Origin of the sequence: Streptomyces sp. NBC_01497, from assembly GCF_036250695.1 — a bacterium.
Taxonomy (GTDB): domain Bacteria; phylum Actinomycetota; class Actinomycetes; order Streptomycetales; family Streptomycetaceae; genus Streptomyces.
In genome coordinates, this window is sequence record NZ_CP109427.1 from 690450 (window position 1) to 748120 (window position 57671).

The window sequence follows — 57671 nt, forward strand, 5'->3', positions numbered from 1 at the left end:
ATTCCGGGCGGGTCGCTCAGGATTCCGGTGACCCCCACAGGAGCCGCAGGGAGGCGCCCATGCCTGGTCGGCACAGCCGTCGCACCGTGCTCGCCGCGCTCACCGCCCTACCCGCAGCAGGCGCGCTCGGCGCCTGCTCGGGTCCGTCGGCGGCGAGTGCGCACAGCCCCGGCAGGGGCAGGACCACGATCACCTTCTGGTCGGCCCTCAGGGGCAGCCAGCAGGTGGTGGACGAGTACAACAAGACCCACGACCGCATCCATGTGGTCTACGAGCAGGTTCCGTCGGGCGCCCAGGGCGGCGACGCGAAGCTCAACAACGCGGCGCGGGCCGGGAACGCCCCCGACATCGCCACCACCGACTACTCCACGCTGCCGAGCTTCGCCATCGACGGTGTGACCCGGGACGTCACGTCCCTGATGAGCGAAGGGTTCCGCCGCAGGCTGCTGCCCCAGGCGCTCGCACTGACCACCTTCGCGGACCGCAGCTTCGGTGTCCCCGTCGACATCGAACCGATGGTCCTGCACTACCGCAAGGACCTCTTCGACCACTACGGCATCCACGTGCCGAGCACCTGGGACGAGTACGAGGACACGGCGAGTGCCGTGCGCCGCGCCGCTCCCGACCGCCGGCTGGGTCCCTTCTGGAGCGACGGGTGGGCCCAGTTCATCGCGTGCGCCTGGCAGGCGGGCGCCCGGTGGTACGGGATCCACGGCGACACCTGGAACATCTCCATGGCGGACGGGCCGACCCGGAAGGTCGCCGCGTACTGGCAGCGGCTCATCGACACCGGCCTGGTGTTCATGAACCCGGGCTCGGGACGGCAGAGCGACGCCCAGATAGCGGAGGGCCTCGTACTGACCCGGCTCAACGGGGCCTGGGACGCGGGTGCGCAGATGACCGCGCACCCCTCCCAGAAGGGCCAGTGGCGCATCGCGGCCCTGCCCCAGTGGGATCTCACCCACCCGTACACCGGGACCCAGGGCGGTTCCACGTACATGATCACCAAGGACAGCCGGAACCCGGAAGCCGCCATGGAGTTCGTCGAGTGGCTGGTCGGCAGCCCCGCCGCCCTGCGGGCCCGGCTCGCGAGCGGCGCCAGCAGCCAGTATCCCGCCGTGCCCGACCTGATGCCGGTGGCGCGAAGCGGCTTCGACCGGTCGTACTACGGGGGGCAGGACATCTACCGGCTGTTCGATGCCGAGGCGCAGAAAATCAGACAGGGCTGGATCTGGGGTCCCCGCATGTCACCGACCACCTCGGTCCTCACCGACGGCTTCGCCCGCGTCAGCGCGGGCCGCGGCACCCTCATCGACGCGGTGCGCGCGGCCCAGAGCGGCACCATGCCCGACCTCAGGGCGATCGGCCTGTCCACGACCCAGCACAGCGGCTGACCGTCCCCTCCCCCACCTCCGCAGAGAGGCAGGTGTGACACCGGCATGACCCACACCGTCACAACACCGGCCGCGCCCCCGGGCCCGGGCCGTCCGCGTACGCCGGATCCGCGCCGGCGCCCCCGTGCCACCGCGCGGCGCCGCGAACTGGGCGCCGCCGGTGCCCTGATGACGCCCTTCTTCGCACTGCTCGTCGCCGTCTTCCTGATCCCCGTCGGCGCGGCGGTCTGGCTGAGCTTCTTCGGCGCGAACGAACCGGGCCTCGGCTTCGGCCCCGAACACACCGTCTTCGTGGGGCTGCGCGACTACGCGGCCGTCCTCACCGACCCCACGTTCCTCGGTGGGCTCGGCGTCGTCGCCCTGTACGCCGTCATCTACATCCCGGTGATCGTCGTCGCGTCGCTGGCGCTCGCGCTGCTGCTCGACTCCGGGGCGGCGAAGCTGCGTTCATGGGCGCAGCTCGGCCTGTTCCTGCCGCACGCGGTGCCCGGCATCATCGCGGCCGTCATCTGGCTCTACCTCTACACGCCCGGCATCAGCCCGGTCGTCGCGCTCTTCGCCCAGGGCGGCATCAGCGTCGACTTCCTGGGCGTCCACACGGTGGTGCCCTCGATCGTCAACATCGCGGTGTGGAGCAACCTCGGTTACAACATGGTGGTCTTCTACGCGGCGCTCCAGGCGGTGCCGAGGGAGGTCGTCGAGGCGTCCGTGATGGACGGGGCGGGCTCCGTGCGCACGGCCGTACGTATCAAGACCCCGCTGATCAGGCCGTCCATCGTGCTCGTCGCGATGTTCACCCTGATCGGCACCCTGCAGTTGTTCACCGAGCCGATGCTGATCGGCCAGAGCACACCGACCATCAGCCACCGGTTCTCCCCCAGCATGTACATCTATGACGCGGCGTTCTCCCGCGACAACTACGGGCTGGCCGCGGCAGCCTCGGTGGTCCTGCTCGCCGTCACCATCGCGCTCTCCTACGGCGTCACCCGGTGGACCAACCGGGCCGCGGCGAGCGGGGACGCCGCATGAGCGCCGCGGGAGCGACCTCCACCCTCGTGCGCCCCCGGGCCGCGGGCCGCGCCGTTGTCAACGTCGTCGTCGGCATCTCGGTGCTCTACACACTGCTTCCCGTGCTGTGGCTGCTGCTGGCCTCCACCAAGACCAGGGACGCCCTGTTCAGCAGCAACGTGCTCTCGCTCGGCCACTTCTCGTTCGTGAGCAACCTGCGCGACCTGTTCGCGTCCGACGGCGGCCTGTACCTGCGCTGGTACGGCAACAGCCTGCTGTACGCCGTCCTCGGCGCGGCCATCGGCTCGATGGTCAGCATCGCCTGCGGCTACGCCTTCGACAAGTACCGCTTCCGGCACAAGGAGAAGATGTTCGGCCTGGTCCTCGCCGCCGTGATGGTGCCGCAGACCGTCCTCGCGCTGCCGCTGTACCTCATCGCGTCCGGCACCGGGATCGTCAACACCTTCTGGTCCGTGTTCATCCCCGTCCTGTTCAATCCCTTCGGTGTGTATCTCGGCCGGGTGTTCAGCCAGGGGTACGTGCCGGGCGAGGTCCTGGAGGCCGCGCGCGTCGACGGGGCGGGCGAACTGGCCACCTACTTCCGCGTCTCCCTGCGCATGCTGGGACCCGGCCTCGTCACCGTCTTCCTCTTCCAGCTGACGGCCATCTGGAACAACTTCTTCCTCCCGATGGTGATGCTCTCCAACCAGAACCTCTATCCCGTCAGCCTCGGCATCTACACGTGGAACAGCTCCGTCGGCGTGTCGCCCGAGTACTACCCGCTGGTACTCATGGGCTCGCTGCTCGCCATCGTGCCGCTGATCCTCGCCTTCGCCCTGCTCCAGCGCTTCTGGAGGTCCGGCCTGACCGCCGGCGCCGTCAAGTGAGTCCGACGCCGGGCCCACCGCACCTCGCGGTGGACCCGGGCCATGCCGGCCCGCCCCGGGCCACCGCAAACGACCAACGACCGGGAGAGACATGCCCACCGCACCACCCGCCACGCCGACCGCGACGGCGGCCGGCCGCCGGCCGCGCGTCGCGCTCGCCATGCGGCAGGACGCCGCCTCGGCCGTCCTCGACGACGCCGCGCTGACCGCGCTCGGCGCCGTCTGCGACCTGGCACCCGGGCCCGTGCTCGACGACCTCACCACCGGGCGGGCGCGCGCCGTGCTCGCCGGGACCGAACTCCTCGTCACCGGCTGGGGCTGCCCACCGCTCGACGAGGACGTCCTCGCGGCGGCTCCGCGGCTGCGCGCCGTCGTCCACACCGCCGGATCCGTACGGTCCCACATCACACCGGCCTGCTGGGAACGGGGCATCGAGGTGAGCTCCGCCGCCGCGGCCAACGCGCTGCCCGTGGCCGAGTACACCGTCGCGATGATCCTGCTCTCGGGAAAACACGTCCTGGAGCGCGCCCGTGCGTACCGCACCGCGCGGCTCCGCGACGACTGGCTCGCGACCCCGCGGAATGTGGGCAACCACCGCCGCACCATCGGGCTGCTGTCCGCTTCGCTCGTCGGCCGGCGGGTGGTGGAGCTCCTGCGCCCCTACGATTTCGACGTACAGGTGTACGACCCGTACCTCGACGACGCCGACACGGCGGACCTCGGCGTCCGAAGGGCGGCTCTGCCCGACCTCTTCGCCACCTGCGACGTGGTCAGCGTGCACACCCCGCTGCTGGACGCGACCCGCGGACTCGTTTCCCGGGAGCTGCTGCGTTCCATGCGCCCCGGCGCCACCCTCATCAACACCTCACGCGGCGCGGTCGTCGACCAGGCCGCGCTCACCGAGGTGCTGCGGGCCGGGCGCATCCGTGCGGTGCTCGACGTCACCGACCCCGAACAGCTCCCGGCGGACGACCCGTTGTGGGACTGCGAGAACGCGCTGATCACCCCGCACCTCGCCGGATCCCAGGGCAACGAGTGGCGCCGCCTCGCGGAGCACGCGATCGCCGAGACCGCCCGGTGGGCCGCTGGGGAAGGCTTCGCACACGCCGTACGACCCGAAAGGCTGGCCTACCTCGCATGAACGACGACGCCGCGAAACTCCTCGCCCTCGGCTGTCCGCCCGGAGCCGGCGGGGAGCTTCCCCCCGAGGACCGGACGCTCAGCCCGTACACCGGCTTCACCCGCGCCCACTGGGAGGCCACCGCCGACGGGCTGCTGAGCGCCGCCTGGCGCTGGGCCACTCCGCGCGGCGCACTGCTCGACCTGCCCGGGCCGCCGTCCCGTTCCGGCGTGCGTTCCGACGGGCTCGAAGGTTACGCGCGTACGTTCCTCGCCGCCGCGTTCCGGGTGGCGGGAGCCGACGGCGGCGACCCGCACGGCTGGCTCGGCCGGTACGCGGACGGGCTCGACGCGGGCACCCGGACGCCGGGCCGTGACGACGCCGAGTCCTGGCCCGTGATCCGGCACCACGACGTCTTCGGACAGCCGATGGTCGAGTCGGCGTCCGTCGCGCTCGGCCTCAGGCTCACCCGGCCGTGGCTGTGGGACAAACTCGACAGCGCCACCCAGGACCGTGCGGAGGCGTGGCTGCGCGCCGCGCTGCACAGCAGGCCGGCCCCCAACAACTGGTACCTGTTCCCCTACACGGTCGCGGCCTTCCTGGAGTCCGTGGGACGCGGGGACGCCGCGACGGCCGCGGCCCTGACACGTGCCGAGGAACTGCTGGAGACGTGGTACGTGGGCCAGGGCTGGTACACGGACGGCGACGGGCGCGCCTTCGACCACTACAACGGCTGGGCGCTGCACCTCTATCCGGTGCTGCACGCCCACCTCGGTGGCGACGGTGAACGGGCCGCGCGGTACGGCGGACGTCTGCGCGAGCATCTGGACAGCTTCGCCCTGATGTTCGCAAGCGACGGCGCGCCCCTGCACTACGGACGCTCCCTGACCTACCGGTTCGGCACGACGGCCGCCGTGGCGGCGGGCGCGCTCACGGGACACACGCCGCTCACCCCGGGCGCCTCGCGCCGCGTCCTCAGCGGCTCTCTGCGGTACTTCCTGGAGCGCGGCGCGGCCGATGCGGACGGCCTGCTCACGCTCGGCTGGCACGGGCCGCACGCTGCCACCCTGCAACGCTACTCGGGCCCCTCGTCACCCTATTGGGCCTCGAAGGCCTTCGTCGCGCTCCTCGCGGGCCAGGACCACCCGCTGTGGACAGCGGTCGAGGAGCCCGCGCCCAGCGAGGGCGCCGACCGGGCCCTCGCCCTGCCGGGCCCGGGGCTGCTGCTCCACAGCACGCGGGACGACGGCGTCGTACGCCTCCACAACCACGGCAGCGACCGGCTGCGGCCGCACGAGGGGGAGAACCCGGGCGACGCCGACCCGCACTACGGGCGGTTCGCCTATTCGACCGCCACGGGTCCCACCTCGGCCTCGAACCCGTTCGACAACCACTTCTCCGTGGAGACCGGTGGGTTCTCCAGTGTGCGCCGCCGTATCCATCCGCTGGGTGCGGGCAGCGGCGAGGGCTGGGGCTGGGCGGCCTCCTGGCACACCCCCGTCTTCACCGGGGGCCCAGCCGCCTACCCCGGGCTGCGGGTGGAGAGTGTCACCTTCGTCCGGGGCGCGTACGAACTGCGCGTGCACCGCGTCGTGGGCGCGCCGCCGGGATCCGTCGTGCGGCAGACCGGCTGGGCGACGGCCGCCGACGGTGCGCTCCTGTCGGAACTCCATCCGCTGCGCAACTGGGACGAACGGGACGAGGTACGGGCGCCCGAGGGCACCGCGTACACGCGCTGGGCCCTCGTGCCCCGGCTGACGGCCGCGGCCGGCGGGACGACGCTGCACGCCGCGCTCGCCCGGCTGGGTTCCGCGGCCGCGAGGCCGCAAGCCGACGTGATCAGCCGGACGTCCGCCGGCGACGACACGTTCGAGGCACTCTGGTGGGACGGCGCCACCACCCGGATCGGCTTCGCGGGAGAGGTGTCCGTCGAGCACGGCACGCACTGACCGGCGCTGACCGCGGTGCGCCGTGAGGGGGGCGGGAACACGGTTCCCGCCCCCCTCACGGACGGTGCGCCGCTCGGCGGTGCCGCTCAGCTCAACGCGAACTTCTGTGCCGCCGCGCCGTTGCAGTCGTGGATCTGGAGCCGCGTGCCGTTGGCCGTCGCGCCGTTGGGCGAGTCGAGGCAGCGGCCCGACTGGGGGTTCAGCAGGGAACCGTCGGTCTGCTGCACCCACTTCTGGCCGCCGGCGCCGTCGCAGTCCCACAGCTCCAACTGGGCGCCGTCCGCGGTACCGTTGCCGACGATGTCCAGGCACCGGCCGAGCGTGCTCAGACTTCCGTCGGCATTCTGCTTCCAGTGCTGGTCCAGCGCCCAGGACTGGCAGTCCCACAGCTGCACGGGCGTGCCGTTCACACCGGTGTCATCGGCCGCGACGTCGGCGCACTTGCCACCGGGCCCGCCGATCGGGGCGCCGCCGTTGACGGTGAACCTCTGGGCGGTCGAGCCGTTGCAGTCGTAGATCTGGACCCGGGTACCGTTCGCTGTCGCACCGCTGGGCGAGTCGAGGCACCGGCCGGACTGCGGGTTGAACAGCGAGCCGTCGGCGCGCTGGACCCACTTCTGGCCGCCGACGCCGTTGCAGTCCCACAGTTCCAACCGCGCCCCGTTCGCTGTGCCGTTGCCGACGATGTCCAGGCAGCGGCCGAGCGTGCTGAGGGATCCGTCGGCGTTGTGCGTCCAGTGCTGGTCCTCGGCGTAGGACTGGCAGTTCCACAACTGGACGGCGGTGCCGTTCACACCGGTGTCGTCCGCGGCGACGTCGAGGCACTGCCCGCCCGGACCGGTGATCGTGCCCTGGGGGCCGTTGGGGACGTTCGTCTCCCCCGCGTAACCGGCCGACGCGATGTTCGCCTGGACCGCGTTCTCGGCCGCGTCGGTGGGATAGCCCGCGACCATGGCACCCTCGAAGAACGTGCCCATGTTCCAGTTGCTGTTGTCGCCGCCCGTGCCCAGGATGATGCCGCCCTCCTGGTGCATCGGCTGGTAGCCGCCCCGCGTGGGCAGTGCGCCGTTCCACCACGTCGACAGAGCGCCGGACTGCGCGTTGCCGCCCTTGAGGGCGTACGTGGTCTGACCGTTGTTCTTCAGTGCGGCGGTGACGAACGGGGTGCTGTTGCCGGCGTTGGCGGTGTTCGAGCCGTTGTTGCCCTGGAACATGCCGTTCTCCATGTCGGCCTCCACCCAGGGGCCCGAGCCGGTGCACGGCGCGAAATAGCACGTCGTGGCGATGGAGACGGCGTCCATGTGACCGTTGCCGGTGTCGGCCGGTGTGCTCTCCGCGTTGCCGTAGTCGAAGCAGCAGCTGGAGCCCACGTGGGTACCGCTGGCGACCATGTAGGCGCCTTCCGGCTGGCCGTTCACGGCGACGCCGGAGGCCGCCCCGTTGGACCGGTAGCCCACGCCGGGCGAGACCCAGATGCCGTAGGCCTTGTGGCCGGCCACGGTGACCGCGAGTTCACTCGCGTCGGCCCCGCGGTCGGCGCCCATGCCCGAGGTGCCCGCCGGGCCGGGCGTGAGGTCGTTGTGGCGCGAGGTCTGGTCGTAGATCTTCGTGATGCGGCAGGTGGTGTTCCCGCAGAACGTGTCCTGCTGGGCGGCGTTGGCGTAGCCACCCGTGGTCAGCAGTCCGATGTCGGAGCCCGCGCCGTCCGAGGCGCGGGTGACCCGGTACAACGGCCCGTCGTACGAGGCGAACAGGGCCCGTACGGTGCTGTGCGCGGCCACACACGGACTGCCCGCGGCCCCGTAGATGTCGCACGGGAGCGATCCGGCGGCCTGTGACACACCGGGCAGTGCGACGAGCGCTCCGAGAACCAGTCCGAGGGTGGCGGCTGCGGACAGCAGGGCCCTGAACCGTCGCAGGACGGACCGGGCGGCGGCGCTCGGGACGGATCTCGCGGTGGTTCCCATTCTGCGCATGTGTGCTCCTGACGAGGGGGGAGGGAGCCGAACTTCACTACGCGGAAGCCGAGTTCACGTTCCTCGGCAACTTGCTCGGAAGGTACGCGCGCTGGTCGATATCGTCAACATTTGTTGCTTTCAACCACTTGGAATTGAAGAACTGTCCGAATCTGTTGGTTTTCCGGGCGGCGTGAGGTAGCCCCGGCCCTCGACGAACGGCCCGCTCCCAGGCCCGCCCCGGTAGACGAGCCGGGGCAGGAAGAACTGCGTGATCGGGCCGACGGCGAGGGCGTACAGCACGGTGCCGACCCCGACGCTCCCGCCGAGGAGCCACCCCACGGCCAGCACCGCGATCTCGATCGAGGTGCGGACCAGCCGGACCGAGCGCCCCGTGGCGGCGGACACGCCGGTCATCAGTCCGTCCCGGGGCCCGGGTCCGAGGCGCGCTCCGACATAGACGGCCACGGAGAACGCGTTGAGGACAACTCCCCCGACCAGCAGACCGGTTCGTGCCCCCAGGCCGAGATCCCCGGGGATGAGCGCGAGACCGAGGTCGGACCCGCAGGCCAGAACGACGATGTTCGCCACGGTGCCGACCGTCGGCCGCTGCCGCAAGGGGATCCACAAGAGGAGCACGAGGACCCCCACGACGGCGCTGATCGTGCCGAAACTGAGCGGGGTGCGCCGTTCGAGACCCTCGTAGAGAACGCTCCAGGGGTTCACTCCCAACGAGGCCCTGACCATCGCCGACAGGCTGAGCCCGTACACCGCGAGGCCGGCGAACAGCCGCGACAACCGGGCCCACGGGTGTTCGGACAGGGGGACGTACGACAGGACGGGAGCCAACGGGCCCGTACGTGACCTTCGTTGCGCCGGCCCACGGCCCCTCCTCGCGGACAGCGGACGGCCGGGACCCGGGCCGTCATGCCCCATGGCCGGCCCCCGGGTGCGCCCGGTCCCGGGGCCGCAGCAGCCGTCCTTCCGCGTACACCCCCGCCCTCGCCGGTAGCTTCGCCGGACGGCCGTCGAGCAGCACGGTCAGTGTGCCGTCGGCCGGGGCGCCGGGCTCCGGCCGACGGCCGACGCGGCGCAGGGCCTGAGCCGCGACGGCGCCGGCCGTGCCGTGCAGCGCGAGGGGCGGCCGGCCGGGGCGCCGCAGGGCCGCACGGACGCGCTCCGCCACCAGTTCGTAGTGCGTGCAGCCCAGGACCACACCGCGCACGTCGTCCGGCGTCCGGCGCGCCGCCTCCGAGATCGCGAGGTCCACGGCTGCCTCGTCGGCCGACTCGACGGCGTCCGAGAGGCCGGGACAGGCCACTTCGGTCACCGCCATGCCCGGTGCGTACGTCTCGATGAGCCCACGCAAGCAGGGGCTGCCAATGGTGGCGGGGGTCGCCCACACCGCGAACGGCCCGCCCCCGGCGGCGGCCGGCTTGATCGCCGGGACGGTGCCGATGACGGGCAGGTCCGGTTCGAACCGCGCCCGCAGGCCGGGCAGGGCGTGCACGGTGGCGGTGTTGCAGGCCACGACCAGCGCGTCCGGTGCCCACGCGGCGGCGGCTTCCGCGACGATGAGCGCGCGCGCCATGACATCCTCGGGCGACCTCGGCCCCCAGGGGATGCCACCGGGATCCGAGGACAGGACGAGATCGGCGTCCGGCCGCAGGCGGCGCAGCGCGGCAGCCGCCGCAAGCAGCCCGATGCCCGCGTCGACGAGGGCGATCCGCACGCGGTCGCGCCCTCCCGCCGTCGGTTCGGCCGCCGCGCCTTGTCCGCCGGCGCACCGATCACACTGCTCCCGCACAGCCGCGATCTCCTGGGGCATACCCGACCTCCCGTGTACGGATTCCCTGTTGCCGACCGCGAGTCTGTACCGTGAGCGGCCGGCACAGCATGGCCAATCACGGGAGAGTGGTATGGACGATCCGACGCCTGCCCGGCTTTCGGGCCGGGGGGACTCCGTGGCGGGCTCGCTCGGCGGCCGACAGCTCGCCGCCCTGGTCACAGGCCCGTCGGGAACGAGCGCGGGCTACCGCCGACTGGCCGGGGCCATCAGCGCGTTGATCCTGGACGGACGGATCGCCGTGCGAGTCAGACTCCCGGCGGAACGGGAACTGGCCACCGCCCTGAACACCAGCCGGCCCACCGTGACCGCCGCGTACGACCTGCTGCGGGAGAGCGGTTACGCGCACAGCCGCCGCGGCTCGGGCACCTGGACGGCCCTGCCGGAGGGCCGTACCCCCAGCGGCGTCACCCGGACGATCACTCTTCCCGACTCGGCGATCGACCTGGCCAGGGCCGCCCCCGGCCTGCCGGAGAAGACCCTGGCCGACGCATTGGACCAGATCGCACCGCGGCTGGCCCAGCACGCACGCACTCCCGGCTACCACCCGTACGGCCTGCCGGAAATGCGCGCCGCTGTCGCGGACCACTTCACTCGGCGGGGCCTGGCCACCCTTCCCGAGCAGATCCTCGTGACCTCCGGCGCACAACACGCGCTGACCCTGGTCCTCGGCCTGCTGTCGGGCCCCGGCGACCGGGTGATGGTGGAGAACCCGTCGTACCCCAACGCCCTGGACGCCATGCGCCGCGCGCGGCTGCGTCCGGTGCCCGTTCCGGTGACCGACACCGGCTGGGACATCGTGACCACCGAATCCACACTGCGGGAGGCCGTGCCCCGACTGGCGTATCTGATACCGGACTTCCACAATCCGACCGGCCTCCTCATGCCCGAACGCGAACGGGTCCGCGTCCTGCGGGCCGCCGCGCGTTCGGGCACCTGGCTGGTCGTCGACGAGACGCTGGCGGAACTCGCCCTCGATGTCCCCGCCCCCGCGCCCTTCGCCTCGCACGCGCCGCCCGGCGGGGCCGGGCAGGTCATCACCATCGGTTCGATGAGCAAGACGTTCTGGGGCGGTCTGCGCGTCGGCTGGCTCCGCGCGCCGTCCGGTGTGGTGACCGAACTGGCCGCCCAGCGGATCGCCAACGACCTGGGCGGGTCGGTCCTGGACCAGCTGCTCGCCCTGGCCCTGCTGGACCGGGCGCCTGAGCTGTTCCCGTCCCGCCTGGCCGAGACGCGCGAGCGGCGCGCCGCCCTCGTCGCCGCCCTGGCCGAGTACGTCCCCCAGTGGAGCTGGAAAGTGCCGCCGGGCGGCCTTTCGCTCTGGGTCGACCTCGGCGAGCCGATCGCGTCGGCGCTGACCCGGCGCGCCCTGGACCACGGGGTACGCGTCGAGGGCGGCGGACAGTTCGCCGCCGCGCCCGGTGTCTTCGAGCAGCGTCTGCGCATCCCGTACACACAGCCGCCCGAACGGCTGCGCGAGGCCGTGCAGCGGATGGCGACCGCGCTGGCCCGGGGCCTGCCCGCCGGCGCCGCCGTCCGGGGACCACACTTCATCGCCTGAGACACGCGCTGCCCGCGCCCTTCCTCACAGCCGGGGGCAGCCGGGCATGCGGTGCGGGGAGAGGCAGCTCCATCCGTGAGTGGGGTCAGGGCCCTTCAGCGCGCGTGCTCCCCACGGTCCGGGCGTTCCCGCTCCCGTCCCCGTCGGGGCGGAGACGGCGTTCCGGCCGCGTCGGGGCCGCCCACCGGAGACGGCGTTCCGGCCGCGTCGGGGCCGCCCACCGGAGACGGCGTTCCGGCCGCGTCGGGGCTGCCCATCGGAGACGGCACCATGGCGGCGTCACCGCGGCCCATCGGCGACGGCACTGCGCGCACGTCCGGCCGGCCCAGGGGCGAGCGGACCCGCGGGTCGTCCGGTGCGCCCATCGGCGAGTACGTGTCGGCGCGGTCGCCCCGCCCCATCGGCGAAACACGATCTCCGCCGGCCTTCGCGCCCTCAAGGTCGCGCGCGGACCACTTCGGTGTTTTCTTCGCCATGTCGCGTTCCTCGGGACATCGTCACGCCGGCCGCAGCCGCGAACGCGCTGTCCACGAGCACGCTCCGGCAGGTCGCGGTTCGCGTTCGGGGCTCCAAGGGTGGTTGCTCTGCGCTTGTGCGGCACGGGGATGAACCCGGCGCCCACAGATCTTCGAGACCTTCGCTCACCCGGAACAACAACCGAGCCCACCACAACTTCCAACGTAACGCCGAATTCCGGCCTCACCAAACAGCGGAGGGGCGCCCGGCCGTCCCACCCGACCGCACCCCGAGGGGGACACGCATCCGCGGCGCCCTGAGCGGGGCGACGAGGCAGGTGGCGGACGGTTTCACGAAGTATCGGGGGGTCGAAGTGGGAGGATGTTCGAATGGACGTGCAGCGCAGGAACAATGTCAGGGTGACCGGCCGGCCGGACGGGCCGGTGGTCATGCTGGCGCACGGGTTCGGCTGCGATCAGAACATGTGGCGGCTGGTGGTGCCCGCGCTGGCCGAGCAGTACCGGGTGGTGCTGTTCGACTACGTCGGCTCGGGCCGCTCCGACACGTCCTCCTGGAGCCGTGAGCGGTACGCGTCGCTGGAGGGCTACGCGCAGGACGTGCTGGAGATCTGCCGTGAGCTCGACCTGCGGGAGGTGGCGTTCGTGGGCCACTCGGTCAGCGCCATGGCCGGGGTGCTGGCCTGCGTCGCGGAGCCGGAACGCTTCGGCAGGATGGTGATGGTCTGCCCCTCCCCCCGCTACATCGACGACGGGGAGTACCGGGGCGGGTTCAGCGAAGAGGACATCGGGGAGCTGCTCGACTCACTGGACTCCAACTATCTGGGCTGGTCCGCGACGATGGCGCCCGTCATCATGGCCAATCCGGAGCGGCCGGAGCTGGGCCAGGAACTGACGAACAGTTTCTGTGCCACCGACCCGGACATGGCCCGGGTCTTCGCCCACACCACCTTCCTCTCCGACACCCGGGCGGACCTGGACAAGGTGCGGGTTCCCACCCTGGTCCTTGAGTGCTCCCACGATGTCATCGCACCGCGGGGGGTGGGAGCGTTCGTGCAGGCGTCCGTTCCCGGTAGTCGGCTGGTGACGCTGGACGCGACGGGGCACTGTCCACAACTGAGCGCGCCCGAAGCGACCCGCCAGGCGATCCTGTCCTTCCTCGGCGGCCCCCGTGATGTGTGAGACCGGGCGCAGCCCGGATGACCCCGGTGCCGGTCCGGACAACGGCATGGCACTGGAGGCGTCGTTCAGCGCGCTGCTGGAGGACGACGTGGACGACCTGTACGAGAACGCCCCGTGCGGGTATCTCTCCACCTTGCTCGACGGAACGATCGCCAAGATCAACGGCACACTGCTGGCCTGGCTCGGTTACCGCCGGGAGGAGACGGTGGGCCGCAAGCGGTTCACGGACCTGCTGACCGTGGGCGGAAGGCTCTACCACGAGACACATTTCTCCCCGCTGCTGCGGATGCGGGGCGACATCAACGGCATCGCCCTGGAGCTCAAGGCGGGCGACGGCACCCGCCTGCCCGTACTGGTGACCTCCAGGGTCAAGTCCGGCACCAACGGCGAGCCGCTGCTGATCCGCACCACCCTCGTCGACGCGAGCGACCGGCGCGCCTACGAGAAGGAGCTTCTCCGGCGCCGTCAGGAGGCCGTGGCCGCTCATGAGCAGGTGGAGCGGGACCGTGCACGACTGCAGAGCGTCCTTGCGACACTGCAGCAGAGCCTGCTCCCGCCGTCCCTCCCCGCGGTGCCGGGCCTGGCGGCCGACGCGCATTACCACACCGCCTCCCCCGACAATCTGGGCGGGGATTTCTACGACCTTTTCACGCTCGGCGACGGCCGGTGGGGGTTCTTCCTCGGTGACGTCTGCGGCAAGGGCCCGGAGGCCGCGGCCGTCACCTCGCTGGCCCGCTACACCCTGCGGGCCGCGGCCCTGCGCGAACCCGATCCCGTCGCAGCACTGTCCGTCCTGAACACCGCCCTGTATGAGAAGTACAGCAGCGGCGGCGACGCGCGGTACTGCACCGTCATCCTCGGCACACTCACCCCGAAGGCCGGCGGGTTCGACATCACCCTGGCCAGCGGGGGCCACCCACCGGCCCTGGTGATGCGCGGCGACGGCGGTACCGCCTACCTGCCCACACCGGGCGGCTGCCTCGTCGGAATCCTGCCCGACGCCCCCTTCACGGCCGTCACCACGACCCTGGAACCGGGTGACACGCTGGTGCTGTACACCGACGGTCTCACCGAAGCCCGCATCGGCGCCGACCGGCAGCGCTACGGTGACGACGCCCTGCACGCCTTCGCCGCGGGCCTGGCACCCGCCACGCCCAGCGCCACGATCACTGCGCTCACCGGGCTCCTCGACGGGTTCGGTGACGGACTGGACGACGACACCGCCGTCCTCAGCCTCGGTGTTCCGCCTCTCACCCGGAGTGACGAACCCTCGTGAGCGATCTTCGTATCACCACCCGCCCCGGTGCGAGCGGAGCTGTCCTCGCCCTGACCGGCGACCTCGACCACGACAGCGCGCCGGGGCTGCGCGAGGCTGTCGGCCACCTTGCCCTGCACCCGGGCGAGCAGCTGGTCCTCGACCTGTCCGGCCTGGCCTTCTGTGACTCCAGCGGCATCAGCGCCTTCATCGTCGCCCGCAACAAGGCACTCGGAGCACAGGCGGGCATCGCCCTCGCCGGCACCCCCGAACGCATTCTCCGTGTCCTGCGCATCGTCGGCCTCCAGCAGGTCTTCCGCCTGCACCCGGACGCCCGGAGGGCCGCCACGGCCTGGCCGGAACCCGCGGAGAGCACCCCGTGAGCGCTGGATCCGCGGCCCACGCCGTCATCCGCTCCCCGCTGCCGGACCGTCGCGGGGAGGTCGACGCGCGGCCGCCTCACGCGTCGACGGAGAAACGGAGGACCACGGACACACGCCTATGACTCCTGCTGGTCACCGGGCGCCACGGTGCGAGAGGTCTCCGGCTTGTTGTGGATCGCCTCCAGGGTCCTGATCTCGGGGTGGTGCAGGTCGAACGCCGGCGATTCGGAGCGGATGCGCGGCAGCGTGAGGAAGTTGTGCCGCGGCGGCGGGCACGACGTCGCCCATTCGAGCGAACGGCCGTAGCCCCAGGGGTCGTCGACCTCGACCTTCTTGCCGTAGTTGGCGGTCTTCCAGACGTTGTACGAGAACGGCACCATCGACAGGCCCAGCAGGAACGAACTGATCGTCGAGATCGTGTTCAGCGTCGTGAAACCGTCGCTGGCGAGGTAGTCCACGTATCGCCGCGGCATGCCCTCCGCACCCAGCCAGTGCTGCACCAGGAAGGTGCCGTGGAATCCGAGGAACAACGTCCAGAAGGTGATTTTCCCCAGGCGCTCGTCCAGCATCTTGCCGGTGAACTTGGGCCACCAGAAGTGGAATCCGGCGAACATCGCGAACACCACCGTGCCGAACACCACGTAGTGGAAGTGCGCCACCACGAAATACGAGTCGGAGACGTGGAAGTCCAGCGGCGGGGAAGCCAGGATCACACCGGTGAGTCCACCGAACGCGAAGGTGATCAGGAAGCCGATCGACCAGAGCATCGGCGTCTCGAAGGAGAGCGACCCCCGCCACATGGTGCCGATCCAGTTGAAGAACTTCACCCCGGTCGGTACCGCGATCAGGAAGGTCATGAACGAGAAGAACGGCAGGAGCACCCCGCCCGTGACGAACATGTGGTGCGCCCAGACGGTGGCGGACAGACCGGCGATGGAAATGGTGGCCGCGACGAGGCCGATGTAGCCGAACATCGGCTTGCGGCTGAAGACCGGGATGACCTCGGAGACGATCCCGAAGAACGGGATCGCGATGATGTACACCTCCGGGTGCCCGAAGAACCAGAACAGGTGCTGCCACAGCAGCGCACCACCGTTGGCCCCCTCGAACACCCTGGCCCCGAACTTGCGGTCTGCCTCCAGCGCGAGCAGCGCGGCGGCCAGCACGGGGAAGGCCAGCAGGACCAGCACACCGGTCAGCAGCACGTTCCAGGTGAAGATCGGCATCCGGAACATCGTCATGCCGGGCGCGCGCATGCAGATGATCGTCGTGATGAAGTTGACGGAGCCGAGGATCGTGCCGAAGCCCGAGAACGCCAGGCCCATGACCCACATGTCACCGCCGACACCCGGCGAATGCACGGCGCTGGAGAGCGGCGAGTAGGCGAACCAGCCGAAGTCGGCCGCGCCCTGCGGGGTGAGGAAGCCTCCCACGGCGATCAGTGACCCGAAGAGGTACAGCCAGTACGCGAAGGCGTTCAGCCGGGGGAAGGCGACGTCCGGGGCGCCGATCTGCAGGGGCATGATCCAGTTCGCGAATCCCGCGAACAAGGGCGTCGCGAACATCAGCAGCATGATCGTGCCGTGCATCGTGAATGCCTGGTTGTACTGCACGGGAGACATGATCTGCAGGCCCGGGCGGGCAAGTTCGGCGCGCATGGTCAGGGCCATCAGGCCGCCGAGGATGAAGAACACGAACGAAGTGATCAGGTAGAGGGACCCGACCGTCTTGTGATCGGTCGTCGTGACCCAGCTGACCACGACACTGCCGGGGCGCCGTCTGAGCTCGGCGGGCTGCGCCGACCCGGCCGGCTCCTCTGTCGGCGTTCGTTCCTCTGTGTCGACGGTCGCCATCTGGGGCTCCTTCGTGCTGTGGGGGCGGGGCAAGGAAGACGGTGGCGCGCCCGGGCGGGGCATTGCCGTGAACCGGTCCGCACCGGGTGCCGCTCACCGAACGGTGCCGGTTCCACCAGGCCGCGGACGCGGTACGTCACCGGTCGGTGGGCAGGTTCACCGCGTCGGACGGGGAGGAGACGCCCTCCGGGGCCGGGTTCCCGCGCCGTTTCCGCCCGGGGCCGAGCGGTCCCCGCGGTCGCCGCGCCGTCCCTGGCGCGCACCGCGTTCGCCGTGCGTGCGCCGTCGAAGGACCGCGAGCGGTGGACGAGTTGTCATCTGCAACGTCTCCTGGGCGGGCATCGACACGACGGGGAGGGAGTCCGACGAGCAGGTTCGTACTCGGACACATCCGCCGGGATCGTGGCCTGGTCAGGGCGGGCCCCAGCCTGCACGCTCCGGATGACTTCCGCACGGCGCCACCACGGCAAGTCGCCGAATTGACACGTACTGTCAACCGATCGGGGGGTCCGGGGCGGGGGGACATGCTGGTTCCGGGGACCGGCTGCGGCCCTCACGCGGTACCTGGAGAAACGGGAGGCGACGCGCGGATCGCCGATCGCCGTGGCACGCCCGAAGCGGGGGCCGTCACCGCGTCGTCCCCGAAGTCCGGTGAGCCGTCGTCGCCACCCCGACAGGACGGACGGGCCCCCGCCGAGCGGATCAGGCGTTTGTCGGACCTACGGCTCGCGCGCGGCATGCGATGGGTTCCGACGACCGTCATCCGATCCTGTGAACGGGATCCGGACGCCGGGCATCCCGCCGGCCACGGCACCCGCCCGGTGGCCCTCACCGCCACGCGGGCCGCCGGGGAGATCAGGCGGATGTCCTCGCGCTCCTGCGCACATGGGGACGGCCCGGCCCGGTACTGACATCGGGACGGCCCGCTTCAGCGGCACGGCGGTGGCAACACTCGACCTACGGGGCGACGTTGCGGGCCGCTCCTGCCCAAGGGCGTTCGCCGGTCCCGCAGTGGTAGCACCTGGCGACGCGCCCGTCGTGGTGGTACCACTCGTGCGCCCCGCAGTCCTGCCTGCCTTTGCCAAGCAGACCTCGCTCGACGAGACATCAGGGCGCAACCCCCCGCGGACGCGTGCGCCACCGATACCGTTCCGCCGGAGCCATCCCCGCAGGTAGCGACAACTCACGGTCCGCGGGAGCCGATTCCCTGTCCGCCGATCCGGGCGAGCGCCGCCACCACCCGGTCCACCGGCGTTCTCGCACGCGTCCGGCGGCTCCGGGACGGCCACTTCCTCAGCAGACGGGGGGCGCGGTCACACCTGCCGGTTCTCCGAGCCGACCATCCACGCGTGCTCCTCCATGGTCTCGATGATCCCGTGCAGGATGTCCGCGGTCGACGGGTCCTCGGCGTCCACACCGTCGTGCACGCGCCGGAGCGTCGCAGCCGTTGCGTACAGGCGCGTCGTGATGAGGTCCACCACGGCCGTCACACTCAGCTCCCCCTCGGGGAACGTGGGCAGCGTCGTGGTCGCGACGACGGTGTCGGAACGTCCGTCCGGAACCGCGCGCAGGCTCCTCATCCGCTCGGCGATCGTGTCGCCGCCCTCCCGCGCGTCATCGACGATGTGATCGAGCTGTTTGTGCAGGTCACGGAAGTTGAGGCCAACGAGGTTCCAGTGAGCCTGCTTGCCCTGGAGATGCAGCTCGATGAGATCGACAAGGACCGCCTGCAGGGCCCCCGCCATCTGCCGGGACGCCGTGAAGCCCACGGCTGCTTCCTGCTCGGAGAGTCGAGCCGTGGATGAGACAGTGTCCGACGTCATGCGCCTGCTCCTTAGAAAACTCCCTTTCCCACGCACCGAGCGCAGAGGAAAGAAACCGTGTGCCCAGGTCATCTCCAGTCTGGCCGCATACCCCCGGCCTCGCAGCTCGGACCCGTTCCGCTCGGCGGGAGCCCCCGAAGCCCCCGGTCCGGCCCCGCTCCGGGGTCCGGTTCTGCGAGGTCACACCGTGCCGCCTGCCGCGCGGGACAGCTCCGGCACGCCGTACCGCCCGTACCGCCGTCGGTCGGGCAGTCGGCGTCGGGAAGGCCAGGTGGATCCAGCGCGCGACCGGCCGAGCGGTGCGCCCGGCGCGCGATGAGCGCCGCACGGTCGGCGTCCGGCGCGTGTCCCGGTCACGCGGGTCGACCCGAACGCTCCCGTCCCAGGACGGGAACGCTCATCAGCGGGCCCGAAGCCAAGCGGCGAAGGCGTCCAGAGCGGGCTCGGGGTCACGGCGGCCGATCCCGATGCGGAAGTGGTCCCCTGGGGTGTCGGTGAGCTCGGAGCGGTAGATGCTCGCCGGCAGCAGCAGGACCCCGGCCTCCGCGACCAGGCTCGTACAGAAGTCCTCCACCCCGTCGGAGCCCAGGTATCGCGGATAGGCCACACACCCGCCGTCCGGGGCCCGCCAGGTGAACAGGTCGCGGAACTCGGAGAAGAAGGCATCGAACAACGGCAGGTTGGCCGCGATGAGCGCCCGGTTCCGCGCCAGGATCGACGTGCGCGCCTTGAGGGCGATCCGGGCGAGAACCTCGCTGGGGGCCGCGTTGCAGATCGTGGTGTAGTGCTTCGCTCGTTCGAGCCGGGAACGCAACTGCCGGTCCCTGCAGGTGATCCAGCCGATCCGCAGGCCGGGCAGCCCCAGCGACTTCGAGGTGACGTTCAGCGAGAGTGCGCGCTCGGACAGGTCCGAGGCGTTCGGCAGGGTGCGGGAGGGATCGAGCTCCAGGCCACGGTAGACCTCGTCGCTGAACAGGTGGATGCCCCGCTCGTCGCACATCCGCGCCAGGCGGGCGAAGTCCGCCTCGGGGATGACCTTTCCCGTGGGGTTGTGGGGGAAGTTGACGGATACCACCCGGGTGTTGGGGCGGATGGCCGCGGCCACCTCGTCCAGGTCCAGGGCCCAGTCCGCACCGGGGTCCAGGGCCACACCGCTCACCTGGCACAGGGACAGCGGCACGGTCTCCGCGGACTGGTAGTCGGGGGTGACCACCACGGCGTGGTCGTCCGGGCCCAACAGGACCTGCATGGCCAGGTACAGGGCCTCTTCGGCGCCGGCGAAGCAGATCACGTCGTCCGCGTCCGCGTGGGTGTACATGTCCGCGATCGCTTCCCGCAGGGCCGGATCACCGAAGGTCTCGGTGTAGCCGAGGGACAGCGTCTCCCAGGCGTGGCGGTCCTCGTCGTCGGCCAGCGCGAGCAGTTCGGGCAGGGTCATCGTCTGCGCGTCGGAGGCCGTCAGGTGGTGGCGGGCGGTGAACTCCCAGCGCGAGAAGTAGTTCTCCAGCCGGAAATCGGGCAGCGGAGTCACGCGTTGCTCCTTCGGTCTCTGAGGTCACCGAGCAGGGCGTAGACGGTGGATCGCGACACCTTCAGTGCGCCGGCGACGACGGGGACGGCGCGCCGCACCGTGAAGACACCGGCACGGTCCAGTTCGGCGAGGACGTCGAGACGGTCGTCGCGTCCGAGGCGTTCGGCGGGCCGCCCGCGGGTGCGGACGAAGTTCCCGACGATGCGGTGCACGCTCTCGGTCCAGTCCTGCTCGAACAGCGCTTCCGGCCGTGGGGCCGAGGGCGCGGCGAACCCCGCGAGCAGCGCGGCGGCCTGCTCCCACGGCGTACGGTCGAGGTTCACGCACAGGACAGCCGACGGCTCGCCGTCGAGGTCACGAAGGACCGCGCTGACCGAGGAGAGGCGTCGCCCGTCGGCCAGCAGTTTCGCGTAGGGCCCGTAGACGTCGCGGCCGGAGGGCTCCACGCGGTCCAGCTCGCCGAGGTAGGAGGGGTCGCCCGGCGCGCGCCCGGCCATGGGGTTCCAGATGGCCAGTACCCGGTCGCGCCCGGCATCGTGCAGGACCACCTCCGCGTACGGGCCGAGCAGCAGGGCGATCGCCCGGCAGGCCGGGGACCACATCCGCACGCGCGGGTCCGCGCCGTCCTCCACCGTCTCCATGGCTGGAATCTACGTCCAGAATGGACAGGAAGTCCAGACGCTGTCGTGGAGGGAGGCCTCCCAGCGCCGCCCCGGAGCCGACGGCCCGGGTGCCGCCCGGGTGCCGGACGCGCCGACGGCGGTGGGCAGGCATGCCGCGCGGACACCGCCGTGCCGCCCCGCAGCACAGCCGGCGACGGGGGCGGCGCGGCGGCCGGTGTGTCACCGCAGCACGAACAGGGCCTTCCCGGCCCTTGCCGCGTCCGGAGCGGCCCATCCCCGCACCCGCACCGTCAGGCTCTCACCCGGCAGCAAGGTGAACAGGCCCCGGTCCGCCGTGGCCGTCGGCGCGATCCGGTCCGCCTGGAGGAGCGCGTCCCGCAGCAGGGTGTGCGCGTGGATCGCGACGAGCACCTCGTCCTTCGCCTCCTCGCCGGGCGACACGCTCACGTCGTACTCGGGCACGGGGTAGGCGAACTCCTTGTCCCGTACCGGTACATGGAGAGCGCGCAGCCCTTGTGCGTCCGCGACGAGGTACTCCCTCCCCGACGTCCGATCCGGCACGAACCGCTCGGGCACGGGGACCGCCGCCACCGCGCGCCGTCCGGCCACGAGCGGGAGGACGCCGTCGGCGAGGACCGTACCGTCCGCACTCATCCTGCGCAGCCGCACCTCGGTACGCCACTCGGCCGCCGCCTGGTTCACGGCGCAGAGCACCGGCCGGCCGTCCCGCACCTGCACGCTCAGCAGCCGGTCCGCGTACAGCCTGCGCAGTTCGTACCAGAGCGGCTTGAGGCGGCCGTCACCGTCCACCGCCGACCAACTCGTGACCGGCCAGCAGTCGTTGAGTTGCCACACGACCGCGCCCGCGCACACCGGCCAGTGCGAGCGCCAGTGCTCCACCCCGGTGGCGACCGCACGCGCCTGGTTGACCTGCATCAGGTAGTGCCACCTGTCGAAGTCGTCCGGGACGTCGAAGTGGCGGGCCAGCCCGCGCTCCAGCTTCCCGTTGCCGTCCTCGGCCTTCTGGTGGTGCAGCACTCCGGGCGAGCCGGGGGCGAGTTCCTCGCCCGCCAGCGCACGGCGCAGGGTCGCGTACGCGGGCGGTGCCTGCCAGCCGAACTCGGAGACGAAGCGCGGGACGCTGTCGAGGTAGTCCGTGTAGTCGGTGGTGTTCCACACGTCCCAGAGGTGGGTGCAGCCGTGCGCCGGGTCCTCCGGCGCGTGCTCCCACGAGCCGGACCAGGGGCTGCCCGCCCAGTAGGCGCGCGTGGGGTCGGTCTCGGCCACGACCCGCGGGAGGAGGGCCAGGTAGTAGCCCTCGCCCCAGGAGTCCCCCGCGAGTTGCTCCTCCCAGTTCCACATGCGGTACACCCACAGGTTCTCGTTGTTGCCGTTCCACAGCACCAGGCTCGGATGCGGCATCAGCCGGGCGACGTTCTCCCTGGCCTCCGCCTCGACCTCGGAGCGCAGGGGCTGTTCCTCGGGGTAGGTGGCACAGGCGAAGAGGAAGTCCTGCCAGACCATCAGGCCGAGTTCGTCGCAGACGTCGTAGAAGTCGTCCCGTTCGAAGATGCCGCCGCCCCAGACGCGTACGAGGTCGACCCCGGCCTCCGCCGCCTGCGTGAGGCGCTCCCGGTAGCGCTCGGGGGTGACGCGTGAGGGGAAGACGTCGTCGGGAATCCAGTTGACCCCGCGCGAGAACACACGCTCGCCGTTGACGACGAACGTGAATCCCGTGCCGTGCTCGTCGGCCGTGGTGTCGAGGACGACCGTACGGAATCCCACGCGCCTCGACCAGGTGTCGAGGACGGCACCGTCCTGGTCCCGCAGGGTTACCTCGCAGGCGTACAACGGCTGTTCGCCGTAGCCGCGCGGCCACCACAGGGAGACGTCCGGCACCTCGGCGACCACGGTGGCGCTGTCACCGCCGAGCGGCACCGAAACGGGGTGGCCGCCCGCCACCCGTACCTCGGCGGTCAGTGCGGCGGCCGCACCCGAGGCGGTACGTGCCACGTCGAGACGCACCTCGACACGTCCGGTCGTGCCGTCGACGGTGACGAGCGGCCGCACCCGGTCCAGCCGTGCGGTCGACCAGTGTTCGAGGCGGGCGGGCTTCCAGATACCCGCGGTGGGCAGCGCGGGGCCCCAGTCCCAGCCGAAGGCGCAGGCCATCTTGCGGATGAAGGAGGACGGGTGCGGATAGGCCTCCTCCCGGGCGCCCATCCGGGTGCGCAGGCCGGCCGCCGCCGCGTAGGCGGAGGTGAAGCACACCGAGAGGGGCGTACCTGCCTCGCCCAGGCGGTCGGTGACGTCGAAACGGTACGAACGGTGCATGTTGGCGGTGTTCCCGAGGATCTCGCCACCGAGCAGGATCTCGGCGACGGTGTCCAGGCCCTCGAAGACCAGGTCGGTGCGCTCGTGGGAGGTGTCACGGGCGCCGACAACGATGTCATAGCGCCAGTCGGCGCGACCCACCCAGTCGACGTCGAGTTCGTTGCGGCCGAGGAACGGGTCGGGGATGCGCCGGGCGGCGAGCAGATCCGTGTGCACGCACCCCGGTACCCGCGCGGGGATGTCCTCTCCCTCGTGGCGCAGGGTCCAGCCCTGGTCCAGGGGGACGGACGTCCGGGCCCGGGTGGTGTCGTCGGTGATCGTCATGTGTGCGGGTTCCGTCTCTGGTTCGGGGGCGGGGTGGGGGATGCGGGTACGAGGAGGGCCCCGGCATACGGGAAGGCCGGTCGGCCCGCACGCGGTTCAGTCGGTGTCGGCGAGGAGTTTCCTGCTCTCCTCGGTCATCTCGGGGAAGACGGAGTCGCCCTTCTGATGCGCGAAGAACTGCTGCATCGAGGGGAGCAGCGCGGACTGCAGGGCCGTGCCGTTGGCGTACGGGGTGTTCGGCAGGAGCTGGTGGTTCTTCTCCTGCTCCTCGAAGACCGAGAGGTCGACCCCCTGCCGCGCCATCGCCCGGGACGACGCGTCCATCGCGGCGGGGATGGAGGGCAGGAAGGTGCCGGTCTGCGACGCCGTCGTCTGACAGGCGGCCGAGCCCATGTAGGCGACCCACTTCCAGGTCTGCTCCGGGTGCCGGGTACCGGACCAGATGGTGTTCCCGTTGGCGTTGCTGACCGTGGCCCGCCTTCCGTCCGGGCCGGCGACGAGCGGCCCCGTGCCGACCTTGACCTTGGGGAGCTTGTCGAGGGTCGCGGCCTCCCAGGAACCGCCCGCGTAGATGGCCACCTTCCCGGAACCGAGCAGGTCGCCTCCGCTGGGGGCGTTGCCCGCCGACGCGAACTCGCCCGGGGCGGGGGCGAATCCCTTGTCCGTGAGGTCGCGGAAGAAGGTGAACGTCTTGACCAGGCGGGGATCGTCGTACCTGAACTCGGTGGGCCAGCTGTCCTTGTCGCCGATGCGCCAGCCGAGGGAGGAGGCGAAGGGGCGCCAGGTCGTGAGGCCGTTGAAGTCGTTTCCCACCGCGGTCATGCTGCTGATGCCGTACCTGGCGACGTGCTTCTTGTCGAAGCCCGGCTGATCGCCGCGCACACCGTTCCTGTCGACCGTCAGGTGCGCCACCATCTTCTCGAACGAGCCGCCGTTGTCGGGGTTCCAGCCGAGGTGGGCGACATCGTCCGGTGTGTAACCGGCCTTCGTCAGCGTGGTGGTGTTGTAGTAGAGCGCGGCGGAGGCCCAGTCCATGGGCAGTCCGTACTGCTTGCCGTCCGTGTACTTCCAGTCGTCGACGCCGACCGAGAACTTCCCGATGTCGAAGCGGGTCTTCTTCATCAGGTCGTTCAGGGGCATCAACTGCCCGAGTGACGCGTACTGCTGCAGGTACTGGACGCTGTCCATGAAGGCGTCGGGGGCGGTGTCGGCGACGAACCCGGAGAGAAGTTTGGTGAAGTAGTCAGCCGAGTCGTACTGGGTGATCTTCACCCGGATGCCGGGGTTCGCCTTCTCGAAGGCGTCCGCGCACTTCTGGTAGGCGGCGGCCTGCTTGTCGTCCCAGGTCCACCAGTTGACGGTGGTCGTGCCCGATCCGGCGTCCGATCCGGCAGCGCAGCCGCTCAGCACGGCGGCCAGCCCCAGCGCGGCGAGCGAGGCGGTGAGCCGCCGTCCCCGTCGCACGCGACGTGTGATCATCAGGTCTCCTTCATGAGGGGTGAGGGCCCGCCTCGCACGGCACGGGGCCTCGACCGTTGCCGGCTCCGCAGGAGCCCCGGCCGTCCGGCTGCGCGGGCCCGTGAGGTCACGTGATTCCGGTGACGCCGCCGCGAGAGCCGGCGATCCGCCGGCCGAGGACCGGGAAGAGGACGGGCCTCGGCAGCGCGGCGATCAGCGTGGCCGCCATCGGACCCGTGCGTCCGAAGCGGCCCGCGGGGAGGGCTGCTTGAGCACATCCGACGCCCGTACCAACGGGCCGACGGCCGTGCGCAGCACGCTGGTCGTTCACGATCTGCGCCACGGCGCACTCCTTGGCACGTATCACCGCCTCGCGGCGGCGGCTCCGCGGAGATGACGGCACGCGCACCACACGGCTCGGGCACGCGACGCCACGGGCGGTCCGTTGTCCACGGCCGTCCTGTTGGGGGGAGCATGGCGACCCTAGAAAGAGTTTCTTGCCTGGGTCAACATATTGGCGGCAGTAATTATTGGTAATTTATGAACTCTGGGAACGAGCAGCCGCCCCAGGCTCGTCGCGCGGGGCGCTCGCGCGCCTGAAGGTCCCCGACGGCTCACCGGTGGGCCGGACGCGGTCCGCACGCAAGGTGGCGGAGGGGTCCCGGGAGTGGCGGCACGTCCGGCCGAGGAGCGGCGACGGTGGTGGACCCGGGTGCGAGCGGCAGGGGCGGTGCCCGGCCTCGCGTGGCCGCAGGTGGCAGCCCCGCAAGCCGCAGGTGGCAGGTCACAGGGCGCGGGGCGCAGGGCCCACCGGGGGCCGGATCGCGCGTGGATCACGCCGGACACCCGGCCCGGGGGTGCCGGAGGCAGGGCTGGGCTTTGTGGAATATTCAACTAATTGCTCGGGTTGACGCAGCCGACCGTGATGAGCGATCCGTGAGGAGGCCCCCGTGGAAGAGTCGGGCTACTACGAGTACGGCACGCCGGCGGAGCGCTGGGACCGCGCCCAGATGTTCTTCGACTCCAAGGAGTACATGACCGCCGCCCGCATCCTGCTGGGCCTGGTCGAGCTGGAGCCGGAGCAGGTGGCGACACGGCTGCTGCTGGCGCGCGCCTACTACCACTCCGCCCGCCTGGGCAAGGCGGAGGAGCAGCTGCGGGCCGTCGTGGAGCGGGATCCCGTGGAGGCGTACGCGCACCTCATGCTGGGCCGCACCCTGGAGCGCCAGGGCCGGGCCGCCGAGGCGGCCACGCACCTGCGGATCGCCGCCGCTTTCGACGGCGACCCGTTCGAGGAGACGGCGCCGCCGCGGCTGGGGACGCCGAAGCGCTGATCAGTGAAGGGCCCGGAGGCGGCGCGCCGCCGGGCCCAGTCCCCTCCCCCTGGCCGGCAGCTCTGACCAGGGGTTCTTCCGTGCCTGGGGCAGCACCGTGCCGACGCCCCAGCGCTGTGCGTGCAGGTCCGGGTCGTCCAGCTGGTCCCAGCTGATCGGCGTCGCGACGGGCGCGCCCGGCTTCGCGCGCACCGAGTACGGCGCCACCGACGTCTGCGCGTACGCGTTGCGCTGGAGGTCCAGGTAGAGCCGGCCGCCGCGCGCGTTCGTCCGTACCTCCGTCGTGAGGTGGTCCGGGTCGCGCGCCGCCAGCAGGGCCGCCACCTCGCCCGCGAAGTTGCGTACGTCGTCGAAGCCGGCCGCCCGGTCCAGCGGCACGATCACGTGCAGACCGCGTGATCCCGTTGTCATCAGGGCGGCCGGCAGGCGCAGTTGGGCCAGCAGTTCACCCAGCCGGCGGGCCGCGGAACGGACCCGCTCGAAGTCGTCGTCCGCCGGGTCGAGGTCGAAGACGAGCCGGTCCGGGTTGTCCGGCCGGTCCGCACGGGACTGCCAGCGGTGGAAGGTCAAGGACGCCTGGTCGGCGAGGTAGAGCAGGGTGGGTTCGTCGTCGCACACCGCGTGCGTGACGGTTCCGCCCTTCTTCGCCAGCTCGGCCCGGTGGATCCAGGCCGGGTAGGAATCCGGGGTGTTCTTCTGCATGAAGCGCGGCCCCGCAAGGCCGTCGGGGTGGCGCTCCAGCATCAGCGGCCGGCCCTTCAGCTCCGGCAGCAGGTACGGGGCGAGGTCGTGGTAGTGGCCGACCAGGTCCGCCTTGGTGAGCGGCGGCTCGCTCTCCGGGAAGAGGACCTTTCCGGGCCGGTGCACCTGGATCGTCCTGCGACCCGCCCGTACCGTACGGACGTCGTCGTCCTTGCTCCCGCCGCTCATCCGCGTCTCCCCTCCCGGCAGGTCCCACCCCGTGCGCGGTTCCTCACCGTCAGCCCCTCCAGGTCCACTCCGCGACCTCGGGCAGGTCCGTGCCGTGCTCGCGGATCCACGCCTGGTGCCGGGTGCGCACGTCGGACATCGCCTGGCGCAGCGCGACGGACCGTACGCCGAGGCCGGGGACCCGGTCCAGCACGTCCATCACCAGCCGGTAGCGGTCCAGGTCGTTCCTGACGACCATGTCGAAGGGCGTGGTGGTGGTGCCCTCCTCCTTGTACCCGCGGACGTGCAGGTTCGCGTGGCCGAATCGACGGTAGGTCAGCCGGTGGATCAGCCACGGGTAGCCGTGGTAGGCGAAGATGACGGGCTTGTCGCGGGTGAAGAGCGCGTCGTACTCGGACTCGGTCATGCCGTGCGGGTGCTCCTCGTTCGGCATCAGCCGGGCCATGTCGACCACGTTCACGACGCGCACCGACAGCGCGGGCAGGTGCCGCCGCAGCAGGTCGGCCGCCGCCAGCGTCTCCTGCGTGGGGACGTCGCCGGCGCAGGCGAGAACCACGTCAGGTTCGCGGGTGCCGTCCTCGGTGCCCGCCCAGTCCCAGGCGCCCGCGCCCCTGGTGCAGTGGGCGATCGCCTCCTCCATCGTGAGCCAGTCGAAGGTGGGCTGCTTGCCTGCCACGATGACGTTGACGTAGTCACGGCTGCGCAGCGAGTGATCGGCCACGGAGAGCAGGGTGTTGGTGTCAGGCGGCAGGTACACCCGCACCACCTCGGGGCTCTTGTTGAGGACGTGGTCGACGAAGCCCGGGTCCTGGTGCGAGAAGCCGTTGTGGTCCTGGCGCCACACGTGCGAGGTCAGCAGGTAGTTGAGCGAGGCGATGGGGCGGCGCCAGGCCAGCCTGCGCGAGGTCCGCAGCCACTTGATGTGCTGGTTGACCATCGAGTCCACGATGTGCGCGAACGCCTCGTAGCTGGAGAACAGGCCATGACGGCCCGTCAGGAGATAGCCTTCGAGCCAGCCCTGGCAGAGGTGTTCGGAGAGGACCTCCATCACCCGGCCGCCCCGGGCGAGGTGTTCGTCGGTGGGCCGGGTCAGCCCCTCCCACGCCTTGCCGGTCGCCTCGTAGAGCGCTTCGAGGCGGTTGGACGCGGTCTCGTCGGCCCCCACGACACGGAAGTCGCGGCGGCCCTCGGTCGCCGCCATCACGTCCTCCAGCAGCGCGCCGAGCACCCTGGTGGGTTCGTGCAGGACCGTGCCCGGCTTGTCGACGGCCACCGCGTACTTCGTCAGCGGCGGAAGCGGCAGCTCGCGCAGCATCAGCCCGCCGTTGGCGTACGGCGTGGCGCCGAGCCGGCGCGTGCCCTCCGGTACGAAGCGCAGCAGCTCGGGCAGGGGCGCGCCGGTCGCGTCGAAGAGCTCCTCCGGCCGGTACGAGCGCAGCCACGCCTCCAGCTGGCGCAGGTGGTCGGGGTTGGTGCGGACCCCGCTGAGCGGCACCTGGTGGGCCCGCCACGTCCCTTCCACCGGGAGGCCGTCCACCTCGGCGGGGCCGGTCCAGCCCTTCGGGGTGCGCAGGACGATCATGGGCCAGCGGGGGCGCTCGGTCGCACCTTCGTCGCGGGCGGCGCGCTGGATCGCGGCGATGGTGTCCACCGCGCGGTCCATGGCCTCGGCCATCGCCCGGTGCACGGCGAGCGGCTGGTCGCCGGTGACGTGGATCGGCTCGTGGCCGTATCCGCGCAGCAGGCCGTCGAGTTCGGCCTCGGGCAGGCGTGCCAGGACCGTCGGGTTCGCGATCTTGTACCCGTTGAGGTGGAGGACGGGCAGCACCGCCCCGTCGTGGACCGGATCGAGGAACTTGTTGGCGTGCCAGGACGCCGCGAGCGGCCCCGTCTCCGCCTCGCCGTCACCGACGACGCAGGCGACCAGCAGGCCGGGGTTGTCCAGCGCGGCGCCGTACGCGTGGGCCAGCGAGTACCCGAGTTCGCCGCCCTCGTGGATGGAGCCCGGCGTCTCGGGTGCGACGTGGCTCGGCACACCGCCTGGGAAGGAGAACTGGCGAAACAGCCGCTCCATGCCCGCGGCGTCCCGGCCGATGCCCGGATACGTCTCCGAATACGAGCCCTCCAGCCAGGAGTTGGCGAGGACGGCGGGCCCGCCATGGCCGGGGCCCCAGACGGCCAGCGCGTCGATCCCGCGCTCCTTGACGATCCGGTTCACGTGCGTGTGCACCAGGTTGAGCCCGGGCGACGTGCCCCAGTGCCCGAGCAGCCGCGGCTTGATGTGCTCGGGCGCCAGGGGCTCGCGGAGCAGCGGGTTGGCCATCAGGTAGATCTGGCCGACGGCCAGGTAGTTGGCGGCACGCCAGTGTGCGTCCAGAGTCGCCAGGTCGGCCTCGGTCAGCTGCCCTGCCGCGGTCTTCGCCTTGCGCATGTGGGTCTCCCTGCTCGTTGCCCGGCACTCGCCGGCACGCCCGGGCCGGACAGCACGCCCGGGCCGGCCGGCACGCCCGGACGGCACGCCCGCGGCGGTCAGTCGGTCGGGCCGTACCAGACGGTGGTGATGTTGCAGAACTCGCGGATGCCATGGCCCGCGAGTTCGCGGCCGTAACCGGAGCGCTTGACACCGCCGAACGGGAAGGCGGGGTGCGACGCCGTCATGCCGTTGAAGAACACACCGCCCGCCTCCAGGTCGCGTGCGAAGCGCCGCATCTCGTTCTCGTCCCGGGTCCACACGTTCGAACTGAGCCCGAACGGCGTGTCGTTGGCGACGGCGACGGCCTCGTCGAGGTCCGCCACCCGGTAGAGGGTGGCGACCGGACCGAAGGTCTCCTCCTGGTGGATGCGCATCGCGTCCGTGATACCGCTGATCACGGTCGGCTCGTAGAACCAGCCCGCCCCGCCCCCGCCCGGACGCCTGCCGCCGCACAGCACGGTCGCGCCCTTCTCGCGGGCGTCGTCGACGAGTTCCTCGATGTCGGCGCGGCCCTGCTCGCTGGAGAGCGGGCCGACATCGGTGTCCTCGTCCAGCGGGTCGCCGACACTCAGGTCCCGCATCGTGGCCGTGAACAGTGCGGCGAACGCGTCGTAGACGTCGGTGTGGACGATGAACCGCTTCGCGGCGATGCACGACTGCCCGGTGTTCTGGACCCGCGCGGTCACGGCCGTCCTGGCCGCCTTGGTCACATCGGCGGACGGCATCACGACGAACGGGTCGCTGCCACCGAGCTCCATCACGGTCTTCTTGATCTCGTCGCCGGCGGCCGAGGCCACGGCCCGCCCGGCGGGCTCGCTCCCCGTCAGGGTCGCGGCGGCGACGCGACGGTCGCGCACGACGTTCTCGACGGCGCCGGAACCGATCAGCAGGGTCTGGAAGCAGCCCTCGGGGAAGCCCGCACGGCGGAAGAGGTCCTCCAGGTAGAGGGCGGTCTGCGGAACGTTCGAGGCGTGCTTGAGCAGGCCGACGTTGCCCGCCATGAGCGCCGGGGCGGCGAACCGTACGACCTGCCAGAGCGGGAAGTTCCACGGCATCACGGCGAGCACCACACCCAGCGGCCGGTACGCCACGTGCGCCCGCGCGCCGCCGGAGTCCTTCACGTCCGCCTCCGCCGGGTGCTCGTCGGCCAGCAGGTCCTCGGCGTGCGCCGCGTACCAGCGCATGGACCTGGCGCACTTCGCGGCCTCGGCCCTGGCCTGCCCGACCGGTTTGCCCATCTCGGTGGCGATGGTGCGGCCGATGCCGGGGGCGTCCTGTTCCAGCAGGTCGGCGGCCCGGTTCAGGAGATGCGCGCGTTCCTGGAACGACGTGGTGCGGTAGGTACGGAACGTGCTGTCCGCCGTGCTGATCCTGCGCTCGATCTCCTCGGGCCCCATCGGGTCGAAAGTTTTGAGCGTCTCCCCCGTGGCGGGGTTCACCGTTGCGATCGGCATGGCCGATTCCTCCTGGAGTCGTTGGTAGAAGCCTGAGGTGACCCGGGGGGCCGCGCAACACGGGCGCGCAGCGCTCAAGTCCGCCGCCCACCGGCGCGAGCCGACGGACGGCGGAGCGGGGAGCTCACTGCCGAACCCTCCCGGGAGGGGTTGGGAGACGCGCCCTCGACTGACGGGTAACCAATCGGGAGCGTTCATGCAGCGCGCACCCGGCTGCCCGGCCCGATCAGCCGCGCGCGAACGGCCGTACGCCGGACGGCATCCGGCGTACGGCCCTGCGGCATCCGTGTCCGACGCGGGGCCCGCCCGCATCCGCCGGCCGCGGTCCCGGATGAGGGTCCGGGACCGAAACCGAGGTTCGGGACCGCAGTGCGGGACCGCGGTGCGGGACCTGGATCGGGGCCGGGTCAGCGGATGATCTTCTCTACGAGCAGCCGCACGCCCGCGCCGATCGACTCCGCGTCGATGCCCGCGGCCCGGCGCTGCTCCTCGCCGGTGGCGGACCCCGGCATCGTCTTCACCGCGAGCCGCACCAGGCGCCGCGGCGCGGGCCTGCCGTCCGCGAACGTCTCGGCCACGGCGTCGCCGAGACCGCCCTGCGGATGGTGGTCCTCGACGGTGACCAGGCAGTCGGTGTCCTCGGCCGCGGCCGAGAGGGTGTTCTCGTCCACGGGCTTGAGCGAGTACATGTCGATCACGCGCGCCGCGATGCCCTGCTGGGCGAGCGTGTCGGCGGCCGCCAGGCACTCGTGCACCGTGACCCCGGTGCCGATGAGGGTGACACGGTCCGCGTCGGACTGCCGCAGGATCTTGCTGCCGCCGATCGGGAACTCCTCGTCCGGCCCGTAGATGACCGGGGTGCCGCCGCGCATCGTGCGCAGGTAGCGGATGCCCTCCAGATCGTGCGTCGCCGCGACGAGGCGGGCGGTCTGGTTGGCGTCACAGGGCTGGAGCACCGTGGAGCCGTGGATCGCGCGGAACATCGCGAGATCCTCGACACCCATCTGGGACGGGCCGTCCTCACCGATCGAGACACCCGCGTGCGAACCGACCACGTTGAGCGAGGCGCGGCTGACGGCCGCCATGCGCAGGAAGTCATGGGCGCGGGTCAGGAAGGCCGCGAAGGTGACCGCGTACGGGACGCGCCCGAGGGCCTGCATGCCGACGGCGGCAGCCACCATCTGCTGCTCCGCGATGTAGCACTCGAAGTAGCGCTGCGGGTGCTCCTTCGCGAAGTACTCCGCCCGGGTGGAGTCGCCGACCTCGCCGTCGAGCACGACGACGTTCTCGTACGCGTGGCCGAGTGCGGTGAGCGCCTCGCCGAAGGCGTCACGGGTGGGCACCGTCCCACCGATCTCGTAGCGCGGCAGCGCCAGCGGCCTGGGGCGCGGCGCGGCTTCCTCGGGGGCGGCCGGCGGCGGCGCGACGGAAACGCGGATCGAGCGCCGGCCACCGAGCTCCTCGATGGCCTCCTCGGCGTCCTTGAGCGGCTTGCCGTGCATGCCCTCGCGGTCCTCGACGGCGTGCACACCCCGGCCCTTGCGGGTGCCCGCGATGATGGCGGTGGGCTTTCCCGCGGTCGACTCGGCATCCTTGAAGGCACGCTCGACGGCGTCGACGTCATGGCCGTCGATCTCGACGGTGTGCCAGTCGAAGGCGCGCAGGCGCCTGCCGTAGGCGTCGAGATCGCGCTGGTGACGCGTGGGCCCGCGCTGTCCGAGCCGGTTGACGTCGATGATCAGCGTCAGGTCGTCCAGGTGCTGGTTGCCCGCGTGCTCGGCGGCCTCCCAGATGGAACCCTCCGCCATCTCGCTGTCGCCGCAGAGCACCCACATCCGGTCCGACGTGTGGTCGAGGCGCTGGTCGGCGAGCGCCATGCCCACAGCGATGGGCAGGCCCTGGCCGAGGGAGCCGGTCGCGACGTCGACCCACGGCAGCCGGGGCGTGGGGTGCCCCTCAAGCCGGCTGCCGTGGGTGCGGTAGGTGAGGAACTCGTCCTCGTCGATCGCGCCTGCCGCGAGGTACATCGAGTACAGCAGCGGGGAGGCGTGTCCCTTGGAGAAGATCATCCGGTCGTTGCCGGGGTGGTCCGGGTGGTCGAAGTCGTAGCGGAGGTGGTTGGCCAGCAGCACGGCCATCAGGTCGGCGGCCGACATCGAGGAGGTCGGGTGCCCCGAGCCCGCCCGGTCGGCGACCCGTACCGAGTCGACCCTCAACTGTTGTGCGAGTTCTGTCAGTTCACGGGTGTCCATGTCACTCCTTGGCTGATCCGCCGGGCTGCCGGCCGGATGTCAGGGGTCGGGCGTCACGCGCCGCCGGGCGGAGGCGGCACGCGGCGCTGTGGCGTCTGCGTCGGTTGCGCTCTCTTCGTGTCACGGGGGCCGGCGGTGCCGTCCGCGCTCCTCGTTGGCCGGGGGCGCCCCATGCCGTCCGGGCCCGGGGCGCCGACCGGGCCGGCGCGGTCCGGTCCGGGGCGTCAGGCCCGCCCGGGCCCGGTCGCGGGGCGGGCCGCCGGGGCCGCTCACCTCCTGCCCGCTCCCGTGATGGCGCCGGCGGCCGGTGACGACGACTCCAGCGGTACCGCGCCCGAGCGGACCAGGCCGAGCTGGACCGCCTGCCGGGGCAGCGCGGCGTCCAGCAGCCAGTCCGCGGCGACCCGCACCCGGTTGCCGGGCATGGCGGCCAGGTGGTAGCCGCGCGTCACCGCACCGGCGAGGGGCCCGGACAGCGGCACACCGAGCGGATTGGCGGCCGCCTGGGCGCCGCCGAGATCCACGACGAATCCGAGGTCGCTGTGCTTGTACAGCTCGCGATGACCGTCCCCGAGCGAGGCCGCGACGTTGCGGCCCGCCACCTTGCCCTGCCGGGACGAGTGCTGTGCGGTCATCGGGGTGTACTGGCCCGGCCGCGTCAGATCCGGCACGGCGGCGGCGTCGCCGCACGCGAACACTTCGGGCCGGCCCGGTACGTTCAGCGCCGCGTCGACCACGAGCCTGCCGTGTTCGACCGGCAGCCCGAGTTCGGAGACCAGCGGGTCGGGCCGTACCCCCACGCACCACACGAGGGTGCGGGTGCAGATGTGGTCACCGTCGTCGAGCGTGATGCCGTCGTGGGTGGCCTCCGCGACGGAGGTACCCGTGCGCACCTCGACCCCCCGCCGCCGCAGAACCTGGTCCGCGGTCTCGGACAGGCGGTGGTCGAGCTCCGGCAGGACCCGCGACGCGATGTCCAGCAGGAGCCAGCGCGGCTTGCCGCCCTGGCGCCACACGCGCTGCTTGCGTACGAGCGCGTCGGTGAACATCTTTCCCTGGGCGGCCACCTCGGTGCCGGTGTACCCGGCGCCCACCACGACGAATGTGGAACGGGCCGCGCACTCGCGCCGGTCGTCGGTGGCGGCGGCCAGTTCGATCTGCCGGGTCACGTGGTCCCGCAGGTACAGGGCCTCGGCGAGACCGCGGAAACCGTGCGCGTGCTCGGCCACACCGGGGATCGGCAGCAGCTTGTTGACGCTGCCGACGGTCAGCACCAGCCGGTCGTAGGACAGAGTGCCGCGCCGGCCCTCGGGGTCCGTGTAGCCGACGCGGCCCGCCTCCAGGTCGATGTCGTCGGCCAGGCCGAGCACGAGCCGTACGCGCGGCAGGGTCCCCGGCAGGGAGACCGTGACCCGGCGGGGCTCCAGGACGCCCGCGGCCACCTGGGGCAGCAGCGGCAGATAGAGGAAGTAGTCGGTCGGGTTGAGCAGGACGATCTCCACCCGGTCCCCCATCCGGTGGCTGAGGGTCCGCGCCGTCTCGTACCCGGCGAATCCCGCTCCGACGATGACGATTCGTTGTCGGCTCACGCTCGGCTCCGGTCGTTGCTTCCGGTCGCTGGCATTCCCGCCGGCGCTCCGTGCCGGCGCTCCTGGGCGGCGTCAGTCGCCGGCTTCCCGGTCCGCGCCGGGGACAGTCCGCGACGTTCACTGACGGAACCACCGCGTGCCCAAGGCGGCGGGGGGCAAACACCCGGGGCACCCGACCTGCGGTTTGACAGCACCCGGTTTGGTGGCAGCGTTGTTCTAGGGACAGTCGTCGGCGATCACGGAAACCTGCCGCCGATCGCCGCCGAGCGGCCGCCGGACAGCTGCGGATAGGACCGGCCGCGCCGGGTAGTGGGGCTGAACGCAATCGGACTCGACGAGGTGATCCACGTGACCGGGGAGAACAGTGACCCCATGGCCGACGACGTCTACCAGCCCGACGGTGACGCCGACGTGACGGAGGACGAGGGCATCCTCGATCCGGAGGACACCCTGAGCGACCGCGGCTCGGACCCGTACGACGAGGGCTTCTCGCCGCCCGAGCGTCCACTCGGCCTCGATGAGGGCACGACGGCCGAGGAGCAGCACGAGGGCGAGAGCCTGGACGAGCGGCTGGCCGAGGAGGTACCGGACACGCCCGTGCCACAGGGCGACGGCGTCGGCGACCTGGACGGCGGGGACGGCGAGGTGCGCGACGACGAGGTCGGCGGCCCCCGCTCGGGACGCCTGGTGGCCCCTGACGAGGGAGCGCACACGGACGCCGAGAAGGACATGATCGCGGAGGACGTCGGCATCGACGGAGCGGCGGCCTCCGCCGAGGAGGCGGCCGTTCACCTGGTGGACGAGGGGGACGACGCGACCTGACGCGGCCTCTTGTGCGCTCCCGCGTGCGGCGCTGACGGTCTTCCGTCCCGCTGCGTACTGCCGTCCCGCTGCATGACGCGCCGACGCCGCGGTGCCCCGTACCCTGCGGATTCCCGGGAGACCCGGAGCCGTGCGAGGAGGTGCGGGGCATCGCTGCGCGAGGTGCGCTGCTCGCTGTGCGAGGTGCGCCGTGTCAGGCCGGCGTGGGGACGCGGGTGTGGGAAGGGGCGTCGGGAGCGGCATCGTCGGCCGGGTGCGTGTCGGCGACCGCCACGGGCGTCGGGCCGGCGAGGGACGGGTGACGCAGGGCCGCGTCGATCAGAGTGAGCGGGAGGGACGGGACCCGCGGAACGGACACCGGCGCCTCGACGCTGCGCGTGAACCACACCACTTTGCCGTCGGTGGTCGCACAGCTGCCCCAGCTGTCGCTGAGTGCCGCGACCCGGGCGAGCCCGCCGCCCCCCGCGGCGAGCGGGCGGGGCATGCGCTCTCCGCCGTCCTCCACGGACGCCGTCAGCAGGCGCCCGCTCCAGCGGAGTTGGAGGACACACGGAGTGCCCTCCCCGACATGACGGTGGACATTGGTCAGCAGTTCGTCGATTCCCCTGCACACGGCCCCGACGTGCAGGTCGAGCCTCCAGTGCCGGAGGTGGGCGGCGACGATGCGGCAGATCTGGGGTACGCGCTCCTCGGAGGCGTGCAATTCCAGCTCGTAGTGACGGTCGAGTGGAACTGTCATGTTTCAGGCTCCTCACAGAGAGGCCCACGTGCTTCACATCGTCAAAAACCAACGACCCCCGAGCACGAAACGTGAGCAACAGCCACTTCTGGGTCACTCTCAGCGTCACCCTGCTGGGCCGAATGCGCAACACGATCATCCGCGCACCCTCGGTCACCGGGTCCCGGGACCACCTGTCCCGGCGCGCGGGCGGAGCGCCCTTCCGGCGTGTGCGGACGCCCCGCTCACCCTCCCCGGTTGAGGGGCCCGCGGGCCCGGGGCCCGCCGCACGCGTCCTGCCGTGCGGTGCCCGGGCCCTCCGCCATTTTCACCTGCTCGCGAGCCGCAGCTGCACTTCCTGCTCCTGGTCGCCGGACGAGGTGCCCACGACGCGCACGGCGAAGGCCGACGACAGGGTCCCGCACAGTCCTTCGACGGCCTGGTAGCCCCCTTGCAGGACCGCGGTGACCGGTGCGCCCAGCTCCACGGGGCGCGGCTCCTCGCGCCGGTCCGTGGTGTCGAACGTGGCGCTCCAGACCGTCGTCCTGCCGCCGCTGTCCGGCGCCTGAGGGGTGTCGCCGCGGTCGCGGTCGGAAGCGTAGGCCGTGTGCAGCACGCCGAAGACGGCGTGGGCGTCCGCCGGCGCGGAACCGGTGAGTTCCACCGCCACCTCCGCCGCCGTGTGCGCGGAGGGTTCCGTGCTGGTCATGGCTGTCTCCTTCCGTTCGCCGGCCGGGGTGAGTCCCCCGGCCCGGGGCGAGTACCCGGGCCGGGGCCCCGCAACCGTGTCCCCGTACGGGCCGGGGGTAGACGGACTCCATGACCGTCACGAAGACCACCGTGCTCGTACTGGACGCCGCGGAGCCCGCGGAGCTGGCCGACTTCTACGCCGCTTTCCTCGGCGGCCGCACGAAGCCGGGCGAGGACCCCGACTTCATCGAGGTCCTCGGCGACGGCGTGCGCCTCGCCGTACGCAAGGACCACGGCTACGCGCCGCCGAGCTGGCCGCGCCCCGAGACGTCGCAGCAGGCGCATCTGCGTGTCCTGGTGGAGCGGGCCGACATCGACGAGGCGGAGCGTGAGCTGATCGCGCTGGGCGCCCGGCCGCTGGACACCAAGGACAACGGCGGGCCCCGGGACACCCGGATCTACTCCGACCCGGCGGGGCACTCGTTCACCCTGGCCGTGCATATGTGAGGCCATGGCCGTCGCGTGGATGAGCCCGCAGCGGCACCTGCGCGGCCCGTGACCGCGCCGTACGCTCCCGTGCGGCCGTGCGGCCGTGAACACGCCTGCGGCACCTGGGCGGGGCCCAAGACGGCTCCGGGAGGTCCGGACGGGCGCGGGGTGAGCGCGTGAGGCGGCTCCGCACCCCGACGAGGTGTCCGCAGGAGATGCGTCGGCGCCGTCCTCGCTCCGCGGCCCGGGTCGGTCGGGCGGGACGCGGGGACGGCGCCGGTGCCGCGTGCGGCAGATGACGAAGGCCGCCGTGCGGGGGCCTTACGGGGCTTCGGCGCTCAGCCGCCGAACTGGATGATGAAGGCCTCGCAGAACGCCTTCAGATCCCCGGGGTTGCGGCTCGTGACGAGCGGACTCGGCGCGGCGGTGCAGACCTTGACCTGTTCGTCCACCCACGTGCCGCCCGCGTTGGTGATGTCGGTCCGCAGGCTCGGGTAGGACGTGAGCGTCCTGCCGCGCACCCGGTCGGCCTCGACGAGCGTCCACGGCGCGTGGCAGATCGCGGCGACGGGCTTGCCCGCCTCGAAGAAGGCGTCCACGAACCCGACGGCGGCCTTGTCCGTGCGCAGCGCGTCGGGGTTGGCGACACCGCCGGGCAGCACGAGGCCGTCGTAGTCACCGACGGACGCCTCGGCGACCGTGCGGTCGACCGCGAACGTGCGGGCCTTGTCGAGATGGTCGAACGCCTGGATGCGGCCGGGCTCCGTCGAGATCAGGTGGCACTCGCCGCCCACGTCGCCGACCGCCCGCCAGGGCTCGGTCAGCTCGACCTGTTCCACGCCCTCGGGAGCCATGAGAAAAGCGACTCGCATGTGATCCACGTCCTTTCCGCTCGCACGGATCGTGTGCGTGCAATGCCCGACCGTTCCGTGTGCCCAGCGCTGCCGGGCTCACACGGGGGACGGGCGTCGCCTCACGCGGAGCGGCCGGGCCCGACCAGCAGGATTCTCCCGGCTGAGCGGCTCGCCGTCGCGTCGAGGGCCGCCGCTGAGTGCCGCTCTGAGGGCGCGGACGGGGAGGCGGACGGCGCCGGGGCCGCCGACGGGGACTGTCGGGGGACGCCGGGAGCGGCGGGGACGACGGGAGCAGGGCGCGGCGCGACCAGCTGCGGGTCGACGGTGAGGGTGGAGGCACCGAGGGGCTCGGCGAGGGCCCGCAGCGCGGACTCGGCGAGCCTGATCCACGGCTGGTCGGCGCCGAGAGTGGCTTCGAGCAACCGGACAGAGGTGAAAGCGACCGCCGTACGCCCGCCGAGGGGCGTACGGAAGAGACGGACGCAGAATCCTTCGGCGCCCGGCCGGACCGGTACGCACAGGGTCCCGGCCGGGGCCCGATGTGAGGGCTCGGCGTCTTCGGCGCTGGCAAGCTCCGACATGGTGTCACTCCTGATGACGGACGGAAGGCCCCGCTCCACGTGCGTGGTGGCGAGACGCAGTGACCACGATATGCCCCTGCCGCGGCACCGGATGCCACCCCCTGATACGGCCTTGACCCGTGCGGGTCCGTCCATGACGCGGTGTTGACGACGTCAGGCGCGCGTCAAGTCCGGGGCCGCCAACGTCAACCCTCCGTCAACGGCGGGCCCACGGGGACCACGGGTGTCTAAGGTCACGCCCATGGAGAAGGAGCACGCCGCACGGCGCCGGCGCATCCGCCCGCTGCGGGCCGTGCCGGTGGGCGACGCCACCCGCGACGCGCCCGGTGTACCGGGCGGCCGGGCGGAGGCGACGCCGGTACGGGACGACAGGTGGTTCTCCGACGCCCGGACGGCCGTGGTCTGCGGGACCCTGCTGAGCGCGCTCCTGCTGGTGGTCGACGCGGCGACGGGTGGGCTTTCGACGGCCCATGCGGTGGCCTGGTGCGGCCTGGGTCTGCTGCTGTTCGTAGTGCTGGTGCCCCGCCGGGTACGGGCGGGCGCGGGCTGGGTGTCCTCCCGCGGGCTGCTGCGGGAGCAGCGGGTGAGGACGGACCGGCTGGTGTCGGTGCTCCTGGCCGGCGGGGTGGCGCAGCGGCTGGTGCTGCGGGACACGGACGGCGGGCGGATCGAGCTCGATCCCCGCAGGCTGCTGGCGGCGCCGCAGGTGTGGCACCGGGTGGAGGTGGACGCGCTCGGCTCACTGGAACGCGGCACTCTGTGCCAGGGCGGGGAGACGCTCCGGCGTGTCGGCCGGCATCTGGACGAGGAGACGGCCCGTACGGTCTTCCGCACGTCAGGGCTGCGCTGATCGCCGGACGAGCCGCGGGCCCGTGCCCCGTCCGTCCCTTCTTCCTTTCTTCCTTTCTTCTGCCTTCGCGGCTCCTGGCCTCCCTATCCTCGCGCTTCCCAGCCCCTGCCGCGTGTCAGGCCCGCCCCCGGGCGGGTCCCGCGCGACGTCTGGCGAGGCCGAGGCGCCCGGCAGCCGCACGGTGCTCCCTCTCGCCCCGGCCCCTCTACGCACCGGTCGCCCGGGGACGACCGCCACGGATCGCGCCTCTCCTCGCGTCCTCGCGCTTGCGCTGTCACGGGGAATCGCCACCGTCATGCCCGTCCCTGGCTCCCCGTCAGCGTCGCCGCCCCCGCGTGGAAGCGGCCGGTCCGACGCCGGACGGGCCCCTGTACGACCGGCGCCGGGGCCCGGGGCCGGGCCGGCGCCTGTCCGTCCGCGGCCGGCGCCTGCGCGCAGCAGCCGCCCGCGCCGCGTGCCGAGACCTGACGGCTCGGAACGGATGCCCCGCTCGGAACGGATACCCCGCTCGCACGGAGCCGCGACGGGCCCCGGGGCCCGTAACGCAGGCGTGCGGGCGATCAGCCCTCCACGGGCTCCTGTTCCACGGGCAGGGCCGGCGACGCGGTCCCCACCGGCTCGCCCGACGGCAGGGACAGCACCATCGTCAGGCCCCCGCCCGGAGTGTCCTCGGGGGCGAGCGTTCCGTCCATCGCCTCCGTGAGCCCCCGGGACAGGGCGAGGCCGAGCCCGACGCCCGTGCGGTTGTCCGTGTCGCCGAGTCGCTGGAACGCCTCGAAGGCCCGTTCGCGGTCCTCGGCGGGCAGGCCTGGGCCCCGGTCGATCACCCGGAGCTCGACCCGGCCGACGTGGGTGCTCGCGTTGAGTACGACCGTGGCGCCGCGCGGGGTGAACCGCGCCGCGTTCCCGACGAGGTTCGCGACGACCCGCTCCAGCAGCGGCGGGTCGGCGATGACGGGGGGTGCGTCTTCGAGGCCGCGCGTCTCGACGCGGGGCGATCCCGTCGGCAGCGAGTCCAGCGCCGGTGCCACGACCTCCTCGAACAGGGTGGCCCGCAGGTGCGGCACGAGCGCGCCGGCCTGCAGGCGGCTCATGTCGAGGAGGTTCTCCACGAGCCTGCTGAGTTTCGCCATCGACTCGTCGGCGGTGGCGAGCAGTTCCTCCCGGTCCTCGGCGGAGAAGTCGACGTCGCGGCTGCGCAGGGAGCTGACGGCCGCCCAGCCGCCGGCGAGCGGGGTGCGCAGGTCGTGGCTGACGGCAGTGAGCAGCGCGGTGCGCATCCGGTCGGCGGCCCGTACCGGCTCGACCTCGGCGGCGGCCTCGGCGAGCCGGGCGCGCTCGATCGCGGCGGCGACATGCGCGGCGAAGGCAGCGAGCACGCGGCTCTCGGTGGCGGGCAGGGTGCGTCCACGCAGCACCAGGTAGCGGTCGTCCCCGACCGGGACGCGCACCGCGGTGCCGTCGTCGTCGGGTCCCTTGACGAGAGCGGCGCTCTCCATGCCGAACGTCTCCCTGGCGCGCTCCAGCAGGTCGGGCACGGCCTGGTCGCCGCGGACGATGTCACCGGCGAGCGACGAGAGGGTCTCCGCCTCGGCGGTGGCTCTGGCGGCCCTGCGGGTCAGGCGCAGGGACCGGTCGACGACGGCGGCCACGGTCCAGGCGACGACCACGAACACGGCGAGCGCCAGGATGTTGTTCGTACTCATCACGGTGAACCGGCCACGGGGCACGATGAAGAAGTAGTTGAGCAGCAGCGACGCGGTCACCGAGGCGACGACGGCGGAGGCCACGCCGCCCACGCACGCCACCGCCACCACCGTCAGCAGGAACAGCAGCGCCTCGCTCGTGAGGTTGAGCCTGCCGCCGGTGTGGGCGAGCAGGAACGTCAGCCCCACCGGCAGGACGAGCCCCGCGACGGGTCCCGCGACCAGCCGCCCCGTGGGCAGGGTGCGCCGCCGTGAGGGCAGCAGCCGTCCACCGCCCGCCCGTTCGTGGGCGACGATGTGGACGTCGATGTGCCCGGACATGGCGGCGATGGTCTCGCCGATGCCCTTGCCGGTCAGGAAGCGTTCGAGCCGGCCGCGCCTGCTGGTCCCGAGGACGAGCTGGGTGGCGTTCTGGGCGTGTGCGAACTCGGCGAGCGCGCAGGGCACGTCGTCGCCGACGAGCGTGTGGGAGCTGCCGCCCAGGCTCTCCACCAGGTGCCGCTGCTCGGCGAGCGCCACCGCCGAGGTGCCGCCGCTCAGCCCGTCGCTGCGGGCCACGTGCGCGGCCAGCAGGTCGCCGCCCGCGCTCCTGGCCGCGATCCTGGCCGCGCGGCGGATGAGCGTCGCGCCCTCGGGGCCGCCGGTGAGGGCGACGACGACCCGCTCCCTGGTCTCCCAGACACCCCCTATGCCGTGTTCGGTCCGGTAGCGCTGGAGGGCTTCGTCGACCCGGTCGGCGGTCCACATCATGGCGAGTTCGCGCAGGGCGGTCAGGTTGCCGACGCGGAAGTAGTCGGCGAGGGCCGCGTTGATGTTCTCCGGCCCGTAGACGTCTCCGTGGGCGAGCCTGCGCCGCAGCGCCTCGGGCGGCATGTCGACGAGTTCGATCTGCTGGGCCCTGCGGACCACCTCGTCGGGGACGGTCTCGCGCTGCGGCACCTTGGTGATCTTCTCGACCACGTCGTTGAGGGACTCCAGGTGCTGGATGTTGACCGTCGTGACGACGTCGATGCCGGCCGCGAGGAGTTCCCCCACGTCCTGCCAGCGCTTGGTGTTGCGGCCGCCGGGGACGTTGGTGTGGGCGAGTTCGTCCACGAGGGCGACACCCGGAGAGCGGGCGAGGACCGCGTCGAGGTCCATCTCCTGGTGCGCGCCGCCCCCGTAGGAGCGTGGTGCGCGCGGCAGCACCTCAAGACCGGCAAGCCGCTCCTCGGTACGGGGGCGGCGGTGGCACTCGGCGAGTGCGACGACGACGTCGGTGCCGCGGGCCTGCCTCCGCCTGCCCTCGTCCAGCATCCGGTACGTCTTGCCGACGCCGGGCGCGGCTCCGAGGAAGACCTTCAGCCGCCCCGCCCGCGCGCTCTCAGCGTTCACCCGTCACTCCGTTCCCGGCCGAAGGCCGACAGGTGACCCCGGCACCGCGTGTCCGACCGTAGATCGTGGCGGGCGGCGGGGCGTGGACCGCGCCGCTACCGTTACGCCGCCTTGACGCCGAGCGGCCCGCGGGGCCCGGGGAACGGCTCCGCGGACGAGGCCGGGCGCCGGGCGCACGCCCTGCGGTCGTACGATCCCCGATGCGCCCGGACCGGGCCGATCCGAGAACGGAGTCCCCGATGCACGACCGCCTCGCCCGTGACCTGGACCGGCTGCCCGACCTGCTGGAAGCCGTGGCCGAGCAGGCCTGGGGCCTGCTCGGCGACGTGGCGGCACGGCCCGTGGCCGGCCGCGGCGCGCCGCCGACCGAACGCCCGCTGCCCGACGCGGGCGACGGCGCGGAGCGGGCCCTCGCGGAGTTCGCGGAGCGGTGGCTGCCACTGTTCTCGGCGAGCGCGGGCCCCCGCTACCTCGGGTTCGTCACCGGCGGCGCCACTCCGGCGGCGCTGGCGGGCGACTGGCTGGCCGCCGCCGTGGACCACAACACGATGTCCTCCCTCGACGGCGCGGGCCATCTGCTGGAGCGGGCGACGGTCGCCTGGCTGCGGGACCTGTTCGGCCTGCCGACGGCGCACGAGGGTGCTTTCGTCAGCGGGGCCACCATGTCGAACACGGTCGGTCTCGCCGTCGCCCGCGAGTGGCTCGGCGAGCAGCGGGGTGTCCTGGTCGCGCAGGAGGGCGTGGCCGCGCTCGGGCCCGTCCGGGTCCTGTCCGCCACACCGCACTCCAGTGTGTCCAAGGCCCTGTCGGTGCTGGGGTTCGGGCGGGCGGCGCTGCGGACGGTGCCGACGCTGCCGGGGCGGGAGGCCGTGGACCCGGCCGCGCTGGAGCGCGCGCTCGCCGCGTCGGACGATCCGTGCGTGGTGGTGGCGAACGCCGGGACGGTCAACACCGCGGACTTCGACGACCTGCGCGCGGTGGCGGCGCTCAAGGAGCGGCACCGTTTCTGGCTGCACGTGGACGGCGCGTTCGGTGGCTTCGCGTCGCTCTCGCCCCGGTTCGCCGCGCTGACGGCGGGCCTGGATGCGGCGGACTCGGTCTGCGTCGACCTGCACAAGTGGCTGAACGTGCCGTACGACAGCGCGGTGCAGTTCACCCGGCGCCGGGATCTTCAGGCGCGGGTGTTCCAGAACGCGGCCGCCTATCTGGGCCCGCTCGGTGACACCCCGGACTTCTCGCACCTGACCCCGGAGAACTCCCGCCGGCTGCGGGCCCTCCCGGCCTGGTTCACACTGCGCGCGTACGGCCGGGAGGGCTATCGGGAGATCGTGGAGCGGTGCGCGGACAGCGCGGCGGCACTCGGCGCGGCCGTCGAGGCGCTGCCGGGGCTGCGACTGCTCGCCCCGGTGCGGCTGAACGTGGTGTGTTTCACGCTCACCGAGGATCCGACGGCACGCCGCCTCGCGGAGCTCGCGGAGGCGCTCTCCCCGGACGCGTTCGTCACCCCGACCGTGCTGGACGGTGTGCCCGCTCTGCGGGCCGCCTTCAGCAACTGGCGTACGACGGCGGCCGACGTACGCCACATCGCCGACGCGCTGGCCCGGCTGGTGTGACGTCGTCGGCGTCCCGCCCGGGCCCGACGACGGCACACCGCGGCGGCGCGTTCAGTCGGAGTCGGGCGAGGCGACCGTGTCCTTCACGAACTCCGTCGTGAAGGTCTTTTCCATGTCGACGTCCACGTCCCGCAGGTTCGGGTCGAACGTGGACAGGACGCGCTCGACGGTCATGGGGCCGTCGGGCGGCATCACACCGTCCGTGGTGAACATCGGCAGGGTGTTCTTGATGGACTGCGCGTACAGCTTCGCACCGCCGCCCTGCTGGTAGTCCGCCGGCATCTTGGCGGCGATCGCCTCCGGAGTGTGCGAGGACATCCAGCGCAGGGTCCGCACGAACGCGCGGGCCAGCCTGCGCACGGTGTCCTTGTGGCCGTTGACCCAGGCGGTGTTCATGTAGAGGCTCGACGACGGGTAGAGACCGCCGAGCGCGGCCCGGGAGCCGTCGGGGGTGCGCATGTCGACGAGGACCGATCCGGCCTTCTTCTGCAGGAGGGTGGAGACGGTCGGCTCGGTCGTCATCCCGCCCTGGATGGAGCCCTGCTGGAGCGCGGAGATGAACGTCTGGCCGGCGCCGACCGCGACCGGGGTGAAATCGCTCGTCTTCAGACCCTCGTGCACGGCGAGGTACTTGGTCAGGAAGTCCGTCGACGAGCCGAGCCCGGTGACGCCCAGCTTCTTGCCCTTGAAGTCCTCGGGACCCTTCACCCCGGCGGCGGCCTTGTTCGAGACGACCTCCACCTCGCCCGGTGCCTGCGCCAGCTGCACCACCGACTCGACGTGCTTGCCCTTGGCCTGGAGGTCGAGGGTGTGGTCGTAGAAACCGACGGTGCCCTGGACGTCGCCGGAGACCAGCGCCGTCTCGGCCTGCACTCCCGCCGACTCCGTCAGCAACTGGACGTCGACGCCCTCGGCCTTGAAGTAGCCGAGCCGCTGCGTGAGCATCGCGGGCAGATAGATGACCTTGTCCAGGCCACCCACCATGATCTTGACCTTGCCGCCGCCACCCGCGGAGTCCGCCCCGCCGGACGAGTCGTCGGCGCACGCGGAGAGGGCGGTGAGGGCGAGTACGCCGGTGACGGCGACGGCGGCCCTGGCCGCGCGGCCGGTGGGGATCAGGGAACTGCGCATGGGGGGTCACGTCCTTGTGAAGTGCGAAGTCTGAAGTGTGCGGCCCTCGAATGGGGGGTCTGTGAGGATCACGCGGGAGGTGTGCGGCGGGGGTGTGCGGGTGTGGCGGAATCGTCCCGGCCCACCACCGCTCCGGCCGCTGTGCTCAGCGCCCGTCGCCCGCGACCGGGGCCTTCCAGCGGAACAACCGCCGCTCCAGGAAGGTCAGCAGCCCCTCGGCAAGCAACGCGACGACCGCGAGGATGACCATCGCCGCGTACACACCCGCCGCGTTGAAGCTGCCCTGGGCGGCCGACACCAGCAGGCCGAGCCCCTTGGTCGCCCCGATGTACTCGCCGACGATCGCGCCGATCAGCGCGAACCCGAAACTGACGTGCAGGCTGGTGAAGATCCACGAAGTGGCCGAGGGGATGACGACCTGGTACGTGACCTGCCGGTTGCTCGCACCGAGGATCCGCGCACCGTCGACGAGCCGCCGGTCCACCTCCCGGGCGCCCTGGAAGGCGTTGAAGAACACCGGGAAGAAGACGAGTACGACCGCGGAGGCGACCTTCGAGGCCGGTCCGAGGCCGAACCAGATCAGGAAGATCGGCGCGAGCACGATCCGCGGCAGCGCGTTGAGGACCTTGATGTACGGTCCGAGCACATCGGCGAGGAACCGGACCCGGCCGAGCGCGATGCCGAGCACCACGCCGCCGAACACTCCGGCGAGCCAGCCGAGCAGCGCCTCGTACAGCGTGTACCAGACCTGCTGCGCCAGGGAACCCTGCGCGGTGCCCTCGGTGATCCACGTCCAGATCTGCGACCAGATCCTCGACGGCATCGAGAAGTTGAACGGATCGATGATCCCGGCGCGGGCGAAGGCCTCCCACAGTGAGACGACGGCGACCAGCACCAGGACCCGGGTGCCCTGCACCAGCCAGGAGCGGCGGCGTGCGGCGCGGGCCCTGGCACGCGTGCGGCGGTCCGCCGGGACGGCCGCACCCTTCGCGAGGACGGCCTCCGCACGCGGTGTGTCAGGCGGCATGTCCCGCTCCCCTCTCACGCGTGATGCGGACCTCTTCGCCGAGCGAGGCCCAGATCTCCCGGTAGATGTCGGTGAACTCCCTTTCGAGCCTGACGGCTTCGACCCGGCGGGGGCGCGGCAGTCCGATCTCGAAGACCTCCTTGACGGTGGCGGGGCCCGCCGTCATCACGACCACCTTGTCGGCGAGGGCGATGGACTCCTCCAGGTCGTGGGTGACGAAGACGACGGACGCGCCGGTGCCCGACCACAACTGAAGGAGTTCGTCCGACATCAGCGCGCGGGTCTGTACGTCGAGGGCGGAGAACGGCTCGTCCATCAGGAGGATCTCCGGGTCGCACACGAGGGTCGCCGCGAGCGCCACGCGCTTGCGCTGGCCGCCGGAGAGCTGGTGCGGATAGCGGTCCTCGAACGCGCCGAGGCCGACGCGGTCCAGCCACTGCCGGGCCCGGTCCCGCGCCTCCGCCTTCGCCACGCCCCGAAAGCGCGGCCCGGCCATCACGTTCGACAGGGCGGTGCGCCAGGGGAACACCGCGTCCTGCTGGAAGACGAAACCGACCTCGGCCGCGATGCCCGTCACCGGTTCACCGCCGATCAGCACCTCGCCCTCGGTGGGTTCCTCCAGTCCGCTGACCAGGGTCAGCGTGGTCGACTTCCCACAGCCCGTGGGGCCGACCACGGCGACGAACTCGCCGCGGCCGACGGTCAGGTCAAGGTCGCGTACGGCGGTGTGCGGCTCACCCGAGGGGGTGCTGAACACCTTGCTGGCCGCCCGCAGTTCGATGGCGGGGCTCGTCCGACTGTTCATGGCGGCGACGCTAGGGGGCGGGGGTTGCGCCCGGGAGTCTTGAGCGCACAACCAGCGTTGTGCGCACAACTCGGCGTTCTGCGCGTTCTGCTCACCGCCCGCCCGGGAAAACCGGGACCGGGGCTGGGCAGGGCCCCCGGCTACGGTCTACGGTGCGGCGACGCGGGCGGGCGGCCGCCCCGACGGCGACGACGCCGGCACGACGGACGGAGGGTTCGCATGCGCGTGCGCTGGCCCCGCCGGGTCTTCGCCCAGGTGCTGCTGGTGCAGCTGGCCACCACCACCGGTGTGCTCATGCTGGTCACCGCTCTGTTCCTGGCGCCGCTGAGCAGCCAGCTGGACGACGGGTCGATGCGGCAGGCCCTGTCCATCGCCCAGACGACGGCCGCCGACCCGGCGCTCACGCGCGAACTGGTCACCACGCGCCCGAGCCCGGGCGGCCCGGTACAGGCGGAGGCGGACCGGATCAGGCGCTCCACCGGCGCCCTGTACATCGTCGTGATGGACCGGCGCGGTGTCCGCTGGTCGCACACGGACACCGACCGGATCGGTGAGCGCGTGTCCACCGACCCCAGCGGCGCGCTCGCCGGGCGGGACGTCATGGACATCGAGCGCGGCACGCTCGGCCTCTCGGCCCGCGGCAAGGCGCCGCTGCGCGACGCGCACGGCCGGGTCGTCGGGGCGGTGTCGGTCGGGATGGCGTACGACAGTGTGCGGGGCCGGCTGATGAGCGCGCTGCGCGGACTGCTCCTGTACGCGGGGGCCGCCCTGGCGGCAGGCGCGCTGGCCGCGTACGCCGTGTCGCGACGGCTGCAACGCCGCACGCACGGGCTGGCGTTCGCGGACATCTCGGCGCTGCTGGACGAGCGTGAGGCCATGCTGCACGGCATCCGCGAGGGGGTGGTGGCGCTGGACGGGCACGGCAGGGTGCGGCTCGTCAACGACGAGGCGCAGCGGCTGCTCGGGATCGGCCCCGACACGGCCGGCCGGGGCCTCGACGAGGTACTGCCGCCGGGCCGTACCGCCGACGTGCTGACGGGCCGGGTCGGCGGTGCGGACCTGCTGACGGTGTCCGGCGAGCGGGTGCTGGTCGCCAACCGGATGCCGGTAGGGGACGGCGGGGCCGTCGCCACCCTGCGGGACCGCACCGAACTGGAGCTGCTGGGAAGGGAGCTGGACAGCACGCACGGCCTGCTCGACGCGCTGCGGGCCCAGGACCACGAGCACGCCAACCGGCTGCACACCCTGCTCGGGCTGCTGGAGCTCGGGCTGTACGAGGAGGCGGCGCAGTTCGTGGCCGACGTGTCCCGGGCGCACCGGGCGTCGGCGGAACAGGTCGCGGAGCGGGTGCGCGACCCGCTGCTCGCGGCGCTGCTGGTGGGCAAGTCCGCGGTCGCGGCGGAGCGCGGCGCCGTCCTGCGGATCGCCGCGGGCACCCGCCTCCGGGAGCGGGTGGTGGACCCGCGCGATCTGGTCACCGTGCTGGGCAACCTGATCGACAACGCGCTGGACGTGGCGCGGACGGTGGAGGTGGAGATGCGGGCGGAAAGCGGGGGAAGGACGGCCCTGGTGCGGGTGAGCGACGACGGGCCCGGGGTGCCGCCCGCGCTGCGCGAAGCGATCTTCGCGGAGGGCTGGACGACGAAGCGCTCCCCCGCGCACCGGGGGCGCGGGCTCGGCCTCGCGCTGGTGCGGCGGCTCGCCGAGCGGTACGGCGGGATGGCCCGCGTCACGGCACGTGCGGGCGGCGGCGCGGTCTTCACGGTGGTGCTGCCGGAGGCGCTCCTACCGGAGGCGCCCGGATCGGACGCGCGGGGTGCGCGGGAGCTCGTACCGGACGCGGTAGCGGACGGGCGAGGCGGGGACGTGCGGGAGCCGCGGTATCCGGAGGGAACAGGAGCACCGCGCACGCGTGACGGAACGACCACCGGTCGCGCCGCTTGTTCCGGCCCGGCCGATTCCGCTCCCGCCGGCCGGGAGGCTCGGCGGTGATCGACGTACTGGTCGTGGACGACGACTTCCGGGTGGCGGAGATCAACGCCGCCTATGTGGGCCGGGTGCCGGGCTTCCGCGTCGCCGCCCGCGCGCACACCGCGGCGCAGGCTCTGCTGACGCTGGAGCGGAACCGGATCGACCTGGTGCTGCTGGACCACTACCTGCCCGACGAGCCGGGCCTCGCACTGATCCGCCGGATGCGGCAGGCGGGGCACCACGCCGACGTCATCATGGTCACGGCGGCGCGCGACGTGGCGACGGTGAGCGCCGCGATGCGGCACGGCGCCCTGCAGTACCTGGTGAAACCGTTCAGCTTCAGCGGGCTGCGGGCCAAGCTGGAGAACTACGCGGCGCTGAACCGGACGCTGAACGCCGTGGGCGGGCACGGCGGCGAAGCGGGCCAGGAGCAGGTGGACCGGATCTTCGGGGCCCTTCGGCCGCCGCAGGGGCCGGCCTCGGCGCTGCCCAAGGGGCACTCGGCGCCCACCGCCGACCTCGTACGGCGGGTCCTGACAGGAGCGCCCGCGCCGCTGTCGGCCCACGAGGTGGCGGAGCGCGCGGGGATCAGCCGTTCGACGGCGCAGCGCTATCTCAAGGTCCTGGAGCGCGCTGGCCGGGTCGTCCTGACACTGCGTTACGGCGACACGGGCCGCCCGGAGCACCGCTACGGCTGGGCGCCGCGGGACTGAGTCCGGGCACCCTCCGCCGTGGCGGGGCGGGGCTCACCGCGCCGGGGGCGCGCCGTGGTCCAGGGCCCGGTTCAGGTTGATCGCCGCGCTGATCAGCGCGAGGTGGGTGAACGCCTGCGGGAAGTTGCCCAGATGCTCCCCGCTGAGCCCGATCTGCTCCGCGTACAGGCCGACGTGGCTGGAGTACGTGAACATCTTCTCCAGGGCCAGCCGCGCCTCCTCCAGCTGCCCCGAGCGGGTCAGGGCCTCCACCCACCAGAACGAGCAGATGGAGAAGGTGCCCTCGGTGCCCTCCAGTCCGTCGGGCGCCTGCCCGGGGTCGTAGCGGAAGACCAGGCTGTCCACCACCAGCCGCTCCCTGATGGCCTCGATCAGGCCGAGGAAGCGCGGGTCCGTGGGGGCGACGAACTTGACCATCGGCATCAGCAGCAGCGACGCGTCGAGGACCGGCGCGGCCGGGACGGGGGTGTCCTCCGCGATCGTCCGGGTGAAGGTGCCGGCGCCCTCGTGCCATCCGCGGTCCATGATCTGGTGGTAGATGCTGTCGCGCGCGGAGATCCAGCGGCCCAGGTCGCCGGGCAGGCCCCGCTGCCTGGCCATTCTGACCATGCGTTCCATGGCGACCCAGGACATCAGCCGCGAGTAGGTGTGGTTCACACGGCCCGCCCTGGTCTCCCAGATGCCCGCGTCGGGGGTGTCCCAGTGGTCGATGAGCCATTCCAGGATGGTGCACAGGTCGCTCCACGCCTCATGCGAGATGCCGGCCCCGTACTTGTTGAACAGGTAGACGGAGTCGATGAGTTCGCCGTAGATGTCGAGTTGTACCTGACCCGATGCGGCGTTGCCGACCCGGATGGGCGCCGAGCCCAGGTAACCCTCCCAGTGATCCAGCACCTCCTCGGGGAGGTCCGCGTGCCCGTCGATGGAGTACATGACGCGCAGGGGACCGCCCTCCAGATTTCCGCAGGCGCTCCGGAGCATGCGGGTCAGCCAGCCGACGAACGCGTCGGCTTCGTCCGTGAAGCCGAGGCGCAGGAGCGCGTAGAGGGAGAACGCGGCGTCCCTGACCCACACGTAACGGTAGTCCCAGTTGCGCGGGCCGCCGATGCGCTCGGGCAGGCCGAGCGTCGGCGCGGCGACGATGGCCCCGGTCGGTTCGTGGGTGAGGAGCTTGAGGGTGAGGGCGGAGCGGTGCACCATCTCCCGCCAACGCCCCGTGTACATGGACTGCTTGAGCCACCCGCGCCAGAAATGCACGGTCTGCTCGAAGAGTTCGTGGACGACGGACGGCTCGGGGCAGGGTACGGGGTCCCGTCCCGCGTCGGACGCGGGCCCGGGCTCCAGCACGAACAGCGCCGTCCCGCCCTTCTCCAGGGTGAAATCGGCGGTGACGTCGACGCCGTCCACGCCGAGCGGCACCGTCGAGCGCAGCGCCAGAGAAAGCGCGTTGCCGGTGAAGCGCACCCCCTCCGGGTAGCGCTCGACACGGTGCCTCTCCCGCCCGTAGTCGAAGCGCGGGGCGACCCGCACGGCGAGATCGACCGAGCCGCGCACATTCACCACCCGCCGGGTCAGGCGCTGTACGTGGTCCGGATCGTGCGCGCGCACGATCGGCATGAAGTCGTGGATCTCGACGATGCCGGTGTCCGTGTGCATGCGGGTGATCAGGATGTTGGTGTCGGGGAAGTAGAACTGCCGGCGCCTGATGTGGCCGGCGGAGACCGCGGTGATCTCCCAGTGACCCCCGCGTCGCGCGTCGAGGAGCGAGCCGAAGACGCTCGGTGAGTCGAACCGCGGTGCGCAGAACCAGTCGATACATCCACCGGTCGTGACCAGGGCGGCCGTCCGCAGATCCCCGATCAGGCCGTGCTCACTGATCCGCGGGTAGCCGGGTGCCGCCGGTTCCCCGTCGGCACCCGCCTGCCCGAGGGGCCCCCGGTCTGTCGGCTCCATCTTTCGGAGTCTGCCCCAGTTCACGGCGGCACGCATCCGCTGCGGTGGCGGCGAGCGGCCCGACGTGGAGCGGATAGGGCCGTCCCTCCCACGCCGGTCGGGTACGGCCGTCCCCGGGCTGGAGAGCCGGGCCCCGCCCCCCGCGGGGCCCCGCCCCGTCCGGTGGCCGGGTCAGCCGGCGGCCCCCGGCGCCGCCGCGTCCGTGACCGTCCCGGCGGCCACCGCGGGGTCGGCGAGGGCGGACAGGACCGCCGCGGCGAGCGCCGTGCGCTCTGTCATGCCGTCGAGGCTGATGTACTCGTCCCGGGCGTGGGCGCCCGCGCCGACCGCACCGAAACCGTCGAGCACGGGCACGCCGAGCGCCGCGACGAAGTTGCCGTCACTGGCACCGCCGACGGCGCACTCGCGCAGGGTGAGACCCAGCGCTGCGGCGTGGTCGCGGGCGAGCGAGAACAGCCGGGCGTTGCCGGGCGTGCGGGACATGACGGGCCTGTTCCATCCGCCGCTCGTCTCCAGCCGGGCCCGGGCGTCGTGCGGACGCAGCGCGGCGAGCGCCCGGTCGATCCGGTCGGCCTCCGCGTCGTCCGACACGCGTACGTCGAGGTGGGCGACGGCCTGGCCCGCCGACACGTTGGCCCGGGTACCGCCCGTGACGATGCCCACGTTGACGGTGGTCCCGGCGTCGGCATCGCTCAGCGCGTGCAGGGACAGCACCGCTCGGGCGATCTCATCGACGGCGCTGACGCCCTTGGCGGGGTCGAGCCCGGCGTGTGCCTCCACGCCGGTCGCCGTGACCTGGAAGAGGCCGACGCCCTTGCGCGCGGTCTTGATGGCGCCGTCCGCCGACGCCTCGAAGACGAGGGCGGCCGGCACGCCCGCGGCGGCCGCCTCGATCACGGGGCGGGAGCCGGGGCTGCCGAGTTCCTCGTCCCCGTTGAGCACGAGCCGCAGGGGCGGACGCGGCAGGCCGAACGCGTCGAGTGCCCGCACCGCCCACAGGACCTGTACGAGGCCCGCCTTCATGTCGAAGACGCCGGGGCCCGTGGCCCGGTCACCGTCGACGGCGAACGGGCGCTCCGCGACGGTACCGCGGCTCCACACCGTGTCGTAGTGGCACAGCAGGAGGATCGGCGCGGCATCCTCGCCCGAGGGCGCGCCCTCGCCGGTCCTGGCGCCGGGCCAGTCCAGGACGAGGGTGTCGCCGTACGCGCCGCCGTCGGCGCGGTGCCGGGCGCTCGGAGTGCCGAGCACCTGCTCCAGCCACTGTTCGAGACCCGGCAGGGCCGCGTCCAGGCAGGCCTTGTCGTCGCTCGGGGTCTCGGTGTCGACGTAACGGGACAGTTCACCGAGCATGTCGGCGCGGTGCCCGGCGACCCAGGCGGTGATCTCCTCGGGCGCGACGGGCCGGGCGGGGGCCGTGGTGGGGGTGGGGGCCGTGGGGCGGGGTGTGGTGTTCAACGGTCACTTCCGGGTGTGGCGTGGCGGTACAGGTCTTCGAGGTTCTTCTCGTCCATGCGGCGCTCCCCCGACTCGACCTCGGCGAGCATCGTGAGCAGGCGGCTGAGTACCGGTACCGGGGTACCGAGGCGCTCCGCCGTCTCCCGGACGGGCCGGTAATGGTGGTGGACCTCCACCGGACGGTGGCGCACGGCGATGTCGCGCCAGATGCCGCTGCGGTCCTTGGCCTGCCCGGCGAGCCAGCCGACCAGGGTGTCGGTGGCCGCCTCCCGCTCGGCGGGCGGGACGCCGGGGAGATAGGGGGCGGGATCGAACGCGTCGAAGGCCTCAAGGCTCAGTCCGGCCGCCGTCGCGACGCCTTCGACCTCGGCCGCGAGCGCGTACATGAGGGGCCGGTGGGTGTCGATGATCCGTGCCATCGGGGCGTCCACCAGCGCCGTCGCGGTGAGCATCGCGCCGAAGGCGAGCTTGGACCAGAGGTAGCCCTCGACGTTGCCCGTCGCACGAGCGGGGCCCCAGGCCCCGAGGTCGCGGACGAGCGTGTGGACGCGCTCGCTCGGTGTGCCGTCGAGTTCGCCGACGACGAGCGCGCCGGCGCCGCCGTCGCGTACGACGCCGGGTGCGACGGCGTCCGCGAACAGGTTGACGAAGGCGCCGACGGTACGGTGCTCGCCGACGCGCCGCGCGATGGTCCGCTCGTTGAGGCCGTTCTGCAGGGACACGACGTAGCCGTCGGCTGCCAGCAGGGGCGCGAGCCAGTCGGCCGCCGTCTCGGTGGCCTGGGCCTTGACGCACAGCAGCACATGACGGGGTACGTGGTCCACGGCGTCGGGCGCGCAGGCCAGGACCGGCACGGTCCGCTCACCGTCCGGGCCCTGGAGCGTCAGTCCGTGCTCGCGCAGCGCCGCCACATGCGCGGGGTCCGTGTCGACGATGTGGACGGTGTGACCGGCCTCGGCCAGGTGGAAGGCGAGGGTCCCGCCGATGGCGCCGCCGCCCACGACGGTGTAGGTGGCGGGCGCTGTGTTGTCGTCGTCGGCCGTCACCGGGTGACCTCCTCGTGGGGCGTTCCGGCCTGGGTGCCCGACAGTTCGGGCCAGTGGCGCGGGAGTGTGGTGGTACCGGCCGAGGCGCCGCCGTCCAGACGCACGACGGACCCGGTCATCCAGGACGCCTCGGGGCCCGCGACCCACCGCACGGCCCGTGCGATGTCGTCGGGTTCGCCCGGGCGGCCGAGCGGGTTGACCGAGACCGCCGCCGCGTAGGCGTCGGTGACGGGGTTGACGGCGCTGTCCACGGTGACGAAACCGGGCGAGACGGCGTTGACACGGATCCCGTGCGGACCGAACTCCACGGCGCACGAGCGCGTCAGCATCTCCAGGGCGGCCTTCGACGCACTGTAGTGCGCGGCCCCGTAGCGGGCCCTGAGGGCGGCGCCCGAGGTGATGTTGACGATGTTCCCCGCGACGCCCGCCGCGGTCAGGACGCGGGCGAAGGCGGCGCTCGTGAGCATCGCCGCGCGGACGTTGACGTTCATGACGCGGTCCCAGATGTCCGCCGTCATCTCGGTCAGGGGCGTGGCCGGGTAGATACCGGCGGCGTTGACGAGGACGTCGGGCGGACCCGCGAGCTCACTCGCGCGGTCGACGAGTGCGCCCGCGGCCTGCGGATCCGCCAGGTCGGCGGCGAGCGCGCGGGCCGACGCGCCGGCACCCGCGAGCCGCTCCACCAGGGCGCTGAGGGCGCCGGAGGGCAGGTCGCTCGCGGTGACGGCGCACCCCTCCTGGGCGAACGCGGCACACACGGCGGCTCCGATGCCACCGGACGCCCCGGTGACGAGGACGTGCCGGCCGGGTGGGCGGGGCGGGCCGGGGGGCACGGTGCGGGGGGTCATGCGATCTCCTTGTTCTTCGTCTCGGGCATGGTGGCGTAGACGATCACACCGACGAGCGCGGCCGCCGCCAGGTAGAGCCACACCATGCCGCGGTGTCCGTGGGAGCTCATCCAGGTGGTGAGGTAGGGGGCGGTGCCGCCGAACACGGCCACGGCGAGCGCGTACGGCAGGGCGATTCCGGTGGTGCGGACCTCGGGCGGGAACTGCTCCGCCATGATCACGGCGCAGTTCGCGGAGTAGCCCACCAGCAGCACGATGCCGACGAGTTCGACGCCGAGCAGGGTCCAGAAGCTGTTGTCGAGCACGTGGAACAGCGGCCAGGCCAGCACGAGGAAGCCGGCCGCGAACGCGATCATGGTGGGTTTGCGGCCGATCCGGTCGGACAGCATGCCGCCGAAGGGCAGCAGCACGACGAACACGGCGAGGGAGAGGGTGTTGGCGAGGAGCGCCCGGTTCAGCGGCATGCCCGTCGTGAGATGGACGTACGAGGGCATGTAGCTGACCCAGATGTAGTAGATCAGGGTGCCGGCCACGGTCACACCCACCACGCGCAGCGCGGCCCGCGGATGGTTCACCAGCATGGAGCGCAGCGGGTTGGCGCGAGCGCCGCCGGTGTGTTCCATCCGCCGGAAGGACTCGGTCTCCCGCACGGACACCCGCAGCCACAGTCCGATCAGACCCAGCAGGCCCGCCACGGCGAAGGCGATCCGCCAGCCCCAGGTGTCGAGCGCGTGCTCGTCGAGGCTGCTGGTGAGGATCGTGCCCATGAGGGACGCGATGAGGGTTCCGGCGCCGACCGAGACCTGCTGCCAGGAGCCCGCGAGGGCGCGTCGCCCGGGTGCTGCCGACTCGATGAGGAAGGCGGACGAGGTGCCGAACTCACCGCCCGCGGAGAAGCCCTGGACGAGCCGGGCCGCCACGAGCACGATGGGCGCGCCCACCCCGATGGTGGAGTAGCCGGGACACACCGCGATGACGATCGCGGCCCCCGCCATCATCGAAATGGTCAGGGTCATGGCCTTCTTGCGGCCCCGCCGGTCCCCGTAGGCACCGAGGATCGCACCGCCGATGGGCCGCATCAGGAAACCGACCGCGAAGACGGCGAGGGTCGACAGGACGGCGGCCTCGGGGGCGTGGGACGGGAAGAACGTACCGGCGAAGACGGACGAGAAGGTCGAGTAGACGGCCCAGTCGACCCATTCGACGGTGTTGCCCACCGCACCGGCCCAGATGGCGCGGCGGCGGTTCGCGGCGGCGTCGTGATCCGCGGTCCCGGAAGGGGCGGGCCCGCCGGACGGTACGGTGCCCGCGGGCGGTGGCGCGCCCGGGGACGCTGCGTGCTGCGTCATCGTCTCTATCCTTCGTGAACGGGTGTGCGCGGGGACGGTGTTGTCGTGCCGGGTGCCTCGGCGAGACCGGCCTGGCCGGCCACGTACCGCGCGAGGTCCGCGTGGGTGGTGAACCAGACACCGGAGTGCGCGGCGATGTGGTCGAGCAGTTCGGCCAGGACCAGGAGGCGGGAGCGGTGGCCGATGAAGTGGGGATGCATCGTGAGCTGGAAGACCCCGCCCTCGCGGTACGCCTGGTCGAACTCGTCGCGCCAGATGCCGAGGACGGAGCGCGGTGGTGTGTACGGGCGCAGTCCCGCGTAGCGTTCCATCATGAAGTAGGGCGCGTCGTCGCGGATCCACTCCACGGGTATCTCCACGATGCCGGTGGGTTCGCCGTACGCGAGGAGTTCGTAGGGGTCGTCGTCGGCCATCAGGGACGAGTCGTAGAGGAGTCCCATCTCGCGTGTGATGGACAGGGTGTGGTCGGAGAAGTCCCAGGACGGCGTACGGATGCCCACCGGCCGTGCGCCGGTGATCTGTTCGAGTGTGTCCGCACTGCGCAGCTGGAGCTCTCGTTCGGCCTCGGGCGGCACCTGCATGTTGCGTTCGTGGATCCAGCCGTGGATGCCGATCTCATGGCCGCCGGCCGCGTACGCGCGGGCCTCCTCGGGGTGGAGCAGCGCGGAGACGGCCGGCATGA

Annotated in this window: 44 protein-coding genes and 1 pseudogene (1 of these 45 only partly in view); 16 read left to right on the plus strand and 29 right to left on the minus strand. The window is 72.2% G+C overall.

From position 1 onward, the window contains the following. Nucleotides 1-59: 59 nt before the first annotated feature. The 5 genes from OG310_RS03045 (at nt 60) to OG310_RS03065 (ending at nt 6358) form a co-directional block, all read left to right on the plus strand. Nucleotides 60-1394 carry an ABC transporter substrate-binding protein gene (locus OG310_RS03045; protein WP_329454312.1) on the plus strand — a complete coding sequence of 445 codons (1335 nt, stop codon included), beginning with the start codon at nt 60-62 and terminating at the stop codon, nt 1392-1394. Nucleotides 1395-1439: 45 nt separating this feature from the next. Continuing rightward, nucleotides 1440-2423 carry a carbohydrate ABC transporter permease gene (locus OG310_RS03050; protein ID WP_329454313.1) on the plus strand — a complete coding sequence of 328 codons (984 nt, stop codon included), beginning with the start codon at nt 1440-1442 and terminating at the stop codon, nt 2421-2423. Next, the gene (locus OG310_RS03055; protein ID WP_329454314.1) at nt 2420-3289 is read left to right on the plus strand and encodes a carbohydrate ABC transporter permease; all 870 of its coding nucleotides are present in this window, start codon (nt 2420-2422) and stop codon (nt 3287-3289) included. The genes OG310_RS03050 and OG310_RS03055 overlap by 4 nt, the downstream gene beginning before the upstream one ends. Before the next feature lie 91 nt (nt 3290-3380). After that, nucleotides 3381-4430, plus strand: coding sequence for a hydroxyacid dehydrogenase (locus tag OG310_RS03060; protein WP_329454315.1), 1050 nt, complete (start codon nt 3381-3383; stop codon nt 4428-4430). Beyond that, nucleotides 4427-6358 (plus strand): DUF2264 domain-containing protein, encoded by a 1932-nt coding sequence (locus OG310_RS03065; protein WP_329454316.1) that lies wholly within the window; start codon nt 4427-4429, stop codon nt 6356-6358. The genes OG310_RS03060 and OG310_RS03065 overlap by 4 nt, the downstream gene beginning before the upstream one ends. Before the next feature lie 86 nt (nt 6359-6444). Here the strand turns inward: OG310_RS03065 and OG310_RS03070 are convergent, their stop codons facing one another. From OG310_RS03070 to OG310_RS03080, 3 genes are all read right to left on the minus strand, one after another. After that, nucleotides 6445-8334, minus strand: a complete 1890-nt coding sequence (locus tag OG310_RS03070) for an arabinofuranosidase catalytic domain-containing protein (RefSeq protein WP_329454317.1) — start codon at nt 8332-8334, stop codon at nt 6445-6447. Nucleotides 8335-8454: 120 nt separating this feature from the next. After that, nucleotides 8455-9162 (minus strand): membrane protein YczE, encoded by a 708-nt coding sequence (yczE, locus tag OG310_RS03075; RefSeq protein WP_329454318.1) that lies wholly within the window; start codon nt 9160-9162, stop codon nt 8455-8457. Nucleotides 9163-9238: 76 nt separating this feature from the next. After that, nucleotides 9239-10045 carry a glutamate racemase gene (locus OG310_RS03080; RefSeq protein ID WP_329460003.1) on the minus strand — a complete coding sequence of 269 codons (807 nt, stop codon included), beginning with the start codon at nt 10043-10045 and terminating at the stop codon, nt 9239-9241. 187 nt (nt 10046-10232) lie between these two features. Here OG310_RS03080 and yczR point away from each other — a divergent pair, with 187 nt between their 5' ends. The 4 genes from yczR (at nt 10233) to OG310_RS03100 (ending at nt 15013) form a co-directional block, all read left to right on the plus strand. After that, a complete protein-coding gene (gene yczR / locus OG310_RS03085) occupies nt 10233-11720 on the plus strand; it encodes a MocR-like transcription factor YczR (protein WP_329454319.1) in 1488 nt (495 codons plus the stop codon). Between the two features lie 845 nt (nt 11721-12565). After that, nucleotides 12566-13375 carry an alpha/beta fold hydrolase gene (locus OG310_RS03090; protein WP_329454320.1) on the plus strand — a complete coding sequence of 270 codons (810 nt, stop codon included), beginning with the start codon at nt 12566-12568 and terminating at the stop codon, nt 13373-13375. Beyond that, nucleotides 13368-14651: a PP2C family protein-serine/threonine phosphatase gene (locus OG310_RS03095; protein ID WP_443078816.1), complete on the plus strand. Its 1284-nt coding sequence runs from the start codon at nt 13368-13370 to the stop codon at nt 14649-14651. Before OG310_RS03090 ends, OG310_RS03095 begins: the two co-directional genes overlap by 8 nt. Then, nucleotides 14648-15013, plus strand: coding sequence for an STAS domain-containing protein (locus OG310_RS03100; protein WP_329454322.1), 366 nt, complete (start codon nt 14648-14650; stop codon nt 15011-15013). The genes OG310_RS03095 and OG310_RS03100 overlap by 4 nt, the downstream gene beginning before the upstream one ends. Nucleotides 15014-15129: 116 nt before the next feature. On the opposite strand, the pseudogene ctaD reads toward OG310_RS03100, so the two are convergent. From ctaD to OG310_RS03135, 7 genes and pseudogenes are all read right to left on the minus strand, one after another. Beyond that, nucleotides 15130-16794, minus strand: a pseudogene (ctaD, locus tag OG310_RS03105) (aa3-type cytochrome oxidase subunit I); the annotation flags it as partial. 1385 nt (nt 16795-18179) lie between these two features. Beyond that, complete coding sequence (locus OG310_RS03110) at nt 18180-18689, minus strand: Dps family protein (RefSeq protein WP_329454324.1); 510 nt, start codon at nt 18687-18689, stop codon at nt 18180-18182. 400 nt (nt 18690-19089) lie between these two features. Next, the gene (locus OG310_RS03115; RefSeq protein WP_329454325.1) at nt 19090-20220 is read right to left on the minus strand and encodes a pyridoxal phosphate-dependent aminotransferase; all 1131 of its coding nucleotides are present in this window, start codon (nt 20218-20220) and stop codon (nt 19090-19092) included. Beyond that, a complete protein-coding gene (locus OG310_RS03120; protein ID WP_329454326.1) occupies nt 20217-20861 on the minus strand; it encodes a helix-turn-helix transcriptional regulator in 645 nt (214 codons plus the stop codon). Before OG310_RS03120 ends, OG310_RS03115 begins: the two co-directional genes overlap by 4 nt. Before the next feature lie 201 nt (nt 20862-21062). After that, nucleotides 21063-23501, minus strand: a complete 2439-nt coding sequence (locus tag OG310_RS03125; protein WP_329454327.1) for a glycosyl hydrolase 2 galactose-binding domain-containing protein — start codon at nt 23499-23501, stop codon at nt 21063-21065. A gap of 96 nt (nt 23502-23597) precedes the next feature. Beyond that, nucleotides 23598-24980 carry an ABC transporter substrate-binding protein gene (locus OG310_RS03130; RefSeq protein ID WP_329454328.1) on the minus strand — a complete coding sequence of 461 codons (1383 nt, stop codon included), beginning with the start codon at nt 24978-24980 and terminating at the stop codon, nt 23598-23600. Nucleotides 24981-25086: 106 nt separating this feature from the next. Beyond that, nucleotides 25087-25302 carry a hypothetical protein gene (locus OG310_RS03135; protein ID WP_329454329.1) on the minus strand — a complete coding sequence of 72 codons (216 nt, stop codon included), beginning with the start codon at nt 25300-25302 and terminating at the stop codon, nt 25087-25089. Nucleotides 25303-25969: 667 nt separating this feature from the next. Between OG310_RS03135 and OG310_RS03140 the strand changes: the two genes are divergently transcribed. Then, nucleotides 25970-26293 carry a tetratricopeptide repeat protein gene (locus tag OG310_RS03140; RefSeq protein ID WP_329460004.1) on the plus strand — a complete coding sequence of 108 codons (324 nt, stop codon included), beginning with the start codon at nt 25970-25972 and terminating at the stop codon, nt 26291-26293. On the opposite strand, the gene ligD is transcribed toward OG310_RS03140, so the two are convergent. The 5 genes from ligD to OG310_RS03165 all read right to left on the minus strand — a co-directional run bounded on the left by ligD (nt 26294) and on the right by OG310_RS03165 (nt 34991). Beyond that, on the minus strand, nt 26294-27223 hold the full coding sequence (gene ligD / locus OG310_RS03145) for a non-homologous end-joining DNA ligase (protein ID WP_329454330.1): 930 nt from the start codon (nt 27221-27223) through the stop codon (nt 26294-26296). It abuts the gene before it with no gap. A gap of 49 nt (nt 27224-27272) precedes the next feature. Further along, a complete protein-coding gene (locus tag OG310_RS03150; protein WP_329454331.1) occupies nt 27273-29654 on the minus strand; it encodes a phosphoketolase family protein in 2382 nt (793 codons plus the stop codon). Nucleotides 29655-29752: 98 nt separating this feature from the next. After that, nucleotides 29753-31150 (minus strand): NADP-dependent succinic semialdehyde dehydrogenase, encoded by a 1398-nt coding sequence (locus tag OG310_RS03155; protein WP_329454332.1) that lies wholly within the window; start codon nt 31148-31150, stop codon nt 29753-29755. Nucleotides 31151-31557: 407 nt separating this feature from the next. Next, a complete protein-coding gene (locus OG310_RS03160) occupies nt 31558-33402 on the minus strand; it encodes a transketolase (RefSeq protein WP_329454333.1) in 1845 nt (614 codons plus the stop codon). Nucleotides 33403-33671: 269 nt separating this feature from the next. Beyond that, entirely contained in the window at nt 33672-34991 is a 1320-nt protein-coding gene (locus tag OG310_RS03165; RefSeq protein ID WP_329454334.1) for an NAD(P)/FAD-dependent oxidoreductase, read from the minus strand. A 372-nt stretch (nt 34992-35363) separates the two neighbouring features. Between OG310_RS03165 and OG310_RS03170 the strand changes: the two genes are divergently transcribed. After that, nucleotides 35364-35813, plus strand: a complete 450-nt coding sequence (locus OG310_RS03170) for a DUF5709 domain-containing protein (protein WP_329460005.1) — start codon at nt 35364-35366, stop codon at nt 35811-35813. Between the two features lie 193 nt (nt 35814-36006). Here OG310_RS03170 and OG310_RS03175 read toward each other — a convergent pair whose 3' ends face one another. Both OG310_RS03175 and OG310_RS03180 read right to left on the minus strand, forming a co-directional pair. Then, nucleotides 36007-36552: an ATP-binding protein gene (locus OG310_RS03175; protein ID WP_329454335.1), complete on the minus strand. Its 546-nt coding sequence runs from the start codon at nt 36550-36552 to the stop codon at nt 36007-36009. A 307-nt stretch (nt 36553-36859) separates the two neighbouring features. After that, the gene (locus OG310_RS03180) at nt 36860-37240 is read right to left on the minus strand and encodes a hypothetical protein (RefSeq protein WP_329454336.1); all 381 of its coding nucleotides are present in this window, start codon (nt 37238-37240) and stop codon (nt 36860-36862) included. A gap of 110 nt (nt 37241-37350) precedes the next feature. Between OG310_RS03180 and OG310_RS03185 the strand changes: the two genes are divergently transcribed. Beyond that, nucleotides 37351-37728 (plus strand): VOC family protein, encoded by a 378-nt coding sequence (locus OG310_RS03185; RefSeq protein ID WP_329454337.1) that lies wholly within the window; start codon nt 37351-37353, stop codon nt 37726-37728. Nucleotides 37729-38048: 320 nt separating this feature from the next. Here OG310_RS03185 and OG310_RS03190 read toward each other — a convergent pair whose 3' ends face one another. Beyond that, the gene (locus tag OG310_RS03190; RefSeq protein ID WP_329454338.1) at nt 38049-38582 is read right to left on the minus strand and encodes a type 1 glutamine amidotransferase domain-containing protein; all 534 of its coding nucleotides are present in this window, start codon (nt 38580-38582) and stop codon (nt 38049-38051) included. Nucleotides 38583-38683: 101 nt separating this feature from the next. Continuing rightward, on the minus strand, nt 38684-39145 hold the full coding sequence (locus OG310_RS03195; protein ID WP_329454339.1) for an SAV_915 family protein: 462 nt from the start codon (nt 39143-39145) through the stop codon (nt 38684-38686). Nucleotides 39146-39386: 241 nt separating this feature from the next. On the opposite strand from OG310_RS03195, the gene OG310_RS03200 reads away from it, so the two are divergent. Continuing rightward, on the plus strand, nt 39387-39995 hold the full coding sequence (locus OG310_RS03200; RefSeq protein WP_329454340.1) for a hypothetical protein: 609 nt from the start codon (nt 39387-39389) through the stop codon (nt 39993-39995). 560 nt (nt 39996-40555) lie between these two features. Here OG310_RS03200 and OG310_RS03205 read toward each other — a convergent pair. After that, a complete protein-coding gene (locus OG310_RS03205; protein WP_329454341.1) occupies nt 40556-43075 on the minus strand; it encodes a sensor histidine kinase in 2520 nt (839 codons plus the stop codon). A gap of 239 nt (nt 43076-43314) precedes the next feature. Between OG310_RS03205 and OG310_RS03210 the strand changes: the two genes are divergently transcribed. Then, complete coding sequence (locus OG310_RS03210) at nt 43315-44688, plus strand: pyridoxal phosphate-dependent decarboxylase family protein (RefSeq protein ID WP_329454342.1); 1374 nt, start codon at nt 43315-43317, stop codon at nt 44686-44688. 51 nt (nt 44689-44739) lie between these two features. Here the strand turns inward: OG310_RS03210 and OG310_RS03215 are convergent, their stop codons facing one another. From OG310_RS03215 to OG310_RS03225, 3 genes are all read right to left on the minus strand, one after another. After that, nucleotides 44740-45819 (minus strand): ABC transporter substrate-binding protein, encoded by a 1080-nt coding sequence (locus OG310_RS03215; protein WP_329454343.1) that lies wholly within the window; start codon nt 45817-45819, stop codon nt 44740-44742. Nucleotides 45820-45964: 145 nt separating this feature from the next. After that, nucleotides 45965-46846, minus strand: coding sequence for an ABC transporter permease (locus tag OG310_RS03220; RefSeq protein ID WP_329454344.1), 882 nt, complete (start codon nt 46844-46846; stop codon nt 45965-45967). Further along, nucleotides 46836-47651 (minus strand): ABC transporter ATP-binding protein, encoded by an 816-nt coding sequence (locus tag OG310_RS03225; protein ID WP_329454345.1) that lies wholly within the window; start codon nt 47649-47651, stop codon nt 46836-46838. Before OG310_RS03225 ends, OG310_RS03220 begins: the two co-directional genes overlap by 11 nt. 219 nt (nt 47652-47870) lie before the next feature. Between OG310_RS03225 and OG310_RS03230 the strand changes: the two genes are divergently transcribed. Both OG310_RS03230 and OG310_RS03235 read left to right on the plus strand, forming a co-directional pair. Then, nucleotides 47871-49643, plus strand: coding sequence for a sensor histidine kinase (locus OG310_RS03230; RefSeq protein WP_329454346.1), 1773 nt, complete (start codon nt 47871-47873; stop codon nt 49641-49643). Further along, complete coding sequence (locus OG310_RS03235) at nt 49640-50335, plus strand: response regulator (RefSeq protein ID WP_329454347.1); 696 nt, start codon at nt 49640-49642, stop codon at nt 50333-50335. The genes OG310_RS03230 and OG310_RS03235 overlap by 4 nt, the downstream gene beginning before the upstream one ends. Before the next feature lie 33 nt (nt 50336-50368). Here OG310_RS03235 and OG310_RS03240 read toward each other — a convergent pair whose 3' ends face one another. The 6 genes from OG310_RS03240 to OG310_RS03265 all read right to left on the minus strand — a co-directional run. Then, nucleotides 50369-52288 carry a glycoside hydrolase family 15 protein gene (locus tag OG310_RS03240; protein WP_329454348.1) on the minus strand — a complete coding sequence of 640 codons (1920 nt, stop codon included), beginning with the start codon at nt 52286-52288 and terminating at the stop codon, nt 50369-50371. Nucleotides 52289-52459: 171 nt separating this feature from the next. After that, complete coding sequence (locus tag OG310_RS03245; RefSeq protein ID WP_329454349.1) at nt 52460-53746, minus strand: M20 family metallopeptidase; 1287 nt, start codon at nt 53744-53746, stop codon at nt 52460-52462. Further along, nucleotides 53743-54792 (minus strand): ketopantoate reductase family protein, encoded by a 1050-nt coding sequence (locus OG310_RS03250; RefSeq protein ID WP_329454350.1) that lies wholly within the window; start codon nt 54790-54792, stop codon nt 53743-53745. Before OG310_RS03250 ends, OG310_RS03245 begins: the two co-directional genes overlap by 4 nt. Next, complete coding sequence (locus OG310_RS03255) at nt 54789-55640, minus strand: SDR family NAD(P)-dependent oxidoreductase (protein ID WP_329454351.1); 852 nt, start codon at nt 55638-55640, stop codon at nt 54789-54791. Before OG310_RS03255 ends, OG310_RS03250 begins: the two co-directional genes overlap by 4 nt. Further along, nucleotides 55637-56989 carry an MFS transporter gene (locus OG310_RS03260; protein WP_329454352.1) on the minus strand — a complete coding sequence of 451 codons (1353 nt, stop codon included), beginning with the start codon at nt 56987-56989 and terminating at the stop codon, nt 55637-55639. Before OG310_RS03260 ends, OG310_RS03255 begins: the two co-directional genes overlap by 4 nt. A gap of 5 nt (nt 56990-56994) precedes the next feature. After that, a protein-coding gene (locus tag OG310_RS03265; protein ID WP_329454353.1) for a polysaccharide deacetylase family protein crosses the window boundary here: on the minus strand, nt 56995-57671 show its 3' portion. It continues 310 nt past the right edge of the window; only the last 677 of its 987 coding nucleotides appear in the window; the start codon falls outside the window, past its right edge; its stop codon occupies nt 56995-56997.

Excerpts from the sequence above, each read along its gene's own strand:
- OG310_RS03180 (WP_329454336.1), bottom strand. The coding sequence starts at position 37,240 with ATGACCAGCACGGAACCCTCCGCGCACACGGCGGCGGAGGTGGCGGTG.
- OG310_RS03110 (WP_329454324.1), bottom strand. The coding sequence starts at position 18,689 with ATGACGTCGGACACTGTCTCATCCACGGCTCGACTCTCCGAGCAGGAA.
- OG310_RS03120 (WP_329454326.1), bottom strand. The coding sequence starts at position 20,861 with ATGGAGACGGTGGAGGACGGCGCGGACCCGCGCGTGCGGATGTGGTCC.
- OG310_RS03185 (WP_329454337.1), top strand. The coding sequence starts at position 37,351 with ATGACCGTCACGAAGACCACCGTGCTCGTACTGGACGCCGCGGAGCCC.
- OG310_RS03070 (WP_329454317.1), bottom strand. The coding sequence starts at position 8,334 with ATGCGCAGAATGGGAACCACCGCGAGATCCGTCCCGAGCGCCGCCGCC.
- OG310_RS03220 (WP_329454344.1), bottom strand. The coding sequence starts at position 46,846 with ATGCCGCCTGACACACCGCGTGCGGAGGCCGTCCTCGCGAAGGGTGCG.
- OG310_RS03190 (WP_329454338.1), bottom strand. The coding sequence starts at position 38,582 with ATGCGAGTCGCTTTTCTCATGGCTCCCGAGGGCGTGGAACAGGTCGAG.
- OG310_RS03130 (WP_329454328.1), bottom strand. The coding sequence starts at position 24,980 with ATGATCACACGTCGCGTGCGACGGGGACGGCGGCTCACCGCCTCGCTC.
- OG310_RS03090 (WP_329454320.1), top strand. The coding sequence starts at position 12,566 with ATGGACGTGCAGCGCAGGAACAATGTCAGGGTGACCGGCCGGCCGGAC.
- OG310_RS03260 (WP_329454352.1), bottom strand. The coding sequence starts at position 56,989 with ATGACGCAGCACGCAGCGTCCCCGGGCGCGCCACCGCCCGCGGGCACC.
- yczR (WP_329454319.1), top strand. The coding sequence starts at position 10,233 with ATGGACGATCCGACGCCTGCCCGGCTTTCGGGCCGGGGGGACTCCGTG.
- OG310_RS03215 (WP_329454343.1), bottom strand. The coding sequence starts at position 45,819 with ATGCGCAGTTCCCTGATCCCCACCGGCCGCGCGGCCAGGGCCGCCGTC.
- ligD (WP_329454330.1), bottom strand. The coding sequence starts at position 27,223 with ATGAGCGGCGGGAGCAAGGACGACGACGTCCGTACGGTACGGGCGGGT.
- OG310_RS03195 (WP_329454339.1), bottom strand. The coding sequence starts at position 39,145 with ATGTCGGAGCTTGCCAGCGCCGAAGACGCCGAGCCCTCACATCGGGCC.
- OG310_RS03060 (WP_329454315.1), top strand. The coding sequence starts at position 3,381 with ATGCCCACCGCACCACCCGCCACGCCGACCGCGACGGCGGCCGGCCGC.
- OG310_RS03170 (WP_329460005.1), top strand. The coding sequence starts at position 35,364 with ATGGCCGACGACGTCTACCAGCCCGACGGTGACGCCGACGTGACGGAG.
- OG310_RS03050 (WP_329454313.1), top strand. The coding sequence starts at position 1,440 with ATGACCCACACCGTCACAACACCGGCCGCGCCCCCGGGCCCGGGCCGT.
- OG310_RS03200 (WP_329454340.1), top strand. The coding sequence starts at position 39,387 with ATGGAGAAGGAGCACGCCGCACGGCGCCGGCGCATCCGCCCGCTGCGG.
- OG310_RS03175 (WP_329454335.1), bottom strand. The coding sequence starts at position 36,552 with ATGACAGTTCCACTCGACCGTCACTACGAGCTGGAATTGCACGCCTCC.
- OG310_RS03125 (WP_329454327.1), bottom strand. The coding sequence starts at position 23,501 with ATGACGATCACCGACGACACCACCCGGGCCCGGACGTCCGTCCCCCTG.
- OG310_RS03045 (WP_329454312.1), top strand. The coding sequence starts at position 60 with ATGCCTGGTCGGCACAGCCGTCGCACCGTGCTCGCCGCGCTCACCGCC.
- OG310_RS03255 (WP_329454351.1), bottom strand. The coding sequence starts at position 55,640 with ATGACCCCCCGCACCGTGCCCCCCGGCCCGCCCCGCCCACCCGGCCGG.
- OG310_RS03140 (WP_329460004.1), top strand. The coding sequence starts at position 25,970 with ATGTTCTTCGACTCCAAGGAGTACATGACCGCCGCCCGCATCCTGCTG.
- OG310_RS03160 (WP_329454333.1), bottom strand. The coding sequence starts at position 33,402 with ATGGACACCCGTGAACTGACAGAACTCGCACAACAGTTGAGGGTCGAC.
- OG310_RS03240 (WP_329454348.1), bottom strand. The coding sequence starts at position 52,288 with ATGGAGCCGACAGACCGGGGGCCCCTCGGGCAGGCGGGTGCCGACGGG.
- OG310_RS03210 (WP_329454342.1), top strand. The coding sequence starts at position 43,315 with ATGCACGACCGCCTCGCCCGTGACCTGGACCGGCTGCCCGACCTGCTG.
- OG310_RS03055 (WP_329454314.1), top strand. The coding sequence starts at position 2,420 with ATGAGCGCCGCGGGAGCGACCTCCACCCTCGTGCGCCCCCGGGCCGCG.
- OG310_RS03095 (WP_443078816.1), top strand. The coding sequence starts at position 13,368 with ATGTGTGAGACCGGGCGCAGCCCGGATGACCCCGGTGCCGGTCCGGAC.
- OG310_RS03230 (WP_329454346.1), top strand. The coding sequence starts at position 47,871 with ATGCGCGTGCGCTGGCCCCGCCGGGTCTTCGCCCAGGTGCTGCTGGTG.
- OG310_RS03225 (WP_329454345.1), bottom strand. The coding sequence starts at position 47,651 with ATGAACAGTCGGACGAGCCCCGCCATCGAACTGCGGGCGGCCAGCAAG.
- OG310_RS03065 (WP_329454316.1), top strand. The coding sequence starts at position 4,427 with ATGAACGACGACGCCGCGAAACTCCTCGCCCTCGGCTGTCCGCCCGGA.
- OG310_RS03155 (WP_329454332.1), bottom strand. The coding sequence starts at position 31,150 with ATGCCGATCGCAACGGTGAACCCCGCCACGGGGGAGACGCTCAAAACT.
- OG310_RS03150 (WP_329454331.1), bottom strand. The coding sequence starts at position 29,654 with ATGCGCAAGGCGAAGACCGCGGCAGGGCAGCTGACCGAGGCCGACCTG.